Raw genomic sequence first — 57,671 nt, 5'->3', positions numbered from 1 at the left:
CTTCGGCATCAAGACGGGCCTGGCGACCACGCGGTTGTTTGTGTTCGATACCGAGAACGCGATCATCTACATCGACGGCACCGCGAATATGGCCACGGAGCAGTTGGACCTGACCATCACGCCGGAATCCAAGGGCTTTCGCCTGTTCTCCCTGCGTTCACCGCTGTACGTCAACGGGCCGTTTATCAAGCCCAATGCTGGGGTCAAGGCCATCCCGCTGGCCCTGCGCGGTGCCGGTATGGTCGCTCTGGGTGTGATTGCAGGGCCTGCTGCGGGCTTGCTCGCCTTGGTGGCCCCAAGTGGTGGTGAGCCCAATGAGTGCGCTCCGTTGCTGCAACAGATGAAGGAAGGCAAGGCGCCAAAAACTGTTAAGTAACTGTGGGAGCGGGCTTGCCCGCGATAGCGGAGTATCAGTCAATGATTTATCAACTGATCCAACGCTATCGCGGGCAAGCCCGCTCCCACAGTGGGGTGTTGCAGTGTTAGTGGTTACAGGTCCTGCAGAATATCCGCCATGTCGTCGGCGTGTTCTTCTTCCTGGGCCAGGATGTCTTCGAAGATGCGACGGGTCGTCGGGTCTTTGTCACCGATGTACTGGATGATCTCGCGGTAGCTGTCTACGGCGATCCGCTCGGCCACCAGGTCTTCGTAGACCATTTCTTTCAAGGTGTTGCCTGCCACGTATTGCGCATGGGAGTTCTTCGACAGCAGGTCGGGGTTGAACTCCGGCTCGCCGCCCAGCTGCACAATGCGCTCGGCCAGTTTGTCGGCGTGCTCGGCTTCCTGGGTGGCATGTTCCAGGAACTCATCGGCAGCCACGCTGGCTTTGAGGCCGTTGGCCATGAAGTAGTGACGCTTGTAGCGCAGCACGCAGACCAGTTCGGTGGCCAGTGACTCGTTGAGCAGGCGGATGATTTCTTCGCGGTCGGCGTCGTAGCCTTCGGTCACGGCGCCGTTTTCGACGTTCTGGCGGGCGCGGCTGCGCAGGGTTGCAACGTCAGTCAATTGTGCTTGAGTCATTTCAATCTCCTGGGGCTAATCCGGTTGTACGCCACGCTCTGCCGGCGGGGTCGTTATCAGGTGTGAGTCCTGGGCGGCGCAAAAAGTTTTATTGGATTTGCCAGCAGGTGTCATCTTCTGGTCGTGGGCGTGGGCTAGCCTGACTTTATTCCGTCTGGATCAAGGACGTTCGGCCCATGCCGCAGTCGTTAGCTACACGTTACCCCTTGGTGCTGGTGCCCGGCATGCTGGGTTTTGTACGCCTGGGGTGGTTCCCTTACTGGTACGGCATCGTCCCGGCGCTGCGGGCTGGCGGGGCGAAGGTGTTTGCCGTGCAGGTTGCGCCGCTGAATTCCAGCGAGGTGCGCGGTGAGCAGTTACTGGTGCAGATCGAGCGGATTCTGCGCGAAACCGGCGCCGGCAAGGTCAACCTGATCGGGCATAGCCAGGGCTCGCTCACCGCTCGCTATGCGGCGGCCACGCGCCCGCAATGGGTGGCCTCGGTGACTTCGGTGGCCGGGCCCAATCATGGCTCGGAACTGGCCGATCATATCCACGCCCATTACCCGGTCGACAGCGTCAAAGGCCGGTTGATGAGCGCTGCTTTTCACTTGGCCGCCTGGGTGATGGGCCTGCTGGAAACCGGCTATCGCGGGCCGCGCTTCAAGGCCGATCTGCCGGCCTCGCACCAGTCCCTGACCAGCGCGGGTGTGGCGCTGTTCAATCGCCAATATCCCCAGGGGTTGCCCCAGGAATGGGGTGGGCAGGGAGTGGAGGAGGTCAATGGCGTGCGCTATTACTCGTGGTCCGGCACCTTGCAGCCGGGCAAGACCGACCGCGGGCGCAACTTGCTGGATGGGACAAATCGCAGTTGCCGCTGGTTCGCCCGCAGCTTTGTGCGGGAGAAGGGCCAGTGTGATGGCCTGGTCGGGCGTTACAGCTCACACCTGGGCACGGTGATCGGCGATGACTACGCCCTGGACCACTTCGATATCGTCAACCAATCCCTGGGGCTGGTGGGCAAGGGGGCCGAGCCGATCCGCTTGTTTGTCGAGCATGCCCGGCGGCTGAAGGCGGCCGGGGTTTAACCGGGCAGCCGCGTTATCGTTCTTCGCAGGCAAGCCAGCTCCTACCTTTGAAATGCATTCCCCTGTGGGAGCTGGCTTGCCTGCGATAGCGATGGCTCAGGCCACGCTGACCCTCCGGCCAACCGGCGTGGTCCAACGCTCCGACAAAATCACCCCACCCAAGGTCAGCAAACCGCCCACCAAGTGATACAGCGCCAACTCTTCCTTGAGCACCAGCGCCGCAATCAGCGCGGTAATCAAGGGCAGCAGGTTGAAAAACAGCGTGGTACGGCTTGGCCCCAGGGTCTTCACCGAGTGCATCCACGCCAACGGCGCCAGCATCGACGCTAGCAGGCACGCATACAGCACCAGCGGGATATTCGCCCAGCCCAGACCTGCCTTGGCCGAGAACAGGTACAGCGGAAACAGCACCACCACCGCCACCAGCACTTGCAAATACAGGAGCACCAACGGCGGCAGGCGCAGCTGCCATTTTTTTAGCAGGGTGCTGTAGACCGCGTAGGCCAGCGTGGCAATCAGCATCATGCCGTCGCCCAGGTTGACCCCATGTTGCAGCAGCGCGCCCAGGCTGCCGGCTGACACCACCACTACCACGCCTGCGAACGACAGCACCGCGCCGGTCAAGGCGCCAAAGGTCAGGCGTTGACCAAGGCTGATGATCGCGGCGGTCAGCGCCATCAGCGGCATCAGCGACAGGATGATGCCCATGTTGGTGGCGCTGGTCAGCGTCGCGGCGTAGTAAGCCAGGCTTTGATACACCGCCATGCCGAGCACGCCGAGGATAAAGATCTTGCCCAGGTTGGGGCGGATCTGCGGCCAGTGGGCGACCACCGGTTTGAGCATGAACGGCGTGAACAGCAACGCTGCGAACAGCCAGCGGTAAAAGCCGATTTCAGCCGGGAAGATCGAGCCCACGGCCAATTTGTTGACCACGGTGTTGCCGGCCCAGATAAAGATAGCCAGCAGTGGATACGCGTATTGCATTGAAAAGAAACCCAGTGTGTTGACGAGGCAGGATTATCCTCTGTCTGGATCGAAGCCTATACTGCGATCCAGACAACCGAGCGTTGAATCCAGACAATATGTCCCGACACACCGTACGCCTGCCCGATTTCGCCCGCCTGCCAAGCCCGGTGTACTTTCGGTATTCCGATTTTGCCCCGGACACCGAATGCACCCCGCACCAGCACACTTGGGGCTCGCTGGATTACTCGGCCAGCGGCGTGATGCGCATGGAAGTGGCGGGCAATCGCTTCATGTCGCCACCGCAGTACGCGGTGTGGGTGCCGCCGCATACCGAGCACAGCTCCTACAATGCCGAGGCGATTGTCTACCACTCCGTAGGCCTGGCGCCGCAGCTGTGCGAGCAGTTGCCGCAGCAGCCTTGCACGCTGGCGATCAGCGACATTCTCAAGGCGATCCTCAAGGATTTCGCCCTGCGCGACGTCAATGCGCCGCGCACCGACGCCGACATCCGGCTGGCCCAAGTGCTGGTGGACCAACTCCGGCAGGCGCCGGTCCACGATTGCTTCCTGCCCTACGCCCGCCACCCTGGGTTGCTTGGGGTCTTGGAGGGCATGCAGGCAGAGCCGGGAGACAACCGCCCGCTGGCGCAATGGGCCGAGCAGGTGCATGTGAGCGAGCGCACCCTGGCGCGCCAGTTTGTGCGTGAGCTGGGCATGAGCTTTGGCGAATGGCGCCAGCGCCTGCGCTACCTGGCGGCCATCGAAGCGCTGGACAGCGACCGTAGCGTGCAACACGTGGCGTTTGATCTGGGCTACAGCACCGCCTCGGCGTTTATCGCCATGTTCCAGCGCCACGCTGGCTGCACGCCAGAGCAATACCGACGGGCGAATATTCGTGGCCGGTGAAGTTGTAACAGGTTTTGACTACACTGCGCGGTAGGCCGTGCCCGTCGGCACGGTAACAGGGAGAAAACTCCATGAAGATGCTGCGTATTCCGTTGTTGATGATGGGCCTGCTGATGTGTGCCCAGGGTTTTGCCGCCACTGCCCAGCAGAACAAAATGACCACCTGCAATGCCGAAGCCACCACCAAGACGCTCAAGGGCGATGAGCGCAAGACTTTCATGAAGACCTGCCTGTCGGCACCTGCCGCCAACGACGCCAAGACCCTGACCCCGCAGCAGCAGAAGATGAAAGACTGCAATGCGTCGGCGAAAACCCAAGCCTTGGCCGGTGACGCGCGCAAAACCTTCATGAGCACCTGCCTGAAGAAATAATAGCCCCGGGCCATAGAAGGCTGCGACACTCGCACACAGCCCCTTTGTAGGAGCGAGCTTGCTCGCGAAAAACGTGAACGATCACACGGGCGCCCTGACTAAACGAGGCGCTCTTGCGTTTTTCGCGAGCAAGCTCGCTCCTACAACATCCTTCAACGCCGTTTGTTTTGAGGCTGTATGCCAACGTTTTCTCAGCGTCATGTGTTGTTGCTGTCTAGCTACATCATCATTTTCGGCGGGTTGCTGCTGGTACTGCCGCTGAAATTGCTGCCCAGCCTGCTGGCCGGCCTGTTGGTCTATGAGCTGGTCAACATGCTCACCCCTCAACTGCAACGCCTGATCGAAGGCCGACGCGCGCGCTGGCTGGCGGTGGCCTTGCTGGGCACTCTGATTGTCAGCGTGCTGGCCTTGATCTTCGCCGGCGCCATCAGCTTCCTGCTCCACGAAGCGGAAAACCCCGGGGCTTCCCTGGATAAATTCATGGGCGTGGTCGACCGCGCGCGCGGCCAATTGCCGCCGTCCATCGACGCTTACCTGCCCGCCAGCGCCGCGGAGTTTCGCGTGGCCATTGGCGATTGGCTGAGCAAGCACCTGAGCGAACTGCAACTGGTCGGCAAAGACGCTGCCCACATGTTCGTCACCTTGCTGATCGGCATGGTGCTGGGCGCGATCATCGCCTTGCAGCGCGTGCCCGACCTGACCAAGCGCAAGCCCTTGGCCGCCGCGCTGTTCGACCGTTTGCACCTGCTGGTCCAGGCGTTTCGCAACATCGTTTTTGCTCAGATCAAGATCGCCGCGCTGAACACCGCCTTCACTGCGGTGTTCCTGGCGGTGGTGCTGCCGTTGTGTGGCATCCACCTGCCGTTGACCAAGACCCTGATCGTGCTGACCTTCCTGCTCGGCCTGCTGCCGGTGATCGGTAACTTGATCTCCAACACGCTGATCACCATTGTGGCGTTGTCGTTGTCGATCTGGGTGGCGGTGGCGGCGCTGGGGTATTTGATCGTGATCCACAAGGTCGAGTACTTCCTCAACGCGCGTATTGTCGGCGGGCAGATCAGTGCCAAGTCGTGGGAGTTGTTGTTGGCGATGCTGGTGTTTGAGGCGGCGTTCGGCCTGCCGGGGGTGGTGGCGGGGCCGATTTACTATGCCTATCTCAAGAGCGAGCTGAAGCTTGGGGGGATGGTTTAGGCCTTGTGTCGCCTGGGCTGACGCCATCGCGGGCAAGCCCGCTCCCACATTGAAATGCGATCACCTGTGGGAGCTGGCTTGCCTGCGATGACGGCCTCACAGCCGGCCCCTGTCTATCTGACGCCCCGCGATCAAACTGTGGGAGCGGGCTTGCTCGCGAAGGCGGCCTGGCAGTCAACGCAGTTGGATTGTGTGTATATCCATTGCTGCGGTAACGGCCGCTTAGGGGTCCGCCCTGACGGCGGGTCACTTTGGAAAAGCCCCAAAGTAACCAAAGGGCTCTTGCCCCACCACTCGGCACCTCGCTCACGCTCGGTGTGCCCGAACACAGGCTTGAATCCGTGGGCCGCCGCCACGCGCCATCCATGGCGCGGGGCGGCTAACCCGGCGTCCTGCCGGGTTACCCACGAATTCAAGCCTGCGTTCGGCCAGCGTGGTTTGACGGGGCGCCTAAGATCAAAAGCAGATCAAGATCAAGAGCGGCTCGCTTCGCATCGTGGTTACCGTCGGAGGGGCGTGCCACGGTTTTAGCTACAACTCAGCAACCGTAACGCTTGCTCGCCTCAATCGCCAAACCACTGCCAATACTGCCGAAGATATTGCCTTCCACATGCCGCGCATTCGGCAGCATTGCCGAGATGCTGTGGCGCAGTGCCGGGATGCCGCTGGAGCCGCCGGTGAAGAACACGGTGTCCACCTGCGCCACGCTCACCGAGGCGTCGTTGAGCAACTGCGTGACGCTGCCGCGTACACGTTCCAGCAAGCTGTCGATGGACGACTCGAACAGTGCGCGGCTCAGGTCTACGCTCAGGCCGGCTTCGATGCGGTCCAGCGGCACGTGGCGGCTGTCTTGGTGGGTGAGCTGGATCTTGGTTTCTTCCACTTCCATGGCCAGCCAGTGCCCGGCGCGCTGTTCGATCAGTTTGAACAGGCGGTCGATGCCGCCGGTGTCTTCGATGTCGTAGCGCATGCTGCCCAGGGCCAGCTGGGATTTTTGTGAGTACACCGAGTTGATGGTGTGCCAGGTGGCCAGGTTCATGTGGTGGCTGGTGGGCATGTAGGCGCCGCTTTTCATGCGGCTGCCGTAGCCGAACAGCGGCATCATGCCTTGTAGGCTGAGCTGTTTGTCGAAGTCGGTACCACCGATGTGTACGCCGCCGGTGGCGAGGATGTCGCTCTGGCGGTTGTCGTTGTGACGACGCTCCGGCGACAGGCGCACCAGGGAGAAGTCGGAGGTACCACCGCCGATGTCGACGATCAGCACCAGCTCTTCTTTGGTGATGGTGGACTCGTAATCGAAGGCAGCAGCAATCGGTTCGTACTGGAAGGAGATGTCCTTGAAGCCGATCTTGCGCGCCACGTCCACCAGGGTGTTTTCTGCTTCCTGGTCGGCCATCGGGTCGTCATCGACGAAGAACACCGGGCGGCCCAGAACCACTTCTTCGAACTCACGGCCGGCGTTGGCTTCGGCGCGGCTCTTGAGTTGGCCGATAAACAGTGCCAGCAGGTCGGTGAAGGGCATGGCAGTGCCGAGCACGCTGGTGTCGTGCTTGATCAGCTTGGAACCCAGCAGGCTCTTGAGCGAGCGCATCAGGCGGCCTTCGTAGTTCTCCAGGTATTCGTGCAGCGCCAGGCGACCGTAGACCGGGCGGCGCTCCTCGAAGTTGAAGAACACCACTGACGGCAGGGTGATCTTGTCGTCCTCCAGCGCGATCAGCGTCTCCTCGCCGGGGCGGATCCAGCCGACGGTGGAGTTGGACGTGCCGAAGTCGATGCCGCAGGCACGGGCTGGGGATGCGTTTTTCATGTCTCACAGGTTCCGGGCAAAAAACGGCCGCGCAGTGTATGCCACTGGCGCGCGGATGCGTAGACCGGTGATCCGTAAATCCATCGGCATTCGCGCTACATAGCTACGTCTTGAGGCTGCCGGGGTTTGGCTAGGCTGCGGTTTTACCGCTCACGGATGAACCGCTATGCCTGATGCAACCTTTACCGCCGACCTGCGCGGCGTGCACTACGACTTCCTCAAACAACGCGTGCCAAGCTGGTTCCTGGAGGGCACGACCCAGCGCCAGGAAGAGCTGGGCCAGCACGAGATGGACATTCCTTCCTGGTACCTGGCCGCGACTCACCAAGACAAAACCACCCTGGCCGAGCAGCACACACGTTTTCGCGAAACCCTCAATTCAATCGAAGAACATCTTGGCCAGATCGACGACATCCTGGCGTTCGCCGAGCAGCCGCTCAAGGACGCGATCAAAAAGCAGTTCAACCTTGAGTTGGATGTACGCAATGTGTTCCTCGTGCGCAAATACGCCTACAAAGGTGCTCGCGATGATTTCTACGGGGCCTTTGTTTTTGAACAGCAAAACGACCCCAGCCTGACCTACACCTACCGTGGTACATCCCTGTTGGAAGCGGCTCTGGCCAATTTCGAGGCCGATGAAGAACAGCCTTCGCCGTGCACCGATTGCCAACTCATTACCCGCTGGAATCCCGAGAACCCCCACATCATTGCGACATTCGCCGCCGTCAACGCCCACGCGGTGGCGATCAAGCCCCATGAGTTTGCCAAGCTGTGCCGCACCCTGGACCTCGGCGCGCAATACCAGAAGCACATCAAGGCGGTTGTCGAACCCGACGCCGCCCAAGAGCGCGAGGCGCTGGAGCAGTTGCTTGAGGAGCATCAACGCCAGCAACTGGCGCTGAGCATCGAGATTGCCCGGTTGCAGTTAAACGGCGCGTTGAGCGCCGATGCCTACCAGATGCTCAAACTGGTAGTGGCCGGTTCCGGCACGCCAAAGCTGGCGGGCAAGCCGGTCACCTACGCCGCCCTCAAGGTGTTTGACAGTGTGCTGGTAGGGCCGCTGCTGATCGGGCCAGACCGTGAACGTTCGGACCGTACCGAGCCACTGGTGGTGTACATACCCGGCGACCCGCAACAGCCGGTCAAGGAGTACGCCTCCAGTGGCGAGTTCATGGTCGATCTGCGCATGCGCTTGCACAGCGCATCCTATCGACGCTTTTTTAGCCGCTTTATACCGGTGCACGAGCAAGGCAGTTTTTTCGCCCGTTTCAGCCGGTTGTACCAGCCAGCCGATAACGGCAACGGTGGGGCCGATTATCCGCTGCGTACCTCGTTGGTACGTTTGCCCATGGACGGCTTCCTGCTCAGTGGTGACCTCTGGCAGCGCAGTCGCCAGGCACATATCCGCAAGATTTTGAGTGATGCGCGGGCCGTGGCCGTACCCACCGAGGACGAGGACCGCAAGGCGCGGCTGGAGCGTCTGGAAGGTTTTTTCGACGCCGCTGTCAGTGTGTTCAACCTGGCGGCCTTCGTGGTGCCAGGGTTGGGGCCCATCATGCTGGCCGTGGGCGCGTCGCAGATGTGCTACGAGGTCTTTGAAGGGATAGAGGCCTATGGGCAAGGCGAGCCACGGCAAATGTGGGCGCATTTTGCGTCGGTGGCGTTGAACGTGGCGTTTATTGCCACCGGCGCCAAGGTGCTGCCTGCCGTCAAATGGCAGAGCGCGGTGGAGCATCTCAAGCCTGTGACGATGCCGTCCGGCAAGCAGGTGCTGTGGAACCCTGACCTCGCGCCCTACGAAGCGCCCGTCAAACCGGCGCCCGAGGCCAAGGCCAACGCGCTGGGCCTGTACGAGCATGACGGGCAGCAACTGGTGGCATTCGAGGACGCCCATTATCAGGTCAAGCAAGACCCCCTCACTGGCGATTACCGCATCCAGCACCCGACCCGCTCCGGCGCCTATACCCCAGAGTTGGAACACAACCACAACGGGGTATGGAGCCATGAGCTGGAAGAACCGCTGACCTGGGATGAACCGACCTTGCTCAAGCGCCTGGGGCTTGTCGACCAGGCGGACCCGCTGCGCATCAGCGGTGTCGACACCGACGTGTTGCGCCAGGCCGCGCTCCATCACGAGCCGTTGCCGTGGTTACTGGAAGACACGCTCAAACGCTTCGAACTGCACCAGCAGCTCACCACCTTTGCCGAGCGCATCAGAAGCAGTGACCCTTTGGAATACTCTAAAGCCGAACCCAAGCTGCAATTTGACCTGCTTCAACGCCGCGGCCTGTTGCCTGATAACGTGGCGCTGAAAGTCATCGGCCCCCAGGGCGAGGTGCTCTGGGAGACGCCCGACGCACCGGCTTCAGCCAGCAAGCGCGTGATGGTGGTGACCGAAAGCGCCATGGCCCGGGGCGGTTTGCTGCGCGAGTTGTTGTATACGTTGCAGGGTGTCGACCCGCTGCTCAAGGAGTTTCCCGGCAGCCCCGAGGAGTCGCTGGAGGTGCGCGCCGGCAAGCTGCGCGATTATCTCGGCGATGCCGTTGACAGCCTCAAGGGGCCGTTGCTGGAACAACGCTACCAAGCGCTGAACCCTGCGCCCGATGCCGATGTACAACGTCTGCTGGATACCTACCCGGCCTTGCCCACACCGGTCGCCGAGCGTGTGCTGCAAGGGGCGACGATCGATCAGTTGCAGGCCTTTCGCAGCACCCGTCGCTTGCCCGAGCCCCTGGCCACGCAAGCCCGATGGTGTGCCCAGGAAACCCGGGTGGCCCGTGCCTACGAAGGGTTGCACCTGGACACCCAGACGCACCTCGATAGCCAGCGCCTGGCCTTGCGCACCCTGGAAACCCTGCCGGGCTGGCACCGGGGTTCGCGCATCGAGCTGCGTCAGTATTCGGCTGAAGGCACGGTGCTGGATGCCATCGGCTCGCCTGACTTTCCGCATAAACGCACATTGGTGCTGCTGGAAAGCGGCGACTTCCAAGCCTCCATGCCCGGTGATTTCTACAGCGCTATCTGGGAACAATTGGCACTCGATGAACGCCAGCGCCTGGGCTTGAGCAGTGCCGTTGAGCTCAAGCAGGCGATTCAACGCAGCCCGTTACCGCGAGAGCCGTTGCGCACGGTGCTGGAGGAGAACCCACTGCGCAAACCTGACTACGACCCGATGGCCAGGCTGTTGGGCGGCGCCCCAGGGGTGCGTCAGTTGTTAAGGACGGCGGGGAATGTGCTTCGCTCCCCGGCGGAGCGGGTACGGCGGTTGTTTCCAACCTTCAGCGACGAGCAGGTCACGGCGTTCATTGAGTCGCTGGGTGAAGACGTGCGGGGCGAGTTGAGCCGCCGTGAGTTGGAGTACCGCACCCTGAAAAAAACCTTGAAGGTCTGGGCGCAAGCTAAGGGGGCGCGGGCCTTGGCCCCTTACAGCGAGGAGTGGCGTGTGAGCGAAGAGATCAAACGCTGCTGGCGCCGTGAGACCGGGAGCCAACTGCACATTCGCCTGCCCAGGGACAACCTCTATGGGGTGGATTTGCCCGCCATAAAAGGAGGCTTCGACCATGTCCAGGAATTGGTGTTGTCGAATGTCAAATGGGGTGGGCATTCCAGTGCGTTGTTCCTCGAAAACTTTAACGAGCTGAACAGTTTGAGCATCACCGGGGCCGAAATGACCGAGCTGCCTGCGGTGATTGGCGACATGAAGCAGCTCACTGCGTTGACGCTGCACGACAACGGCTTGCAGTTGACTGAACATAGCGCGGGCTTGGTGAGTAATCTCAATGCGCTGCAAGTGCTCGACCTGTCGAGTAATCCGCTGGGCGTAACGCCAGACTTCAGTGGCATGCCCCATTTAAGAGAGCTGAGTCTGTATAGGACGCGCATCGAGCGTTGGCCCTCGGGGTTGAGAGAGCAAGCCGGGCTGGAGCGCCTCGACCTGCGTCAAAACCGTCTGCAACAGGTACCACAGGACAACCTGGTGCCGCCCGCGGATCAATTGGAAACCGTGGCACGTATCAACAATGTCACCTTGCTCGAGAATAATCGCTTCCCCCCCGATTATTGGAAAACCTTCGATAAGTACTGGCAGGACCTGGCCCAGTCTCGACCCGACCTGTTGCAAGGGGCACTGGAGGGCGCTTTCGACAGTAAAAACCCGCGCATCGAGAAGGTGCAGTACATGTACCCCGAGTACTCCGTGCAGAAGGCCAGGGCGCTTATCTGGTCCTGGGGTGAAGGGGCCGATGCGCAGCTCAACCGCCTCTGGCAAGAGCATTCTGTGCTGCTCCGGCAGTTGAACGGGTGGCTGTTCTCAGGCGGTGGTGAGCGCCAGCGCTATGTGCGTGTTGGCGAGCGTGCCAATGACGCAGGGTCTTTGCGTGACCGCCACCAGGCCTGGGACCGCATCTTGCGCTGCTGGAGGCAAGAAACACCGCAACAGCTCACCAATGATGGCGAACCTTTCGGCCTGGAGTTGAACCTCAGTGATCTGAACCTGCCGAGCCTGCCTGACCTGGACGCGGATTTCAGCCATGTGGGTTCGCTCAAACTGAGCAATATGAACCTTCGAACCTCGCCGGAAGGGTTCCTCGCGCGTTTTCGTGGGGTGCGCTGGCTCGATTTGTCCAAGAACCAGTTGCGTGAGTTACCGCCGGCGGTCGGGCAGATGCATGGCTTGACCCGCTTGTCCCTGCAAAACAACCGGATCCGCCTGACTGCCGATTCGGCGGCGATACTCTCGTCACGCACCACGCTCAAGGCTCTGGTACTCAATTCAAACCCCCTGAGTAGGGCGCCGGACTTCAGCCAAATGACCAACCTGCACTCGTTGGGCATGGGAGCCACCGGCCTCGATACCTGGCCTACCGGCTTGGACGAGCTCCCCCTGTTGGACATGGTGTACCTGCGAGGCAACAATATTTCCACCTTGCCCGATGCGCTGATCGCCCCGTCGGACGAGCAACTGGAACAGACACTGCGGGTCACCCGGGTAACCGACCTGGGCCTTAACCCGCTGTCCGCCGATACTCGACAACGCATCAACGCCTACGGCGACCGGCTCACCGCCACCGAGCGAGCAGCCAATCGATTGGTCGCCAGTGTGACGAGTGCGGTGGATGGCCCGGTGGTGTCGCATGACGCGGATGCTCCGTTTCGGCGCTGGTCCACGGGCTTTTCCACTGAGCAGTTGGCGCAGCGCCGGCTCCAGTGGTCCACCCTGCGTGCGTTGCCGGGTTCGGACGGCTTCTTTGAAGTGCTCCGGGACCTGGAAATAGCGCCTGCCGGGCGTGAAGACTTGCAGCGCCGCATCTGGGAGGTGATCGATGGCATCACGCAAAACAGCAATGAGTCCGAGCAGTTGCGCAAGGAGATGTTCGAGTGGGCGGGGCGGGCGGCCTGCTGTGACCGGGCGGCGTTGACCTTCAGCAACCTGGAGATTCTGCTGATGACCTACAACGCCAAGGCACTCGCTTTGGACTCGACCCAGGGTGAGGCCCTGCTGAAGCTGTCCAAGGGGCTGTTCCGTCTCGATGAGCTGGAAAAGATCGCCCTGGAGGATATCGACCAGCGCAGGGCTGCGATCAACGCGCGTGAGGGCTTGAGCCCTGCCCAACGGGAGAGCGCCTTGAGGGCCGTGGAAGAGGTGGAGGTGCGCATGGCGTATCGCCATGGGCTCAAGGATCGCCTTGAATTGCCCGGCCAACCGCAGCAGGCCCGGTTTGCCCATTTCGGCAATGTGACCCAGGCCATGCTTGATGCGGCCTACCAACGGGTGCTCAGCCTGGATAACTCCGCCCAAGAGTTGCAAGCCATGCTCGCCAGAGACTTCTGGAAAGACTATGTGGCGAATAAATACCGGGCGCAGTTTGAAGCACAGAACGAACCCCATCACGAACAAATGGAAGCCTTGCAGCGCGACTTCGAGGCCGGGACGCTGCCCCGTGCAACCTACGACACCAAGGTCAAGGCATTGCAGGCGCAGTTCGAGATTGAAGAAGCACAATTGATCGAACGCTTGAGCCGCGATGAAGTGGCGCAGGCGCTGGTGCCGACAGCGAGCCTTGAAGTGTTGGCGGATAGCGATGGCAACGGCTTGCAACTGTCCCAGGCACAAGCCGTCGACTTCAATGGCAAGCGCTACTTCGTGGCGAGCATGCCCGATGCGGGTGATGGCGAGCATTACGTGTTATGGGTACAAGCGGCGGATAACCCCTTGCGGTTGACCAGCAGCGCAATCGTGGCCAAGCCTGATGTCAAGGGGGTGTGGCGGCGTCGAGGCCTGGCGGGCGGGATGGCGCCGCCGGGGTCCGACGATGAGTTTTTCGACGCGTCGGAATCCATGCCGGTCAAGCCCTATACAACGGCCGAACTCAGTTACATGCGCCGGGAAGTGCACTTTACGGCCAACCCTAATCCGGTCGGCAGTTACATCCGCGCCAACAACGGCAAGTACCCACTCAGGGATTACCAGGGCAGGCCGATCCGTATCCGAACCCTGGAGAGGCAAGTGACCTTGGATTCCGGCGCGCAATACACCTCCGCGCAGGTCAAACCCTACATCCAGTTCGAAGGCTATGAGCACGTCGGTGCACGCTATGAAGCGCAACTGCAACTGCGCACGTTCACCGCGCAGGATGTGAAAGTGCCTGGCGAAAAGGCGTTGATCGGCCAGTCCATGGTGGTGGCCAACCGGCGTATCGCCAAAGGGGAAATCGTCGGTGTCTACGGCGGTACCGTACTGCCGTCGGGGATCTTCGGCGAGGGCGGCCAGACCTACACCATGAAGGTGGGCAGCCAGAAGGTCGCCGAGGGTAACGTTCTGATGGAGGTGCCGATTCATTTGTCGGGGGACAATATTCTGTCGCGAATAAACACCCACTTTGAATATGACGAAAACGGCAAGCCGCTGCGCCAGGCGCCAAGTGGCTATAACGTCGAGACAGTGGGGTTTGATGTTGAGGCCGACATGTGGCTGGGCGTGGGGCCAGGGGCGCAGATAAAGCGCAAGCCGTTCATCCTCAACACCCTTTTCGCCACTGAAGGCATCGCCGCGGGCACCGAGCTGCGATTGGACTACCAATACACCGAGGGGATGATAAAAAAGCTGTTCGCTTGATCCTACGCAGGTCGGTAACCCGTCCGTCGTCGTAAATAGCGGTATCGCATCTTGAAAGACCGCGTTTTGCCCCAATCTTGTGGGCATATCCAGGCGGTACACAGCCATTGCATTAAACCTGTGTGCCGCCGCTTAACTTATGACGCGCCCTGACATCAATTCCCAGGCTGCCAGCCATGGCGTGCCGTGTGGCGGGCTGCGCGATATCGATAACGGATGGTGATGCCCCCATGGATTTCAAAGACTATTACAAGATTCTCGGTGTCGAGCCGACGGCTGACGACAAGGAGATCAAGTCGGCTTATCGCAAGCTGGCGCGTAAATATCACCCGGACGTCAGCAAGGAAAAGGATGCCGAATCCAAGTTCAAGGATGCGTCCGAGGCCTACGAAGCGCTGAAAAGCGCCGACAAGCGCGCCGAATACGACGAATTGCGCAAATACGGCCAGCATGGCCAGCCGTTCCAGGGCCCGCCGGGCTGGCAGAGCCGTGGCGGCTTTGGTGGCGGCCAGGACGCGGGCGACTTTTCGGACTTTTTCAGTTCGATCTTCGGCTCGCGCGGCGATGCTTTCGGTGGCGGCCAGCGCCGTCCTACCGGGCGCAAGGGCCAGGACGTGGAGATGCACCTCACGGTTTCCCTGGAGGAAACCCTGTCCACCGAGTCCAAGCAGATCAGCTTCCAGGTGCCGCAATACGATGCCTCCGGTCGGCATGTGAGCAATACCACCAAAAGCCTGAACGTGAAGATCCCGGCCGGTGTGGCCGATGGCGAGCGCATTCGCCTCAAGGCTCAGGGCGCACCGGGCATCGGTGGCGGGGCCAACGGTGATTTGTACTTGATCATCAAGTTTGCACCCCACCCCAAGTTCGAGGTGGACGGCGAAAACCTGATCATCAACCTGCCGCTGGCACCCTGGGAGTTGGCGCTGGGCACGGAAGTGGCCGTGCCGACCCTCACCGGCAAGATCAACCTCAAGGTGCCTGCCGGCAGCCAGAACGGCCAGCGCATGCGTGCCAAGGGCCATGGCCTGCTGAACAAGGCCGGGCAACGCGGCTACCTGTTCATTCAGCTGAAGGCGGTCATGCCTGCGGCGGGTAACGACGATGTGAAAGCGTTGTGGCAGGAGCTGGCGCAAAAAGCCGCTTTTAACCCACGCGAGCAATTCTGAGGCATACCCTATACCTGTGGTGAGGGCGCAAGCTCCCTCACCACATGGGGCGAAGCTAGAACAGGAAATACCGCTGCGCCATCGGCAACACTTCAGCCGGTTCACACCACAGCAACACCCCATCGGCCTTGACCTGATACGTCTGCGGGTCCACCTCGATATCCGGCAAATAGTCGTTGTGGATCAGGTCCGTTTTCTGCACATCGCGGCAACCCTTGACCACTGCAATCTGCTTTTTCAAACCCAGGGCCTCGGGCAGGCCGGCGGCCTGTGCTGCCTGGCTGATAAACGTCAGGCTGGTGGCGTGCAGGGAGCTGCCGAAGCTGGCGAACATGGGGCGGTAATGCACCGGTTGCGGTGTGGGGATCGAGGCGTTGGCGTCGCCCATCAGGCTCGAAGCGATGGCGCCGCCCTTGAGGATCAGCGTCGGCTTGATGCCAAAGAACGCCGGGCGCCACAGCACCAGGTCGGCCCATTTGCCGACTTCGATGGAGCCGACGATATGGCTAATGCCGTGGGTGATCGCCGGGTTGATGGTGTACTTGGCGATGTAGCGTTTGGCGCGGAAGTTATCGTTGCCCGCGCCGTCGCCCGGCAGGGGGCCACGTTGTTTTTTCATCTTGTCGGCGGTCTGCCAAGTGCGTGTGATCACCTCACCGACACGGCCCATGGCCTGGCTGTCGGAGCTGATCATCGAGAACGCGCCGAGGTCGTGCAGGATGTCTTCGGCGGCGATGGTTTCGCGGCGGATGCGGCTTTCGGCGAAGGCCACGTCTTCGGCAATGCTCGGGTCCAGGTGGTGACACACCATCAGCATGTCCAGATGCTCGTCGATGGTGTTGCGCGTGAACGGCCGCGTCGGGTTGGTGGAGCTGGGCAGCACATTGGGGAAGCCGCAGGCCTTGATGATATCCGGCGCGTGGCCGCCACCGGCGCCTTCGGTGTGGTACGTGTGGATGGTGCGGCCCTTGAGCGCGGCGAGGGTGGTTTCGACGAAGCCCGACTCATTGAGGGTGTCGCTGTGGATCGCCACCTGCACGTCGTAGGCATCGGCGACGCTCAGGCAGTTATCGATGCTCGCCGGCGTTGTGCCCCAGTCTTCGTGCAGCTTCAAGCCGATAGCACCGGCCTTGACCTGCTCGATCAGCGGTTCGGGCAAACTGGCGTTGCCCTTGCCGGTAAAGCCAATGTTCATCGGGAACGAATCGCTGGCCTGCAGCATCCGCGCAAGGTGCCACGGGCCGGAGGTGCAGGTGGTGGCGTTGGTGCCGGTGGCCGGCCCGGTGCCGCCGCCGATCATGGTGGTGACGCCGCTGGTCAGCGCCTCTTCGATCTGCTGTGGGCAAATGAAATGCACATGGGAGTCGATGCCGCCGGCGGTGAGGATCATGCCTTCCCCGGCAATCACTTCGGTGCTGGCGCCGATGGCCATGGTCACGCCGGGCTGGATGTCCGGGTTGCCGGCTTTGCCAATCGCGTGGATGCGGCCATTCTTCAAGCCGACGTCGGCCTTGACGATGCCCCAGTGGTCGATGATCAGTGCATTGGTGATCAGCGTGTCGACCACTTCATGGGCGAGCAATTGGCTCTGGCCCTGGCCGTCGCGGATCACCTTGCCGCCGCCGAATTTGACCTCTTCGCCGTAGACGGTGAAGTCCTGTTCCACTTCGACGAACAGTTCGGTGTCGGCCAGGCGCACCTTGTCACCGACGGTGGGGCCGTACATGTCGGCGTAGGCTTGGCGGGTGATTTTCATGTGTGTGCCCTGAACAATAGGTATGGAATGTGAAATCGCTATCGCAGGCAAGCCAGCTCCCACAGGGGAATGCATTCCAACTGTGGGAGCTGGCTTGCCTGCGATGAGGCCCTAAAGGTCGCCCATGACCCGCCCTGCAAACCCAAATACCCGCCTTGCACCACTCAACTCCACCAACTCCACTTCTCGCCGCTGCCCCGGCTCAAACCGCACCGCCGTGCCCGCCGGAATATTCAGGCGCATGCCACGGCTGGCCGCGCGGTCGAATTGCAGCGCGTCATTGGTCTCGAAAAAGTGGTAATGCGAGCCCACCTGGATCGGGCGGTCGCCGCTGTTGGCCACGCCGAGGGTGAGGGTGCGGCGGCCGACATTCAGTTCGATCTCGCCAGGCTGGATCTGATATTCACCAGGAATCATGCAGGTTGCCCCAGGGTCTTGAAGTAGATGGCGGTCGGGCTGTAGCGCCCGTCCGGGCTTTGGCAATAGTCGGGCAGCTCACCGATCTTGGTGTAGCGCAGCGACTGGTAAAAGGCTTCGGCGCCGGAGCCGGCCTCGGTGTCCAGGTACAGCAGGCCACGCTTGTGCTGGCGCGCGGCGAGTTCCAGGGCATTCATCAATTGTTGGCCCAGGCCATGGCGACGGGCGCTGCTGTGCACCAGCAACTTTTGCACCTCGGCGCGGTTCAGGCCGTTGGCTTTCTGGCACAACGCCAATTGCACGCTGGCGATCACCTGCTCGTCGCGCACCACCACCCACAGCAGCAGGCTGCTGTCCTCGACACCGCCTTGCACGCCGCTAAGGTAGTCCCGGGCCTGGGCCTCATCGAAGTCGGCCATGAAGCCCACCGAAGCGCCATGCTGCACCGCGTCCAGCAACAGTTCGATCAAGCCCCGCCGGTAGTGAGCAAAACTTTCCGCATTGACTCGACGCAGTTGTGCAGCGCTCATCGATGTCACTCCTTGGGCGGTTGTGCGCCCGGGTTCAAAGTCAGTTGCATAAAGGTCAGGTCAAGCCAGCGGCCAAATTTGATACCCACCTGGGGCATTTGCCCGGTGGTGATAAAGCCCAGGCGTTCGTGCAGGCGGATCGAGGCCAGGTTGCCGCTTTCGATGGCCGCGACCATCACATGTTTGCCACCGGTGCGAGCGCGCTCGATCAACGCCGCCATCAGCCCTGGACCGAGGCCTTTGCCGCGCTGGTCGTTGCGCACATACACCGAGTGCTCGACGCTGTAGCGAAAGCCTTCGAAGGGGCGCCAGTCGCCGAACGAGGCGTAACCGGTGACTTCGTTGTTTTCTACAGCGACCAGGATCGGATAGCCCTGGGCCTGGCGCGCACTGAACCAGGCTTGGCGGTTGGCCAGGTCCACCGGTTGCTCGTTCCAGATCGCGGTGGTGTTCAACACCGCGTCGTTGTAGATGGCGCGAATTGCCGGCAGGTCGTGTTCGGTTGCATCACGAATCATGGCCGCGCCTCACGCAATGGGCTGGTGGACGGTGACCAGCTTGGTGCCGTCGGGGAACGTGGCTTCCACCTGGATATCCGGGATCATTTCCGGAATGCCTTCCATCACTTGTTCGCGGCTGAGCAGGGTGGTGCCGTAGTGCATCAGGTCGGCCACGGTGCGGCCATCGCGGGCGCCTTCCATCAAGGCGGCGGAGATATAGGCGATGGTCTCCGGGTAGTTGAGCTTCACCCCGCGCGCCAGGCGCCGCTCGGCGACCAGGCCTGCGGTGAAGATCAGCAGTTTGTCTTTTTCCCGTGGGGTCAGGTCCATGGTTCAGTCCGTCGTAAGGCAATTAAAAGGGCGAGCACTCACCCCTGTAGGAGCGAGCTTGCTCGCGAAAAAACTGAGGGCCCCGCGTGCATTCAGGATGCCCGCGTTATCGTTAACGATCTTCGCGAGCAAGCTCGCTCCTACAGAAGGGCGCATGTTCATGTGCTCCAGATTCTGGGTGATACGGCTTCGCGTCCAAGCATGGCGGGGCGCAATAGCCGCCATAAATCAATCAACCAACCCCGCGCCATCAACGCTTCACTGGCCAAACACCGCGCCACCAGCAAGCCAGGCAATTGGGTCAGGTCACCGCGCACCGCGTGGGGCAGTGAGCGGCATTGTTCCAGTAATTGCGCATCGACTTCACCGGTCACCAGCAACGTGGCAAACACCGGTTGCCCATCCAGCCCGATAGGCGAATCCAGCAACCCATCGGCACCCACAATGCGCTGGCGCTCGTGCCAGAGCAACTGGCCGTCGCGGCGAATGTCCAGGTGCGATTGAAAGTGGCCCAGGTCGAACCGTTCGCCACTGGCCGGGCGGCCCAGGGCGACCACATCCCAGTAGAACAACCGCGCATCGCCCGACAGCTCGACTCGCGTGGTGAGTTCGGCTTGGGCGGCGCTGAACACGATGGTTTCCTGAGGCAGCCATTCCAGGGTCGCGCCGGCTTCGACGGTCAGTTCCAGTTGTTGAAACGCCGGGCCGCTGGCGCGGTACCACTTGGCGGCGCCAGGGCTGGTCAGTTGGGCCCAGGCTCCGGTGCCCACATGGGCGCTGATGTCCAGGCGATCGCCACCAGCAATCCCGCCGGGCGGGTGCACGATGATGTGCTGGCACACCTCGGGGCCTTCGGCGTACAGGTGTTTTTGCACCCGCAGCGGGCCAAGGTGGCGGCGCAGTACCGGGCGCGTGGTGTTGTCGACACGCGCGTAGCCGAGTTCCAGCTCGGCGTGCCAGCTGGGGGTGAACAGGGCAGGGGAAACGGGCAGGTTCATGAGCGTGTGCTTATCGTTAGGAGGCTACAGATTAGATGGTTACCAGCCCGCGCACACCGTCGCTTTCCATATTTTCACCACGGCCCTGCTGCACGATTTCGCCACGGGACATCACCAGGTACTGGTCTGCCAGCTCAGCGGCAAAGTCATAGAACTGCTCCACCAACAGGATCGCCATGTCGCCGCGCGCCGCGAGCTTCTTGATCACCGCGCCGATTTCCTTGATCACCGACGGCTGGATGCCCTCGGTGGGCTCATCGAGAATCAACAGGCGCGGGCGGCTCGCCAGGGCACGGCCAATCGCCAACTGTTGCTGCTGGCCGCCGGACAAGTCACCGCCACGTCGATGCTTCATTTGCAGCAGCACCGGGAACAGTTCGTAGATGAAGGCCGGCACTTCCTTGGCTTCGGAGCCGGGAAAGCGCGACAGGCCCATCAGCAGGTTTTCTTCCACCGTCAGCCGCCCGAATATCTCCCGGCCCTGGGGCACGTAGGCGATGCCGGCATGCACACGCTGGTGCGGCTTGAAACCGGTGATGGCCTTGCCTTCCCAGTTCACCGCGCCTTCCTTGGCCGGCAACAGGCCCATCAGGCACTTGAGCAGGGTGGTCTTACCCACGCCGTTACGCCCGAGCAGGCAGGTGACTTCGCCGATTTTCACATCAAAAGACAGCCCACGCAGGATGTGGCTACCGCCGTAGTATTGGTGCAGCTTGTCGACTTGCAGCATTCTCAAAACCTCCTCAAACCCCTGTAGGAGCGAGCTTGCTCGCGAAAAACCTGAGGGCACCGCGTGCATTCAGGATGCCCGCGTTATCGTTGACGATCTTCGCGAGCAAGCTCGCTCCTACAGGAAAACCATCTTAGCGACCGAGGTAGACCTCGATCACCCGCTCGTTTTCCTGCACCTGCTCCAGCGACCCTTCGGCCAGCACGCTGCCCTGGTGCAACACGGTCACATGGTCGGCAATCGAGCCGACAAACCCCATGTCATGTTCCACCACCATCAACGAGTGCTTCCCGGCCAGGCGCTTGAACAGCTCGGCGGTGAACTCGGTTTCGGCGTCGGTCATGCCTGCCACCGGTTCATCGAGCAGCAACAGTTGCGGGTCTTGCATCAGCAGCATGCCGATTTCCAGGAACTGCTTCTGGCCGTGGGACAGCAAACCGGCGGGGCGATGCACCGAGGCGGTGAGGCGGATGGTGTCGAGCACTTCTGCGATGCGGTCTTTTTGCTCGCCACTCAGGCGCGCACGCAGGCTGGCCCACACCGACTTGTCGGTCTTCTGCGCCAGCTCCAGGTTTTCGAACACGCTCAAGGCTTCGAATACCGTGGGTTTCTGGAACTTGCGCCCGATGCCAGCCTGGGCGATCTGCACTTCGCTCATGCGGGTCAGGTCCAGGGTTTCGCCAAACCAGGCCTTGCCGTGGCTGGGCCGGGTCTTGCCGGTGATCACGTCCATCAGTGTGGTCTTGCCGGCGCCGTTGGGGCCGATGATGCAGCGCAATTCGCCGACGCCGATGTACAGGTTCAGGTCGTTGAGGGCCTTGAAACCGTCGAAGCTGACGCTGATATCTTCCAGGGTCAGAATGGTGCCGTGACGGGTGTTGAGCCCTTTGCCCGCGACCTGGCCGATGCCAATCGCATCGCGGCCGCTGCCTGCGTCGAAAATAGGTTCAAGCATGACGTTCCTCATTTCTTCAGCAGGCCGATAACGCCCTTGGGCAGGTACAGGGTGACGATGATGAACAGCGCCCCCAGGAAGAACAGCCAGTACTCGGGGAAGGCCACGGTGAACCAGCTTTTCATGCCATTGACCACACCGGCGCCGAGCAGCGGCCCGATCAGCGTGCCACGCCCGCCCAGCGCCACCCACACGGCGGCTTCGATGGAGTTGGTCGGTGACATTTCGCTGGGATTGATGATGCCCACCTGCGGCACATACAGCGCGCCGGCAAGGCCGCACAACACCGCGCTCAACACCCACACGAACAGCTTGAAACCGCGTGGGTCGTAACCGCAGAACATCAGGCGGTTCTCGGCATCGCGCAGGGCGGTGAGCACACGGCCGAACTTGCTCTTCGCCAGGCGCCAGCCGATGTAGAGGCTGGCCACCAGCAACAGCACCGTGGCGATAAACAACACCGCCCGCGTGCCCGGTTCAGTGATGCCAAAACCGAGGATGCTGCGAAAATTGGTAAAGCCGTTGTTGCCGCCGAACCCGGTCTCGTTGCGAAAGAACAACAGCATCCCGGCGAACGTCAGGGCCTGGGTCATGATCGAGAGATACACGCCCTTGATCCGCGAGCGGAAGGCGAAGAAACCGAACACCAACGCCAGCACACCGGGGGCCAGTACCACCAGGCACAACGCCCAGAGGAAATGGTCGGTGCCGGCCCAGTACCAGGGCAATTCGGTCCAGGACAAAAAGGTCATGAACGCCGGCAACTCATCGCCCGACGCCTGGCGCATCAAGTACATGCCCATGGCGTAGCCGCCCAGGGCGAAGAACAAACCGTGGCCCAGGGATAACATTCCGGCGTAACCCCACACCAGGTCGAGCGCCAGGGCGACGATGGCGTAGCAGAGAATCTTGCCCACCAGGGTCAAGGTGTAGGCCGACACATGCAGCGGGTTGTCGGCAGACAATAGCGAACACAGGGGCAACGCCAGCAGCAGGAGCAGGATGACCGCACCGACTGCAATCGTGACTTTGGGGCCGGCCTTTTGCGTGGCCGTAAGCATCAATGGCTGGTTCATCAGTCGATCACCCGTCCTTTCAGTGCGAAGAGTCCTTGCGGGCGTTTCTGGATAAACAGAATGATCAGCGCGAGGATCAGGATCTTGCCGAGCACGGCGCCGATCTGGGGTTCGAGGATCTTGTTGGCGATCCCCAGGCCAAAGGCGGCCATGACACTGCCGGCCAACTGGCCGACGCCGCCGAGCACCACCACCAGGAACGAGTCGATGATGTAGCTCTGGCCCAGGTCCGGGCCGACGTTGCCGATCTGGCTCAGCGCCACGCCGCCTAAACCTGCGATACCGGAGCCGAGGCCAAAGGCGAGCATGTCCACGCGCCCGGTGGGCACGCCGCAGCAGGCCGCCATGTTGCGGTTCTGGGTGACGGCGCGCACGTTCAGACCCAGGCGCGTCTTGTTCAGCAGCAGCCAGGTGAGCACCACCACGAACAGCGCAAAGGCAATGATGACGATGCGGTTGTACGGCAGCACCAGGTTGGGCAGCACCTGGATGCCGCCGGACAGCCAGGCCGGGTTCGACACTTCGACGTTCTGCGCGCCGAACACCAGGCGCACCAGCTGGATCAGCATCAGGCTGATGCCCCAGGTGGCGAGCAGGGTTTCCAGCGGGCGGCCGTACAGGTGACGGATGACTGTGCGTTCCAGCGCCATGCCGATGGCCGCAGTGACAAAGAACGCCACCGGCAACGCGATCAACGGGTAGAACTCGATGGCCTGGGGCACATAGCGCTGCATCATCAACTGCACCACATAGGTGGAGTAAGCGCCGAGCATCAGCATCTCGCCGTGGGCCATGTTGATCACGCCGAGCAGGCCGAAGGTGATCGCCAGGCCCAGGGCCGCCAGCAGCAGGATCGAGCCTAGAGACATGCCGCTGAACGCCTGGCCGAGGATTTCACCCATCATCAGTTTGCGTTTGACCTGGGCCAGGCTGGTTTCAGCAGCGGTATGCACGGCCGCGTCGGCTTCCACGCCGGGTGCCAGCAGCGCTTCCAGGCGCGTGCGCGCGAGCGGGTCGCCGGTGCTGCCGAGCAAGCGCACGGCCGCCAGGCGCACCACCGGGTCGGGGTCGACCAGTTGCAGGTTGGCCAGGGCCAGGCTGAGGGCGCTGTGCACCTGCTCATCCGTCTCGGCGGCGACCTGCTGGTCGAGGAATTTCAGTTGTGCAGGCACTGCGCTTTTTTGCAGGGTGCGCGCAGCCTCCAGGCGCACCTTGGGGTCGGCGGCGAGCAGTTGCTGGCTGGCTTGCACGTTATTGATCAAGCCGCGCAGGCGGTTGTTCAGGCGCACGGTCTTGGTTTCGCCATTGAGCGTGAGTTGGCCTTGCTCAAGGGCATCCACCAACTCGATACGCGTTGGGTCGGGTTGGGCGGCCCAGTCCTGCAGGAGTTTGGCTTGCTGCACCGGGTTGGCGGCAAGGAAGTCTTCGGCGTCGCTGGCGTGTGCGCCAAAGGGCAGCAACAACAGCAGCGCGAGGATGAGGCGGTGGAGGGCAGTGGGCATAGCAAAATGTCCTGATTATGCGCGGTCAAACTGTGGGAGCGGGCTTGCTCGCGAATGCGGTGTGTCAGTCAGCACATTTGTCACTGATTTACCGCATTCGCGAGCAAGCCCGCTCCCACATTTGATCTGTGTTGGGCTTTAGTTGCTCTTCACCGCGTAGTCCGGCTTCTTGTCATTGCCCGGGATGTAGGGGCTCCACGGCTGTGCACGAATCGGCGCTTCGGTCTGCCACACCACCGAGAACTGCCCGTCGGCCTGGATCTCACCGATCATCACCGGCTTGTGCAGGTGGTGGTTGGTCTTGTCCATGGTCAGGGTGAAGCCCGACGGCGCGGCGAAGGTCTGGCCGCCCAGGGCTTCACGCACTTTGTCGACGTCGGTGGACTTGGCTTTTTCCGCCGCCTGCGCCCACATATGAATGCCCACATAGGTGGCTTCCATCGGGTCGTTGGTCACGGCTTTGTCGGCGCCCGGCAGGTTGTGTTTCTTGGCGTAGGCTTTCCAGTCGGCCACGAACTTCTGGTTCACCGGGTTCTCCACCGACTGGAAGTAGTTCCAGGCCGCGAGGTTGCCCACCAACGGCTTGGTGTCGATGCCACGCAGTTCTTCTTCACCCACCGAGAACGCCACCACCGGGACCTCGGTGGCTTTCAAGCCTTGGTTGGCCAGCTCTTTGTAGAACGGCACGTTGGAGTCGCCGTTGACGGTGGAGACCACAGCCGTCTTGCCACCGGCGGAGAACTTCTTGATGTTGGCAACGATGGTCTGGTAATCGGCGTGGCCGAACGGGGTGTAGACCTCTTCGATATCTTTATCCGCCACGCCTTTGGAATGCAGGAACGAGCGCAGGATCTTGTTGGTGGTGCGCGGGTACACGTAGTCGGTGCCGAGCAGGAAGAAACGCTTGGCGCTGCCGCCTTCTTCGCTCATCAGGTATTCCACCGCCGGGATCGCCTGCTGGTTCGGCGCCGCACCGGTATAGAACACGTTGGGCGACATTTCTTCGCCTTCGTACTGCACCGGGTAGAACAGCAAGCCGTTGAGTTCTTCGAACACCGGCAACACCGATTTACGCGACACCGAGGTCCAGCAGCCGAACACCACGGCGACCTTGTCCTGGGTCAGCAGTTGCCGGCCTTTCTCGGCGAACAGCGGCCAGTTGGACGCCGGGTCTACCACCACCGGTTCGAGCATCTTGCCGTTCACCCCGCCTTTGGCGTTGATCTCGTCGATGGTCATCAGCGCCATGTCTTTGAGCGAGGTTTCGGAGATCGCCATGGTCCCGGACAACGAGTGCAGGATGCCGACCTTGATGGTCTCGGCGGCCTGGACGGTCCAGGTCAAACCCATGGCGGCAATGGATGCCGACAAAGTGAAAGCCTTGATCAAGCTGCGACGCTTCATGGTGCGATCTCCGTGTACCGATAATTGTTGTGGGGCAGATACACACGGCTTTGCAAGGGCTGTGCCTGCTACGCCAGACACGGGTTTACCGGCGGGTTCAGGAGGTAAAGCCGCTGCGTGGCGCACCAGGTTGGCGCCACGCAGGCCGTTGAGTGCACGGCAGGCTTCAAAATAGGGCGTTGCGCGACAATGCTTCAGGCGGTTGCGCTAATGCGTGACAGCAGCAAGCGATCCAGCGCCCATACCAGGACCAACGAAGCCCCTACCAACGGGAAAATGATCGCAAGCCCAAGCATGATCGCCATCGCGGTTTTCCATTTCGGCAAGTCATGACGCAGCGGCGGCACGCCCAGTCCGCCTTGTGGCCGGCGCTTCCACCAGATCACCATGCCGCTGACCGCGCTGAGCAGGATCATCAGGCAGATCACCAGCACGATCAGTTGGTTGACCCAGCCGAACATTTTGCCCTCGTGCAGCATCACGCCGGTCTCGGTGGCGCGTGCGACCAGGTTGTAATGATCCCAACGCACATCGGCCAGGACTTTGCCGGTGTACTGGTCCACGTGCAGGGTGGCGTCGTTGCGCGGGTCGTCGGCGAACACCGCGACGGTGAATACACCGGTGGCGGTGGTGGGGAAGGTGATGCTGTAGCCGGGCTCGACCTTGCGCGCATTGGCCAGGTCGACCACCTGTTGCAGGCGTACGGTGGGTGCAGCCGGGCCTGCGTGCATCGCGCCGTGATTCATATGCTCGGCGTGGTCGCCGGACATCGGCATAGGGGTGTTTTCCAGGGCCCAGGGCACGGTTTGCTGGGTGGCGGTGTTGAGCACACGGGCTTGCTGGTCGGACTGCGGCACGTTGTTCCACATCGCTGCCGGGAAGGTGTTCCACAGGTCGGCGTATTGCTTGCCCCAGAAGCCGGTCCAGGTCATGCCGCTGAGCAGCATCACCAGCAGGAACGCCGCGCCCCAGAACCCGGCGACAGCGTGCAGGTCGCGCCAGAACAAGCGGCCACGGTTGCCGAAGCGCGGCCACAACACCCCGGCCGAAGACTTGCCCCGCGGCCACCACAGGTACAGGCCGGACACTACCAGCATCACGCCCCAGCCAGCGGCGAGTTCGATCAGGCGATCACCGACGGTGCCGATCATCAGCTCGCCGTGCAGGGCGCGGACGATGGCTTGCAGGTTGTTGTTTGCGTCTTGCTCACCGAGGACGGTGCCGCGATAGGGGTCGATGAACACTGTCACTTCGTGGGCGTCGTTGCGTATCACGAACTGCGCACTGCGAGTGGCGTCGGCAGGCGGCAGGTATTTGCTGATCGCGGCGTGAGGGTAGGCGGCCTGGGCGCGCTGCAGTTGCTCATCGGCGCTCAGCGCGTGTTCGGCGGCGGGCACGGTAAGCAGGTGGCCGTACATCAGCGGGTCGAGTTGGGGTTTGAACAGGTAGATGATGCCGGTGAGGGCCAGCAGCACCATGAAGGGGGCGACGAAGAGGCCGGCGTAGAAATGCCAGCGCCAGGCCAGGTTGTAGAAGGAAATTTTTTGTGTGGTCATCAGGGGCTCCGCAAGGCTTGTTATGTGTTGGGTCGTGAGCGCTGAAAACTGTAGGAGCGGGCTTGCCCGCGAAAAACCTGAGCGCGCTGCGTTATCGTTGACGTTTTTCGCGAGCAAGCTCGCTCCTACAGGGCTCTGTTTAGAAGCTCATGTCCACCTTGGTCCAGAGCGTACGCCCCGGTTCCTTGATGGCCTGCGGGTCGTTGGCTGGGTAACCGAAGCCTGCGTTACCGGCTAGGTTCAAGTGCTCGGCATAAGCCTTGCCGAACAGGTTGTCGACTCCGGTACTGACCTTGAAGTGCTTGTTGATGCGGTATGCCGCGTTCAGCGAGAACACGCCAAAGCCGCCACTTTTGTCGTAGTCCTTGCCGACCACGTTGCCCTTGTTCGGGTCGATGCGGTGTTGCGCAGCAACTACCCGCCACAATGCACCAGCGCTCCAATCGTCTTCGCTGTAGGTCAGGCCCAGGCGCGTGTCCAGCGGTGGCATTTGTGGCAGGGCCTTGCCGTCGCTGCTGTTCTTGCCCCAGGCATAGGCCAGGCTGGCGTCGGCTTTCCAGTGTTGGCTCAGCTTGTACGCCGCGCCCACTTCGCCGCCCATGATGCGTGCGTCTACATTGCGCGCCTGGGAGGTGGTGCCCATCATGCCGGGCCTGTAGTCGAACAGAATGAAGTCGCGCACCTGGCCGACGTAGCCCGAGGCCCAGGCTTCCAGGTCGGCGCTCTTGTATTGGGCACCGAAGTCGAGCTGGGTGGTTTTCTCCGGTTTCACGCCGTCGAAGGCATTCACCGAACCGCCCGCGCCGGTGTTGGGGGAAAACAGTTCCCAGTAATCCGGGAAACGTTGCGCGTGGCCCAGGCCGGCATACAGCGTGGTGGGGCTGTCCGCCAGGTCGTGTTCATAGCGCACAAAGCCCGAGGGCAACGTATCGGCGCGGGTGTCGCCGGCAGTCGGGTTCGGGCGCGACATCATTCCCGAGCCGGTGCGTTGACGGAAGTCCTTGGCCGAGGCGCGGTCCAGGCGTGCGCCGGTGATCAGGCGATCATTGTCGGCGGCGTACCAGGTCAGTTCGCCGAACACACCGTAGTTGTGGAAATTGGCGTCCTTGTTACGCGGCGCATCCTTATAGGTGTCGATGCCCATGCCGCTGCGCGCACGGTGTTCATTGGTCTGTGCATCCAGGCCGCTGATCAATTGCACATCGGCCCAGCGCCAGGTCGCCTTGATACGTGCGCCGAGGGTGCGGCGGTCGACGTTGGACGCCATGGGCCCCGCCATCCTGCCGGTGCCCGAAGGGACGCGCAGGCTGTAGTTGTCCATCACATGGTCGGCGTAGTTGTAGTAGACCTGGGCCTCGACCTTATCCAGCACCTCGCCGATATTGGACTTCTCGAAACGCAGCCCCAGGCTTTCGCGCAGGAACTGCGAGCCATCCATGCCGCGCCCGGTGTAGCGCGCCTCGCCGTCGCCACGCCCGGCGGTGAGTTCCAGCAGGGTGTCGGCGTCGGGCGTGAAACCCACGGCCACGTCACCGTTCCACTTGTCATAGCGCGAGGCGACGGTGTCGTTGTTGCCGTCCTTGTAATCGTCGGCATGGGACTGGTTGCCGATCACCCGCACGTAGCCCAATGGGCCGCCGGCAGCGGCATCGATGACCTTGTCGAAGCGCCCGTTGGAGCCGGCCAATACGCTGGCGTTGACCCGCGTGCCCAGCTCGCCGAACTGCTCCGGCTCACGCTCGAACAGGATGGTGCCCGCTGACGCGCCAGGGCCCCAGAGCACGGTTTGCGGGCCTTTGATCACGGTGAGCTTGTCGTAGGTTTCCGGCGAAATATACGAAGTTGGCGCATCCATGCGGCCCGGGCAGGCGCCGAGCATCATGCCGCCGTTGGTGAGGATATTCAGGCGCGAGCCGAACATGCCGCGCAGCACCGGGTCGCCATTGGTGCCGCCGTTGCGCACCAGGGCGAAGCCGGGGATGGTCTTGAGGTAGTCGCCGCCATCGCTGGCGGGCACCGGTTGGCGTGGGTCTTTGGGGTTGGTGACCACGGTCAGCGGCGAGCTGGGGGCAATCGCGGTGATGACCGTGGGGCTCAGCTCATGCTCGTCGGCGTGAGCGTGGGCAGCCAATAGTGCGCCGCATAACGCGGTGAGCAGGGCAGTACTTCCCAAACGGGTGTCAGCAGAAAACCTGGACATGAAAAATTCCATCAATCAATCGTAAACAACACGGCCAGCAGCCTGCGGCTGTCTGTCTAAAGTCGGCCGGGGTGAAGTAACGCGGTGAAGGGCTTACGAAACGATGGGCGGCGCACGGCTACGGGCGCCGGGGAAGATGCTCTGCCGGGCATGGCCCAGGCGCGTGGCGGGGGTGAGGGCGTTGGCGGGCGGCGGGGTGCCGAGGGCCACGAACGACACACTGCCGGGCAGGGCCGGGCAGCTGAATAGCAGGTCGCAATAGCCGCACTTGGCCCAGAGTGCGTGGTGTTCGGCGGGGGCTTTGGTGTGATGGGATTCGCCGTGGTCGCTCGGCATCTCCATGGGCATTTCCATGGACATACCGGCGTGATGATCCATCGGCATCGCCTGGGAAATCAGCGGACCGATAAAGATCATCAGCATGGCGAACAGGCTGATCCAACTGCCGCGCTTCACGCGGTAGTGGGGAGACAACCTGGCGCGAGGGGCGCCCATCGAGGTTGGCTTACTGAGCGTGCATATGCTCGTGGCCAGCCATCGGTGGTGCTTTGTGCACCGACACTTGCACCTCGACCTTGCCGGCTTTCTCGAAGGTCAGGGTAAGCGGGAATTGCTTACCATCGGCCAGCAGGCTGCGGTCCTTGAGGCCCAGCAACATCACGTGATAGGCCATCGGTGCGAAGGTCAGCTCACCCTTGGCCGGTACGGCGACGCTGGGCACTTGTTGCATCTTCATCAAGTCGCCCTGCATTACATGTTCATGCAGCTCGGCTTTTTCGGCGACGCTGGTTTCAACGCTGAGCAGGCGATCCGGGGTAGCCCCGGTGTTATGAATCACAAAATAGGCCGCGACGGTGGGCGCATTCGGCGGCAATTCCTGGGACCAGGGATTGCTGACCTCCAGGTCGCCGGCCTTGTAGTCCTCGGCATTGGCAGCACTGAACACCGGCAGCAGCAACGCAGCCAGAAGCAGGGAAGATTTGAGCATGGCAGTTCTCCAGAACGGTTCTAAACGCAGTTCACTTGCGAAGAAAATCAGACCGTTGGAGAGGCGCGAGGGTTAAGGCTTGGCCATTGCTGGCGCGGGGTGGGATTGCGCAATAAGCGCGGCGGCAGGCTCTGCACCGCCTCGAAGCGTGTCACATACAACTGCGGCACATGCCCCGGCAACGCCACCAACGGCGCCGAACCCGAGCAACACCAGCAATGCTGCATAGCCGAGTGATCATCCGGCGGCGCCGGGATTTCCAGCTTGCCCAGGGCAATCGCCTTGAGGCTGGCACCATTGGACGAACAGAACCCGCCCCACATCAGACGCTTGATCGGGTCATCCGTCTGCTGCATCGCACTGGCCAACGGCATGGCAAACGCATTGAACAGCACTGCAAGGCAGGCGATCCAGGCAATTGCAAAGCGTTGACGGGCCATGGCGGATAATCCGTAGGGTTAAACGATCAGGCGGGTATTTAGCCTGATCGAGGGGGATAAGTAAAAAGGGCGGGTGTGGTTTGGTGTCGCAGTGGTTCAGACGGCCGTGGCGTGGAGCTTGAGGCCCAGAGCCTTCATGACTTTCATGATAGTCGCGAATTCGGGATTGCCCGTGCTGGAGAGGGCTTTGTACAGACTTTCTCGTCCGAGGCCGGCGTCGCGGGCTATTTGGGTCATGCCTTGGGCGCGGGCGATATTGTTGAGCGCTGAGCGAATCAGCAATCCGTCACCGGCGTCCTCCTCGAAAGAGGCTTCGAGATACTCCGCCATGTCCTCTGGGGTCGTCAGATGCTCGGCTATATCGAAATCTTTAAATTGAGTCATGGGTCACTCCTTTTTCTCAAATTCATCTGCAATTTCTTTAGCACGCTCGATGTCACGTTTTTGCGTTGACGAAATGTTGAGGATCATCGCCATGGGCTGCGCGTCTCAGTAGTCAGCGGGTTCCGGTGCGTCTGTAGGTAACTTCTCATGGAACCTTTGCACAGTTGATTGAGCTAGCGCCTTTGCTGGCTGATCCACTACCGCCGTCTGATAACGCAATTCCAAAGTGTGGGAGCGGGCTTGCTCGCGAAAGCGGTGTGTCAGTCGCTGGCTGTTTTGGCCGACACACTGCCTTCGCGAGCATGCCCGCTCCCACATTGGATAGGTGGTGTTTAGAAAAGGGTGATTGCCTGTAGCAACGCTGGCACTGCCGTAAACTCTCGATCCACTGCCGCCAACACCGGCCGCTTCAACACCAACACCGGCACCCCCCGCTCACGCGCCACTTCCAGCTTCGGCTCGGTGGCGGTGCTGCCGCTGTTCTTGCTGATCAGCACATCAATCCGCCGTTCTTGGAATAAGGCCCGCTCGTCCGCGATGAGGAACGGCCCGCGTGCGCCGATCACTTCACAGCGCTCGTTGCCCGGATACACATCCAGCGCGCGCAAGGTCCAGAACTGCTCGGCGGGGATTTCGTCGAGGTGCTGCAAGGGTTCGCGACCCAAGGTGAACAGCGGGCGCTTGAAGGGTTTGAGCGCTTCGACCAACTCGGCCCAGTCAGCGACCTCGCGCCAATCATCCTCCGGCTGTGGCTGCCACGCCGGGCGTCGCAATGCCCAGCAAGGTACATCGCTCAATCGCGCCGCGTGGGCCGCGTTTTGGCTGATCTGCGCTGCATACGGATGGGTGGCATCAAGGATCAGGCTGATACGTTCTTCACGAATAAACTGCGCTAAGCCTTCAGCGCCTCCGTAACCCCCGACGCGAACCTGGCAGTTCAGGTCGGTTGGTACGCGGCCCACGCCGGCCAGGCTGTAGATATGCTGCGGCCCCAAGGTGCGGGCGATGGCCAGCGCTTCGGTGACGCCGCCCAGTAAAAGAATCCTTTTCATAACGGTTTGATCACTTCCAGCAACGTGATCGGCAGCGCCTGGCGCCAGGTATCGAACTCGCCTAATGGCTGGGCCTGGGCGACGTGGATGCGGGTCAGTTCGCCGCCATGTTGGGCGCGCCAGTTCATCAAGGTCATTTCGCTTTGCAGGGTCACGGCATTGGCAACTAGCCGACCACCGGGGCGCAGGTGTTGCCAGCAGGTGTCGAGCACGCCGTCGCGGGTGACACCGCCGCCGATGAAGATGGCGTCCGGTGTTTCCAGGCCGGTTAACGCCTCCGGCGCCTTGCCACGCACCAGTTGCAGGCCGGGCACGCCGAGGGCGTCGCGGTTGTGTTCGATCAGGCCCTGGCGGCCGGTGTCGGCTTCAATCGCCAAGGCGCGACAGCTGGGATGGGTGCGCATCCATTCAATACCGATGGAGCCGCTGCCCGCGCCCACGTCCCATAACAGTTCGCCCGGCATGGGCGCGAGGCGGGCGAGGGTCATGGCGCGCACATCGCGTTTGGTCAGTTGGCCGTCGTGTTTGAAGGCCGAGTCCGGCAAGCCGGCAAGACGCGACAGGCGCGGTGCGTTGGCATCTGCCAGGCAGTCAATGGCGACCAGGTTCAAATCGGCAACCGCAGGGTGCTCCCACGCTTGCGCGTGCCCGTCGATACGCCGTTCAGCCGGGCCGCCCAAGTGTTCAAACACACGGATGCGGCTGGGGCCAAAACCACGCTCGGCCAACAACGCGGCAATCAGGGCGGGGCTGCTGCCGTCATTGCTCAATACCAACAAGCGCACGCCACTGGCCAGGTGTGCGTTGATCGCCGCCAAGGGCCGCGCCACCACCGACAATGTCACCACCTCCTGCAACGGCCAGCCCAAGCGTGCCGCCGCCAGGGATACCGACGAGGGCGCGGGCAAAATCGTCAACTCCTCAGCCGCCACGTGCCGGGCCAGGCTGGCGCCGACGCCATAGAACATCGGGTCGCCACTGGCCAGGACGCACACAGGCTCCCCGCGCCGTGACAACACCGGCTCCAGGGAAAACGGGCTCGGCCACAGCTGGCGCTCGCCACCCAGACACAGCGGCAGCAGGTCCAACTGGCGCTGAGCACCTATAATCCGCGTGGCGCGCAGCAAGGCATGCCGGGCATTCCTGCCCAGGCCTTTGAAGCCGTCTTCACCGATGCCTACAACCGTCAGCCAGGGCGACATATCAATTCCTTGAACGACATCCGACGGGCAGGCTTTTCATGCCGCCGGACAAAGCAGGCATAATACCGCGCCTTTACCCGTCAACCGGTAGCCCCGTGAACCCAACGCCCGCTGTGAATACCTTGCGCCCCTCGGCTTGTCCGGGGTTGCTGCGTATTGTCCAGGCGCTGGACGGCGGCATTTGCCGGGTTAAATTGGCGGGCGGCGCGATCACCGCCGCCCAGGCCCACGCCGTGGCGGACGCGGCCCAGGCGTATGCGGGCGGAGTGATCGAGGCGACCAACCGCGCCAACTTGCAGATTCGCGGCATCGGCGCCGAGCAGCAAGCGTTGATCGCCCGGCTGCTGGCGGCGGGCCTGGGGCCCAGCAACGCGGGCGGTGACGACGTACGCAACCTGATGCTCAGCCCCAGCGCCGGCATCGACCCGCAGATGCTATTCGACACCCGCCCGCTGGCCGCGCAGATCCTCGCCACCCTGGAAAACCATCCGCGTTTCCATCAACTGTCGGCCAAGTTCGCGGTGCAACTCGATGGCGGCGAAGACCTGGCGATGCTCGAACATCACCACGACCTGTGGTTGTCGGCCTTCGTACGCCATGGCGAAACCCTGCTCGCGTTCGGCCTGGCCGGCTGTCCGGGTCTGGATGCGCCCCTGGCCGCCGTGCCATTGAGCCAAGGGCTTGAGTTGGTAGTGGCCGTGCTGGAAGCCTTTCTGGACCTCGCCACCCCTGAGCAAACGCGCATGCGCCATTTGCCTGTGGATAACGTGCTGAGCCATTTGCGTGTGCCGTTGCTGCCAGTCGACCGCTTCACTCGCCCGCCCAGCGACGCGTCGCTGCAGGTGGGCACTTATCCACAAGCGCAAAAGAATCAGTTCTACGTCGCCGCCCTCGCGCCCCTGGGCCGCCTGGACCCAACGATGCTCAAGGGCGCCGCACAACTGGCCAGCGACTATGGGGACGGCACCTTGCGCTTCACTCCCTGGCAGGGCGTGCTGCTGCCCAACGTCGAAAAGCCTCACGCCGTGACCGAGCGCCTGGCGCAACTGGGCTTTATCTGCTCCTTCGACCACCCGTTGGCGCGCATGATTGCCTGCACCGGCTCCAGTGGCTGCGCAAAAGGCCTGGCCCACACCAAGGCCGACGCCGTGCAACTGGCTGCTCTGCAACCGGGCGTTGAGGTGCATCTGTCCGGCTGTCCGCGCTCCTGCGCTGCCGCGCACACCGCGCCCGTCACCTTGCTGGCGGTGAGCCCCGGCCACTACGACCTCTATTTTCGCGATGCAGCCCAGCCAGGTTTTGGCCGGCTGCACGCGCGCACTCTTTCCATTGAAGCGGCGGGCGCCCTGTTGCGCGCTCGTCCACGGAGCAACACCGATGATTGATTACATCCGCGACGGTCAGGAGATCTATCGCAACTCCTTCGCCATTATTCGCGCGGAAGCCAAGTTGGACCGCATCCCGGCTGACTTGGAAAAGCTCGCGGTGCGGGTGATTCATGCGTGCGGCATGGTCGAGGCCATCGACGGCCTGCAATTCTCCGAAGGAGCGGGCAAGGCCGGGCGTGACGCGTTGGCCGCTGGCGCGCCGATTCTGTGCGATGCGCGGATGGTGTCCGAAGGCGTGACCCGCGCACGCCTGCCGGCCAATAACCAGGTGATCTGCACCCTGCGCGACGACAGCGTGCCGGAGCTGGCGCGGGAGCTGGGCAACACCCGTTCCGCCGCCGCCCTTGAGCTGTGGCGCCCGCACCTGGAAGGCAGCGTGGTGGTGATCGGCAACGCGCCGACCGCGTTGTTCTACCTGTTGGAAATGCTCGACGCCGGCGCGCCGAAACCGGCGTTGATCCTCGGTTTTCCGGTGGGTTTTGTTGGCGCCGCTGAATCCAAGGCGATGCTCGCCGCTGACAGCCGTGGGGTGCCGTTCGTGATCATGCAAGGCCGCCTGGGCGGCAGCGCCATGGCGGCCGCCGCGGTCAATGCCCTGGCCACGGAGGTCGAATAATGCAGGTGCGCGGACGTTTGATCGGCCTGGGCGTCGGCCCCGGTGACCCCGAACTGATTACCCTCAAAGCTTTGCGCCTGCTGCGTGAATCGCCGGTGGTGGCGTACTTCGTGGCCAAGGGCAAGAAGGGCAATGCCTTCGGCATCATCGAAGACCATCTGGTACCGCAACAGACCCTGATGCCGCTGGTGTACCCGGTGACCACCGAAGTGCTGCCGGCGCCGCTGTCCTACGAGCAGGTGATCAGCGACTTCTACGACAACGCCAGCCTCGACGTGGCCGCGCACCTGGACGCAGGCCGCGACGTGGCGGTGATCTGCGAAGGTGACCCGTTCTTCTACGGCTCCTACATGTACCTGCATGACCGCCTGGCCGAGCGCTACGACGCCGAGGTGATTCCAGGCGTGTGCTCGATGCTCGGGGGCGCCTCGGTACTTGGCGCGCCGTTGGTGTATCGCAACCAGAGCTTGTCGGTGCTCTCGGGCGTATTGCCCCATGGGGACCTCAAGCGCCGCCTGGCGGATGCCGATGCTGCCGTGATCATGAAGCTGGGGCGCAACTTCCCGAAGGTGCGCCAGGTGTTGGAAGAGCTGGGCCTGGCCGAGCGGGCGTTGTATGTGGAGCGTGCCACCATGGCCAACCAGAAGATTGTGCCGCTGGATCAGGTGGAGCCGATGTCTTCGCCGTATTTCTCACTGATCATCGTGCCCGGTGAACGGTGGCAAGGTTGATGACCCCGGCGATTGTGATTCTGGGCCAGGGCAGCCTGGTGACTGCGCGCACGCTCCAGCAGGTTTACCCCGGCGCGTTGATCCACGGCCTGGCCACACGGGTTGAAGGTGCAGACCGCAGCTACAGCGAATTCGGCGCGACCTTGCGTCAGCTTTATCAGCAGGGCACGCCACTGATTGCCCTGTGCGCCGCTGGTATTGTGATCCGCACCCTGGCGCCGTTGCTGCTGGAAAAGGGCGAAGAACCCGCCGTGCTGGCCGTGGCCGAAGACGGCAGCGCCGTGGTGCCGTTGCTCGGTGGCCTGGGCGGTGTGAATGTGATGGCACGGGATATCGCCGCGGCACTGGGCGTATCCGCGGCAATCACCACCAGTGGCGAGTTGCGTTTTGGCACCTGCCTGCTCAACCCGCCGGCGGGCTATCAACTGGCCGATATCGAATTGGGCAAACGCTTTGTCTCCGACCTTCTGGCCGGCGAAAGCGTGCGTATCGAAGGTGCGGCGCCATGGCTGGAGGAGGCTAACCTGCCTCAGGATCAACAAGCGCGCCTGGCGATTCATGTAGGCAGTGCCGAGCGCACTCCGGCAGCCAACGAGTTGCTGATTTACCCGCAGAATATCTACGTCACTTGCCGGCCGGGTGCACAGTTGGCCGAGCGTGTGCGCACGGCGTTGCACGAGGCAGGTGTGGCTGTGCAATCCCTGGCCTGCCTGCTGGCCAGCGACCTGCAGATGGCTGACGCGTCCTTGCATGAAGCCGCGTCGGCTCTGGGCGTACCGCTGCGTTTTGCCGCGCTGACACCCGTTGCGGATATCAGCATTACCGTGGCCGAGCAGCCCTTGGACCTGACACAGGTGGGGCGCCCGCGCGGGCGTCTGGCGGTGATCGGCCTGGGCCCCGGCGCCGCTGAACTGATGGTGCCGGCGGTGAAGGCGGAACTGGCGCGTTGCACCGATGTTTTGGGGTATGAAACCTACGTGCGCATGGCCGGGCCGTTCCGGGACGACCAAGTGCAACACTGCACTGACAACCGCGAAGAAATGCAGCGCGCCCGCCACGCTTTCGAGTTGGCTGCGCAGGGGCGTTCGGTGGTGGTGGTGTCGTCCGGCGACCCTGGCGTATTCGCCATGGCTGCGGCAGTGATCGAAGCGCTGCACGAGTCCAGCGAGCCGGCCTGGCATCAGGTCGACCTGGAAATCCTGCCGGGGGTTTCCGCTTCGCTGGCCACCGCTGCCCAGGCGGGCGCGCCGCTGGGGCATGACTTCTGTGTGATGTCGCTGTCGGATAACCTCAAGCCCTGGTCGATCATCGAAAAACGCCTGGACCTGGCTTCCCAGGCCGACCTGGCCTTGGCGTTCTACAACCCGATCTCGCGCTCCCGGCCTTGGCAACTGGGGCGCGCCCTGGAGATCGTCGCGTTGCATCGCACGCCACAGACGCCGGTGGTGCTGGGCCGTGACATCGGTCGTCCAGGCCAGACGCTGCGCGTCACCACCTTGGGGCAACTGACCCCCGAGCAGGTGGACATGCGCACCATGGTGCTGATCGGTTCATCCACCACCTGTGTGTTCCCGCGCGCCGGTGGGGGCGAGTGGGTGTACACGCCACGTTGGTATGGCGACAAACCCAACTCCTGAAAACAGCCCCGTTGGCTGCCGGAAAGCTCCGAATAACCCAGGGATTCCCCTGGCGTTGTTCGGGGCTTTTTCTTTTTTTTGCGATGAAAACCGCATACCTGCCCGCCGCGCCTTGTTATTGCTGGGCGCTGGTTTTGGGTGGGGCAGGCCAAGGGATGTTTGTCGCATGGAAAGCGAGCAGCTCCCTGGACTAGGGTGGAGACAAGCCCCATGTGGGGTGCTTGTGGAGAACAGAAAATGGAGCGACGTCACAGAAGGATCAACAGCAAAAAAAGGCGCAAGTTGATTGCCGCCTACAAGTTGCCGGGCGCACCTGCACGGCAGGCCATTTGCGCGTTGGATCGCGAGGATGATTGCAACGCGGCCGTGGTCAACAACGGGGTGATTTCGTTTGCCGAAGGGTTATCGGCGTTGAACCGCGAATACGTGCGCAAAAGCTATTTGCTGGCCAGCAGTTATGTGAGCGATGTGCTGAACGTCCAGCGGGGCAGCGAGGCGTGGTACGAGGAATTTATCAAGGTCATGGTCAGCCTGGGCTGGCTGCCGCTGCGCAGTCGCTTTGAGCGGGTCTCGCGTGCGGGCAAGGGCCTGACCGTGCAACTGGCGGCGCTGAATATCATCGCCTCGATGCTGACGTCGACGGCGCTGTCCGGGCCGTTGCTCAGCGCATTGCCAAAACTGGCCGCCGATGCGCTGGACGCATTGAAGCGTCAGCCAGCGTCTTTCGAGCTGTTCAAGCGCAATTGCGCGGTGCGCGAGGGCGGCGATTTCGGCCTGGCCTCCTGCGCTGAAACAGACGGCGAATTGATCATGGTGCTGGTGACCTACAGCACCCATGGTGTGGATAAACAGGTGGGCCTGCCGTTCCTGGAGTGGGACAGCTCCTCGTTCGAGGCCTTCAGCGGGCAGACTTGCCTGGTGCTCAATACCTTGATGGTCAACGAGAAAACCATCCAGCTGATGCGCGAAAGCGCCGGTGACAAAGTCGAAATGGCGATCGCCAAATACCGGATCTAGGGCACCAGGTAGCCGCGTACCCCGGTAAAAATGATTTGCGCGGCCAGGGCGCAGACGAACAGGCCCATCAAGCGGCTGACAATCTGCAAGCCCTGGTCGCCGAGAATGCGTTCGATACGGTTGGACAGGTACAGCACCACGCCCACTGTCAGGCTGGCCAGGGCAATACTGAGGATGGCGGTGAGCTTGTCATCCCAGTGCGGTTGGCTGACGCCCATCACCAGCAAGGCGCCGATGGTGCCGGGGCCGACGGTGAGGGGGATGGTCAGCGGCACGATGGTCACGTCCTGCTGCACGTTGTCGGTCTGCACCGCCGACTTGCCCTGGGCCATGCCCAGGGCGGAGATAAACAACACGCTGCCGGCGCCGATGCGGAACGCGTCGACGGTAATGCCGAACACACTGAAAATCACCCGGCCAAACAGGTAGAGCAGCACGCTCGATACCAGGGTGGCCAGTGCGACTTTCCACGCCAGGCGCCGACGCTCCTTGCTGGAATAGCCACGGGTGAGGCTGATAAAGCAGGACAGCACAAAGAACGGGCTGTAGAGCACCAGCATCTTCAGGTAAACGCTGAATAACACATGGAGCATGGGGGCGGCTCGCGGGCGGGGGAAGTGGGGAGGAGTCTATCTGACAGAGATCAAATGTGGGAGCTGGCTTGCCTGCGATAGCCATAGGTATCTACGCAACTTTGTGGGCAGTAGCAACAGACGGTAACCACGATGCGAAGCGAGCCGCTCTTGATCTGCTTTTGATCTTAAGCGCCCCGTTAAACCACGCTGGCCGGAATTCGACAGGGATTTGGGGGGTAAACCGGCAGGGATGCCGGTTTAGCCGCCCCGCGCCATGGATGGCGCGTGGCGGCGGCCCCCCAAATCACTGGCGGATTACGGGCACACCGAGCCTAGGCGAGGTGCCGAGTGGTGGGGCAAGAGCGTTTTGCTTACTTTTGCGCTTTTCAAAAGTGAGCCGCCGTCAGGGCGGAACCCTAAGTCGCCGTTACCGCAGCAATGGATATGTACACAATCCAACTGTGTTGACTGCCAGGCCGCCTTCGCAGGCAAGCCAGCTCCCACAGTTTGATCGCGGGGCGGCAGGTAGATAAGTGTAGGCTGTCCGGCCGTTACGGGAGCAAGCTCCCTCGCCACAGGTTAGCGTCGTACCGAAGTTGTGTAGATACCTATGCTGCCATAGCGGTGGGTCAGTTAACACATCAGTGACTGATACATCGCTATCGCAGGCAAGCCAGCTCCCACAGGGGATGGTATTTCAGGTCAGGATGGGGCGTGTTCCGGGCGTTGTTGGCGCTGCGCCACCCAGTAGTCCACCAGCTCGCGCAGCTGCGACAGTTCCACGGGCTTGGCCATATGCCCGTCCATGCCTGCCTGGCGTGCGCGTTCTTTGTGTTCCGAGAGAATGTGCGCCGTGAGCGCTACCACCGGCGTGCGCACGCGTTGGTGGCTGACTTCCCACGCCCGCAGTTGCTGCGTGGCAGAGAAACCATCGAGGATCGGCATCTCGCAGTCCATCAACACCAGGTCATAGCGCTGGGCTTTCATCGCTTGCAGCGCTTCTTCGCCGTTGCTGGCGGTGTCCGGGTTGAGGTTGAGCTTGCCGAGCATGCCGCGAATCACTTTGGTGGAAATGCTGTTGTCTTCGGCCACCAGGATGCGGAAATCGCTGGGCACGGTGATGGCGGCCGGTGCGCTGGGGGCCGGGCGGGCCACGAGGGCACCTTTGCTGCGCTGGGTCAGCTCATCGGCCAGGGTGGTTTTGAGGGTATAGCCCGCCACCGGTTTGGCGAGGATGCGCTTGATCCCGCAGTTGCGCGCAATGATCTTGCTCGGCGCGTTACTGATGCCAGTGAGCATGATCAGCAGGATGTCGTGGTTCAGGCTCGGGTCTTCCTTGATCTTCGCCGCCAGTTGCATGCCGGTCATGCCGGGCATGTTCTGGTCCAGCAGCACCACATCGAAGTAATCACGCAGGTGCGCCTTGGTACGCAGCAGCGCCAGGGCCTCCTTGCCCGAAGGCGCGGCGCTGACGTTCAGACCCCAGGCCGTGCATTGCTGCACCAGCACTTTGCGGCAGGTGTCGTTGTCGTCCACCACCAGCACGCGGGCGTCCTTGAGCGGGCCGTCGAGGTCGCTGGTCGGGTGCTCCAGGCGTTCCGGGTCCAGCGGCAGGGTCAGCCACAGGGTGCTGCCCTGGTGACTGCCGCTCTTGACGCCGAACTCGCCGTTCATCAACAGGATCAACTGGCGGGCGATGACCAGGCCCAGGTGGCCGCTCAAGCGCGTCGCGGAAAGGAAGTTTTTGCTGTGCAGTTCGCTGTGCAGCAGGGCGTCGCGTTCGGCAGCTTCCATGGGTACGCCGCTGTCTTGCACGGCAATGCGCAGGCGCGGCTTGGTGCTGCGCTCATCCAGGGCGACAACGATCAACACTTCGCCTTCATCGGTTTTGTGCAGGGCGTTTTCCAGAAGGCTCAGTAAAGCCTGGCGCAGTCGCGTCGGGTCACCGCTGATCACCCGTGGCACCTGGGGCTGGATGAAGCTGATCAGCTCGACATTCTGTTGCTCGGCCTTGGCGCGGAAGATACTCATGCAGTCGTCGATCAACGCATTGAGGTCGAACTGCACATCATCGAGTTCGATCTGGCCGGATTCGAGCTTGGAAATGTCGAGAATCTCGTTGATCAGGGTGAGCAACTCGTTACCGGCACTGTGGATGGTCTGCACATAGTCGCGTTGCTTCACCGACAACGGCGTACCCAGCAGCAACTCGGTCATGCCCAGCACACCGTTCATGGGGGTGCGAATTTCGTGGCTGATCTTCGCCAGGAACTCGGCCTTGGCGGCGATTTCGGCGTTGCTGGCCGCCAGGTCGCGGCTGAGGCTGAAGCGGGTTTCGACAATGGCGCGCTGGCGCTCGCCGAGGGCCAGGCTCATCAGCAGGCCGCTGAGGCAGATAAAGCTCAGCAGGGTGACGATCAGGCCTTGTGGCGCCACCAGTGTGAGGCCGAGCAGGGCGGGCAGGATGATCAGCGTGCCGATGTTGAACACCACCATGGCCGCCACGAACAAGCGCGCCGGGCGGTAGCCTTTTTGCCAGTGATAGGCCGAGACAAACAGCATGCTCAGGCCCGCCAGCGCGACCAGGGCATAGGTGATGATGTTCAACGGCAAGGTATTGACGAACAACAGCAACAGGCCGCACAGGATGATCAGCAGGATGTCAGCCATCAATACTTTGTTCAGCGGATGCGGGCCCAGGGGCATGAAGAAGCGGTAGGCAAACATCAGCCCGCAGGGCGCGGTCAGCAGCAGGGCCAGGTAGGCGCCAGGGGTCTGGATCGCGTGCCAGTTCGGCAGCCACGGCCCCACCAGGTTGAGCAGTAGCGCCAGGCTAAGCATCAACAGGAACTCGCACGCGGCCAGCCACAGGCTGCTGCGCGAGCGGTGGTAGGCGAAGCGCGTGAGGTTGTGCAGGATCAGCATCGACAGCACGCCGAACAGCAGGCCGTAGATCAGCGTCTGGTTCTGGTTGGCGGCGGCCAGTACCGCAGGTTCCAGGGTGATGTAAGGGCGCAGTTCGTGTTCCGAAACCAGCCGCAGGTACACCTCCAGAGGCTGTTGGCTCTGGGGCATCGGTAACATGAAGTCGCTGCTGGGCAACGGACGCTCAGCCTGGGGTTGGCGAGTGCCGGTGATTTGTTGCTCCACCAGGGTGTCGCCGTCCAGCACGTACAGGCTCAGGCTGGACAGGTCCGGGGCGAACACCCGCAGCACTTGTTCGTGCTTGCCGGGCTGCAACCTGAAACGCACCCACAACGCACCGTCCGGCTGCGCGGCAGTGATGCGGTCCAGTTCGATGGGGCTAAATTGATTGGTATAGCGGGCGGAACGGATGTCGCTCAGTTGCAGGTCGGCCTGTTCATCAAGCAATACCGCCCAGCCACTGCCTTGCGCGGCGGCCTGGGCCGGTAGCAAGCAGAGCAAAGTCAGCAGACTGATTGTGAAACCTATGGCGATCCTGAGCCAGCGCACGGCGAAATCCCTTCGGTAGTTGGATGCACGGGTTAACTATGCGCGGGGCGACAGGGTACGGCAAGGGCCAAAGGCCCTTACCTAACCGAACGGATAGCTACTGCAAGTGTAGCTGCTCAGTTGTTCTCACCACGTTCGCGGGCAATGGCACGGTAGCCAATGTCGGTGCGGTAGAAGCAGCCCTTCCAGTCGATTTTCGCCGCCAGTGTGTACGCCTGTTGTTGCGCGGCATCGACACTGGCACCCATCGCGGTGGCGCACAATACGCGGCCACCGGCGGTTACAACTTTGCCGTCCTTGAGCGCGGTGCCCGCATGGAACACCTTGCCTTCCAGCGCAGCGGCCGCGTCGAGGCCTTCGATCACATCGCCCTTGGCGTAGTCGGCAGGGTAGCCACCGGCCGCCAGCACGATGCCAACGCTCGGGCGTGGGTCCCATTGCGCTTCGACCTTGTCCAGGGCCTGGGCGAGGGCGGCTTCCACCAGCAGCACCAGGCTCGATTGCAGGCGCAGCATCACCGGTTGGGTTTCCGGATCGCCGAAACGGCAGTTGAACTCGATGACTTTCGGGTTACCGGCTTTGTCGATCATCAGGCCGGCGTAGAGGAAACCGGTGTACACGTTGCCTTCATCGGCCATGCCGCGCACGGTTGGCCAGATCACCAGGTCCATGACGCGCTGGTGCACGTCGGCGGTCACCACCGGCGCCGGGGAGTAGGCACCCATGCCGCCGGTGTTCGGGCCGCTGTCGCCGTTGCCGACGCGCTTGTGGTCCTGGCTGGTGGCCATCGGCAATACGTTCTTGCCGTCGACCATAACGATAAAGCTGGCTTCTTCGCCGTCGAGGAATTCCTCGATGACCACGCGCGAACCGGCGTCACCAAAAGCATTGCCGGCGAGCATGTCGCGCACGGCGTCTTCGGCTTCCTGCAAGGTCATGGCGACGATCACGCCTTTGCCGGCAGCCAGGCCATCGGCCTTGATCACGATCGGTGCGCCTTTCTCACGCAGGTAAGCCAGGGCCGGCTCGATCTCGGTGAAGTTCTGGTAATCGGCCGTCGGGATCTTGTGGCGAGCCAGGAAGTCCTTGGTGAAGGCTTTCGAGCCTTCCAGCTGGGCGGCGCCAGCGGTAGGGCCGAAGCAATCCAGGCCACGGCTGCGGAACAGATCCACGACGCCAGCCACCAGCGGCACTTCCGGGCCGACGATGGTCAGGGAAACGTTCTTCTCGGCAAAATCTGCCAACTGCTCCAGGGCCAGCACGTCGATGGCGACGTTTTCGCACTTGGCTTCGATGGCGGTGCCGGCGTTGCCGGGGGCCACGAAGACTTTCAGCACGCGTGGGTCCTGGGCTACTTTCCAGGCCAGGGCGTGTTCACGGCCACCGCTGCCAATGATCAAAACATTCATTTCAAAAACCTCTGAGAAACGCTGTGCTTCATCTGTAGGAGCGAGCTTGCTCGCGAAGGTCGCTAACGATGACGAGGGTAAATTGACACCCCGTGGCGTTCTTGAGTTTTTCGCGAGCAAGCTCGCTCCTACAGTAGAGAAGCGGTGCTGTTTAGTGGCGGAAGTGGCGCATGCCGGTGAAGACCATCGCAATGCCCGCTTCATCAGCGGCGGCGATGACTTCTGCATCACGCATCGAACCACCCGGTTGGATCACGGCGGTCACGCCTGCTTTCGCGGCGTTGTCCAGGCCGTCACGGAACGGGAAGAACGCATCGGATGCCATCACCGAACCCACCACCTGCAAACCGGCGTGTTCTGCCTTGATCGCGGCGATACGTGCCGAGTTCACGCGGCTCATCTGGCCAGCGCCGACACCGATGGTCTGGCGGTTCTTGGCGTAGACGATGGCGTTGGACTTGACGTACTTGGCCACTTTCCAGGCGAAGATCAGGTCGTTGATCTCTTGCTCGGTCGGCGCGCGCTTGGTCACGACTTTCAAGTCATCGCTGCCGATCATGCCGATGTCGCGGCTCTGTACCAGCAGGCCGCCATTGACGCGCTTGTAGTCCCAGGCGGCGGCGCGGTCTGCCGACCACTCGCCACAGGCCAGCAGGCGCACGTTGGCTTTGGCGGCGACGATGGCGCGGGCTTCTTCGCTGACGCTTGGGGCGATGATCACTTCGACGAACTGGCGCTCGACGATGGCCTTGGCGGTCTCGGCATCCAGTTCGCGGTTGAAGGCGATGATGCCGCCGAATGCGGATTCGGTGTCGGTGGCGTAGGCCAGTTCGTACGCCTGGCGGATACCGCCTTCAGCGTCCGGGCTCACGGCCACGCCACACGGGTTGGCGTGCTTGACGATCACGCAGGCCGGCTTGACGAAGCTCTTCACACATTCCAGCGCAGCGTCAGTGTCGGCCACGTTGTTGTAGGAGAGTTCTTTGCCTTGCAACTGAGTGGCGGTGGCGATGCCCACTTCGGCCGGCTTGGCTTCCACGTAGAACGCCGCGCTCTGGTGCGGGTTCTCGCCGTAGCGCATTTCCTGGGCCTTGATGAACTGGCTGTTGAAGGTGCGCGGGAACTGGCTGCGGCCTTCTGTGCTCAAGGTGACCGCAGCTTGATTCACGGTGCCCATGTAGTTGGCGATCATGCCGTCATAGGCGGCGGTGTGTTCGAACGCCTTGAGCATCAGGTCGAAGCGCTGGGCGTAGGTCAGGCCACCGGCCTTGAGGTTTTCCAGGACGCTGGCGTAGTCGCTGGCATTGACCACGATGGCCACGTCTTTATGGTTCTTGGCCGCCGAGCGCACCATGGTCGGGCCGCCGATATCGATGTTTTCGATGGCGGTCGGCAGGTCGCAACCTGGCTTGTTGATGGTGGCTTCGAACGGGTAGAGGTTAACGGCCACCAGGTCGATCGGCTTGATGCCGTGCTCGGTCATGATGGCGTCGTCGATACCGCGACGGCCGAGGATGCCGCCGTGGATTTTCGGGTGCAGGGTCTTGACGCGACCGTCCATCATTTCTGCGAAACCGGTGTAGTCCGCGACTTCTACTGCGGCCACGCCGTTGTCCTGCAGCAGTTTGAAGGTCCCGCCCGTGGAGAGGATTTCCACACCCAGGGCTTCCAGCTCCCGGGCAAATTCGAGGATCCCGGTCTTGTCGGAAACACTGATCAAGGCGCGGCGGATCGGCAGGCGGGTGGTCTGGTCGGTCATCTCAATTTCCATCAAAAGCAAAGGAAGTCAGCAAAAAAGGCGACCGGTTTTACGCGGGCGCCTTTCTGGTTTGATTGAATGCTTACAGCAAATCGTACTGCTTGAGCTTTTTGCGCAAGGTGCCACGGTTGAGGCCCAGCAGCTCACTGGCTTTGGTCTGGTTGCCCTTGACGTAGTTCATCACGCTTTCGAGCAAGGGCGCCTCGACTTCGGAGAGCACCAGGTTGTACACATCCGTGACGGAAGCGCCCTCAAGGTGGGCGAAATAATTGTGCAGCGCCTTCTCGACACTCCCGCGAAGGGTCTGGCCTTCTTCGCTCGGCGTGTTGAGGTGCTGTTTCAAATTGACGTTGTCGCTCACGGGTGTTGTTCCACTCACTAAAGTCTCGGTCATCATCGTCATGCGGCCACCCCTTCTCCATCCCCTGTTCCCAGGCTCTTGTCGCGTCCGGCGAAGAACTCACGAACGGTGGCGACCTGTGCCTGCGTTTCATCCAAACGATTGAACTGAGCGCGGAATTCCTTGGCGCCCGGCAAGGTGGCGAGATACCAGCCGACATGCTTGCGAGCAATGCGTACTCCCATCACGTCCCCATAGAAGGCGTGCAGGGCGGCCAGATGCTCTAGCAGAATACGTTCCACCTCGACCAACTCTGGTGCCGGCAAGACTTCACCGGTACGCAGGAAATGCTCGATTTCACGAAAAATCCACGGCCGCCCCTGGGCGGCCCGGCCAATCAACAAGCCATCGGCACCGGTCGCGTGCAGCACGCGCCGGGCTTTCTCGGCACTGTCGATGTCGCCATTGGCAAAGACGGGCATCGACACGGCCTGCTTGATCGCGGCAATGGTGTCGTACTCGGCTTCACCGGTATAAAGGTCGGCGCGGGTGCGGCCATGCACCGCCAGCGCTGTAATACCTGCCTGTTCAGCAATCTTCGCCACCGTCAGGCCATTCTTGTTGTCCCGGTCCCAACCGGTACGAATCTTCAGGGTCACCGGCACATCCACTGCGCCGACAACGGCCTGCAGGATCTCGGCGACCAACTGCTCATCTTTCAACAGTGCGGAACCGGCGGCCTTGTTGCAAACCTTCTTGGCCGGGCAGCCCATGTTGATATCGATGATCTGTGCACCCAGCTCCACGTTGGCCCGGGCTGCATCCGCCAGCATCTGCGCATCGCCACCGGCGATCTGCACCGAGCGTGGCTCGGGATCACCTTCGTGGATCATGCGCATCCGCGACTTGCGGGTGTTCCACAAACTCATGTCGCTGGTAACCATTTCAGAGACTACTAGACCCGCGCCCAAACGCTTGCACAGCTGACGAAAGGGCTGGTCGGTGACACCCGCCATCGGGGCGAGGATCAAGCCGTTTTGCAATGTGTATGGGCCGATGCGTACCGCCGACATAGGACTTCCCTGTTGTGGGGCCGGATCATTAGAGTTCGAAAAAGGGTTGGCATGATACCCGCTCTCGATGACTGGTTAAAGGCTGAATTGGATAAAATCTGAACAGTTACTTTTTTATCGCCATCGGTTTGGTCGACGGCAGCCAAGTCAATAATCCGCCGTCAAACCTCGGTGGGCACGCCGTTTCACTCGGGCGAATGGAAGCTCAGGCTGTAATTCACGGCTTTGTTGCCGGGGTCGAGGATGTCCAGAGAGATGTGGATCGGCGTCTGCGAGGGCATTTCGCTCACACCGGCTAACTCGCCGCTCAGGTATTCGGCGGGCTTGAAGCGACGACTGGCAATCAGGCTGCCGTTCAAATCCGCAAAGCGTAGCTCCAGCAGCGGGAAGGGCTGGGAGAAGGTCGCGCGGTTATAGAGGATGGCATCCACCACCAGCGCCCCGGCGAATTCGGGGTGGCTGCGCACCACCAGATTGCTGCTCTTTATATGGCTAATGTCGACCCGCGATGGCACGGTGCACCCCAGTTTCGGGCATAGCGCCTGGAACCAGGGACGGTAGGCGTCCTGGCGGGCCAGGTCGTCGAATTGGTAGGCGATGTACTGGCCGGCCAGGCCTGCGGCGGCGAGTACTACCAACAGTATCCAGACCAGACGGCGGCCCCAGCCTGACGGACGCTTCTGCGCATACAGGTGCAGGGGGTCGTCTTCCAGGTCCTGGAGCAGTTCGTCGTGTACGCCGGCTTCTGTTCGTGCGCGCTTGCGTCGTGGCTGCGCGCGGTCTTCGGGTTCCGGCTCGTCGAGGGTGGGCGTCAGCGGCGGGTCGAGATCTTCATCCTCGGCGGTGGTGTGCAGAGCCGGTTCGTCATCGAGGTCGTCGGTGTGGGCCGACATGGACGGTTCGGTGCGCTGTTTGGACGCAGGCGCCTTGGCCGGCTCGGGCTCTTGCTCTGGTGCCTGGGCGCGCTCTTCGGGTGGCTCACTGAACAGGCTGGCCGCCCATTTTTCTTCCTCGGCCTTGACCGTATCGCGGCTGGCGCTGAAGGACTCTTCCTTTTGCCGACGGTCGGCACCTGGCTGGCGACGTTCTGCGCCCACGGCCTGGGTGTGCTGGATCTCGCGACGTTCCAGCCTGGCCAGTTCCTTGTCCAGGTTATCCAGGTCCAGCTCTTCAGCCGTCCACTGCTTCTGGCTGATGGCCCTCGGTGGCTCGGGCGGCGTTTCGCCAGTCGGTTCGACGGCCGGCTCGGCGGTGTTCGGCACTTCAGGCTCCGGCGCAGACACCTGGGCCCGTTGCTCCAGCAACTGGCGTGCGGCGTTGAACACTTGCAGGCACGAGCCGCAACGCACCACGCCGCGGGCCACGCTCAATTGAGCGTGGTTGACGCGAAAGCGCGATTGGCAATGTGGGCACTGGGTGACGAAACTGTCGGTCATGCGGCCATCCGATTCAGGCAAGCGCTCATTCTAGCGCCGACGACCGCTGATGCGTACCCAGCCATCACGGTTGGCGATCGGGTCCAGCTCGAAGTCCTTGGCGTAGGCCGCAGCCACGTCTTCACCTTGCTCGGCGAGGATGCCCGACAGCGCCAGGCGCCCGCCCGGCTTGACCAGGCTCGACAGTTGCGGCGCCAGCGACACCAGTGGCCCGGCGAGGATATTGGCCACCAGTACGTCGGCCTGAACCTGGGGCAGGTCTTCAGGCAGGTAGAGTGGGAATTTGCCTTCGGCAATGTTGTTGCGCCCGGCGTTATCGCGGGAGGCTTCCAGGGCCTGCACGTCGATATCGGTGCCCACGGCCTCCTTGGCGCCCAGCAGCAAAGCGGCGATTGCCAAAATCCCCGAGCCGCAGCCGAAGTCCAGGACGTTGCTGTCGGTCAGGTCCTGGCCGTCCAGCCATTCCAGGCACAGCGCGGTGGTGGGGTGGGTGCCGGTGCCGAACGCCAGGCCCGGGTCCAGCAGCAGGTTCACCGCGTCTGGCTCGGGAGCGGCGTGCCAGCTTGGCACGATCCACAGGCGCTGGCCGAAGCGCATGGGCTGGAAGTTGTCCATCCAGCTGCGTTCCCAGTCCTGGTCTTCGATGACTTCGCTGTGATGCTCGGGCAGCGGGCCGCCGGTGAGCAGTTCCATATGGGCCAGCACGGCAGCGGCGTCGGTGCCGTCTTCGAACAGGGCCAGCAAGTGAGTGTGGGACCACAGCGGGGTGGTATTGAGTTCCGGTTCGAAGATCGGCTGGTCTTCGGCGTCCATGAAGGTCACCGACACGGCGCCCACTTCGAGGAACGCGTCTTCGTAGGTTTCGGCTTGTTCTGGGCTGATGGCGAGACGGACTTGCAGCCAAGGCATGGCGGGCACCTTTGAAAAAAATGAATGTGCGGCGGGCAGGCCGCGAAAGCGCGCAAGTTTACGCGAGCAGCGGGCAGAAGACGACACCACTGACTGCACCCGGTCAAAATGTGGTGCTTGTGTGGGAGCCGGGCTTGCCCGCGATGCAGGCACCTCGGTTTTTCTGCCAGACCGAGGCGATGCCATCGCAGGCAAGCCAGCTCCCACACAAGCCAGCTCCCACAGGGTTTCGGTGGCCCAGAAACAACAAAACCGCCCGAAGGCGGTTTTGTTGGGTGGGGCACTTACTGGTTGGCCAGCTTGTGTTCCAGGTAGTGAATGTTCACACCACCTTCGCAGAAGCCTTCATCACGAACCAGGTCCCGATGCAGCGGGATGTTGGTCTTGATGCCGTCGACCACGATTTCGTCCAGGGCATTGCGCATACGGGCCATGGCCTCGTCGCGAGTGGCGCCCCAGGTGATCAGCTTGCCGATCAGCGAGTCGTAGTTGGACGGAACCTTGTAGCCGCTGTACAGGTGCGAATCCACACGTACGCCGTTGCCGCCGGGCGCGTGGAAATGCTTGACTAGGCCAGGGCTTGGGATAAAGGTTTTCGGGTCTTCGGCGTTGATGCGGCACTCCAGGGAGTGGCCGTGCATCTTCACGTCGTCCTGGGTGAACGACAGCACGTTACCGGCGGCGATGCTCAGCATCTCCTTGACGATATCGATACCGGTGACCATCTCCGATACCGGATGTTCTACCTGCACGCGAGTGTTCATCTCGATGAAGTAGAAACGACCGTTCTCGTAGAGGAACTCAAAGGTACCGGCGCCACGGTAGTTGATGTCGATGCACGCCTTGACGCAGCGTGCCAGGACTTCCTGGCGGGCTTTCTCGTCCAGGCCCGGAGCGGGAGCTTCTTCCAAAACCTTCTGGTGACGACGTTGCAGCGAGCAATCGCGGTCGCCCAGGTGGATGGCGTGGCCCTGGCCGTCGGACAGTACCTGGACTTCCACGTGACGTGGGTTGGTCAGGTACTTCTCCAGGTAGACCATCGGGTTGCCGAACCAGGCGCCCGCTTCGGAGCGGGTCTGCTTGGCGGCTTCGATCAGGTCTTCTTCCTTGTGCACCACGCGCATGCCGCGACCACCACCGCCACCGGCGGCCTTGATGATCACCGGGTAGCCGACTTCGCGACCAATGCGCAGAGCGGTTTCTTCGTCTTCAGGCAGCGGGCCGTCGGAGCCTGGAACGGTTGGCACGCCGGCCGCGATCATGGCGTCCTTGGCCGATACCTTGTCGCCCATCAGGCGAATGGTTTCGGCTTTGGGGCCGATGAAGGCAAACCCGGATTTTTCCACCTGTTCGGCAAAATCGGCGTTTTCCGCGAGGAAGCCGTAGCCTGGGTGGATGCCATCAGCGCCGGTCACTTCTGCCGCGGCGATGATGTTCGAGACTTTCAGGTACGAGTTCGTGGCCAGTGGCGGGCCGATGCAGATGCTTTCGTCCGCCAGTTTCACGTGCATCAATTCGGTATCGGCCGTCGAGTAAACAGCGACGGTCTTGATGCCCTCTTCCTTACAGGCGCGCAGGATACGCAGCGCGATCTCGCCGCGGTTGGCGATCAGGACTTTTTGCAGTTTCTTCGCAGGTTTCAACATCGAAGGCGCTCCGCGGTTCAAACGATGGTGAACAGCGGCTGGTCGTACTCAACCGGCTGACCGTTTTCTACCAGGATGGATTCAATGACGCCGGCTTTTTCCGCGGTGATGTGGTTCATCATTTTCATCGCTTCAACGATGCAGATGGTGTCGCCCACTTTCACGGTCTTGCCCACTTCAACGAAGGCTGGCGAGGTCGGTGCCGGGGTGCGGTAGAACGTACCGACCATTGGCGACTTGACCACGAAACCATTCAGCGCAGGCGCGGCTGGGGCGGCAGGTGCAGCGGCGGCGGCAGGTGCGGCAGCCGGTGCAGCAGCGGCTGGAGCCGGCGCTTGCATCTGTGGCGCGTAGAACTGTTGGGCCGGGGTCTTGCTGTGACGGCTGATCCGTACGGACTCTTCGCCTTCCTTGATTTCCAGCTCGTCGATACCGGATTCTTCCAGCAGTTCGATCAGTTTCTTAACTTTACGGATATCCATGAATCATCAACTCCCAAGGGTCGGTCAGGGGCGTTTAGCCTGTTCTTCAATGTGTTCCAGGGCGGCCTCCAGGGCCAGTCGGTAACCGCTGGCGCCAAGGCCGCAGATCACTCCTACCGCTACGTCGGAGAAGTAAGAGTGATGGCGGAAAGCTTCGCGTTTGTGCACGTTCGATAAATGCACTTCGATGAATGGGATGCTCACCGCCAGCAACGCGTCACGTAATGCAACGCTTGTGTGCGTAAAAGCGGCGGGATTGATCAGAATAAAGTCCACACCTTCGCCACGCGCGGCATGGATGCGATCAATCAATTCATACTCGGCATTGCTTTGCAGGTAGAGCAAATGGTGGCCGGCTTCACGTGCCCGTCGTTCCAGGTCGAGGTTGATCTGGTCGAGGGTCACTGCCCCGTAGACGCCCGGTTCACGGGTGCCGAGCAGGTTCAGGTTGGGTCCGTGAAGAACCAGTAAGGTCGCCATTGGCTGTTCCTTGTTATTGGTGTGGGTGCGTCAGAACCCGGCGACTATGCCGCAAAGCCTTTGTGACTGTCCAGTTCTATGCAGTAGCCGGCACGATTAGCGAGGATTGCGCAAAATTTGTGACTGTGGTCTTAGATCCAGTCATCGCTGGTACGGCACTGAGATCGCTGGAGACCTATTGTGGGAGCGGGCTTGCTCGCGAATGCGGTGGATCAGCTAAAGATGCCTTGACTGACACACCGCATTCGCGAGCAAGCCCGCTCCCACATTTGGTCTACACCGGGCGGGATATCGGGTCAGACGCGAAAGGCTTGCACGGCGGTAGTCAGTTGCCCGCCCAGCACCAGTAGGTGCTCGCCTTGGCTGCGGCCCTGGCCAATGCGCAGCAAATTATCCTCACCCAATTGATGAATCCGCTCACTGTTGTCGCGTATCTCGCTCACGGCTCCACTTTGTTGCGCGGTCACATCGGCAATGCGTACGGCGGTATCGGAGATGGTCTGGATCGCGCCGACGATTTCATCCAGTGCACCATCCGCCGCCTGGGCTTGCTGGGCGGTGGCTTCGGCGTGTTCGACCTGGGCGCGCATGCCTTCTACTGACTGGTGCGCGGCGGTTTGCAGGCCGGCGATCAGGCCCTGGATTTCGGCGGTGGCACCGGCAGTACGCTGGGCCAGGGAGCGTACTTCGTCGGCCACTACGGCGAAACCCCGCCCGGCCTCACCGGCGCGGGCGGCTTCGATGGCGGCGTTGAGGGCCAGCAGGTTGGTCTGGTCGGCAATCGAGCGGATCACGGTGAGCACGCCGCCGATGGTGGCGGACTCTTCGGCAAGTTTCTCGATCATCTGCGCGTTTTGCTGCACTTCGCCCACCAGCGCATGCAGCCCAGTGAGGCTCAGGCCGATCACGCGCTGGCCTTGCTCCACGGCCTGGCCCGCACTGCGGCTGGCTGCGGCCGCCTGACTGGCATCCCCGGCAACTTGCTGGATGGTGGCTTCCAGTTCGCCCAGGGAATCACGAATTTGCGCCGTGTCGCCGGCCTGGCGTTCGGCGCCGTCGTGCAGGCCGCTGCTCAGTTCGGCCAGGGCGCGGCTGCTGCCCGCCACTTCTTCGGCATTGCCACGGATGGTGCCGACCAAGTCCACCAGATAGGCGCGCAGGCGGTTGAGGGAGGCCTCGATATCGTGCAGTTCACGGTTGGTCTTGCCCAGGGCGATCGGCTGGCTGAAGTCGCCTTCGGCCCAGGTCGACAAGGCCGGCGCCAGGTTGGTCAACACGCGCGCCAGGCGGCGTTGCAGGGTGTCGATCAGCAATGCGATCAGCAGGATCAGGCCAATCATTACGCCTTGTATCACACGCACTTCGCCCTGAATCTTCGCATGTTGCGCACGCACCACGGGTTCGAGGCCGGCGATGGCTTGTTGCACGTTGTTGATTTTCAGGTGGGTGCTGGCGGCGAGGTCAGTGCGTTGCTGAATCTGTTCACGGGTGCGTTGGAGTTCAGCAGGGTAGCGGGTCAGCAGGCTGTTGAGCTCGCGCTTGAGGTCAACGCCGGTGTCTTGGGCTTCGGTTTTTTCGGTATTTTCCAGGCCCATCAACGCGGAAAAATCGTCGGTGTTGGATTCTGCGCTGGCCTTTATTCCCAATAAGGGCAGTTGCGCGAGCAGGTCGGCCTGGGTTCGCAGGTTAGTCACTTCGCGCTCGACATCCACAGCCAACTCGGCGCGCCCGCTGCTCACCAGCTTGTCGCGGGCCAGGGACAGTTTGCCCAGGTGCTGTGAGGCGGCGAGCAATGGCGGCATATAGCGCGCAGCCTCCGCGGAATTGACGCCGCTGGCGTACTGGCTCAGTTGTTCCAGGTTCGCGCCCAGTTCACGTTCGGCTTGCAGCAACAGGGCTTGCGGGTCGCCAGCCAATTTACCGGCGGCCAACAAGTCAGTCTTGCTGAAGGTTTCCAGCTCCATAAGGCTGGGGCGCAGGTTTTGCGCCAATTCGGGCGGCAGTTCCGCTAGCTGCAGTTGCAGGCTTTCCAGGCTCTGGGTGGCACTGCTCAGGCGCAGGGCATCGCCGCTGGCCAAGTAGTCCTCGATGTTACGGGCAGCCTGGTTTTGAAAGACCTGGGACAACCCCAGGTAGCGCTCCATCAACAAGTACGGGCGCTCCAGCGCCCGTTGCGACCACCACAGCGTCGCCCCGAGCGCCAGGCACACGGCCACCAGCAGAAGGGTATTGAGATTGGTCAGCAGCTTCAGGCGCATGCGGGGTTTCAACCGACGGCAAGAGATAAGCGCCTGAATTTATTGCGTTTGTATTACAGCGTTATGACCGAATCGGTGGATTCTGGTGAAAAGATGGCACTTTGCTTTGATGTGCGAGCGGCTTGCACGCGGTTGCGTCCGGCGTCCTTGGCTCGGTACAGCGCTTCGTCAGCCTGGGCGGCCATCATCAGGCTGTCGGAATCGTCGCACAGCTCCACCAGGCCGGCGCTGAAGGTGCACCACAAATCCTGCGGTTGGGCGGGGTAGTGGATTTCTGCAAAGCGCCGACGAATGTCGTCCAGCACCTTGCAGGCCGACTCCAGGTCGGTGTCGGGCATCACGATGGCGAATTCTTCACCGCCGTAGCGGCCGATGTAATCGGTTTTGCGCAAACGCTGCTTGAGAAACAGTGCCAGGCTCTTGATCACCCGGTCGCCCATGGGGTGGCCGTGGCTGTCATTGACGCGCTTGAAGTGGTCGATATCGAGCATGGCAAAGCTAAGAGGCTTGTTCTCGCGGCGGGCGCGGAAGCTGCAATCTTCGAGCAGTTGCAGGATATGCGTGTGGTTGTACAGCCCGGTGAGGCTGTCGCGCACCATCCGTGCCTTCAAGTTGCGCGCACGTGACGCACGGTTGCGCACGGTAGTGATCAGGTGACGCGGCTTGATCGGTTTGGTGAGGAAGTCGTCACCGCCCTCGCTCATCACATCCAGTTGTTTATCCAGGTCGTCTTCAGCCGACAGGTAGATGATCGGCACGCTGACGTAGCGGTCGTTGTGGCGAATCACCTTGGCCAGTTCGGTGCCCGTACAGGCAGGCATGTACATGTCGAGGATGATCAGGTCGGGCTGGAAATCCGCCAACTCGGCCATGGCCTGGATCGGTTCGATCAAGGTGCGGGTGATAATTCCGGCACTGTTGAGCAGGCGTTCGGTGTGCAGCGCCTGGGCCCGCGAGTCGTCGATGATCAGCACTTTGTACGGTTCGTACTGGGCCGCGCAGGTCAGCACTTCGATCTTTTCCAGCAGGCTTGAGGCTTCCAGGGTGCCGGTCAGGAACTCTTCGCCACCGGCGCGCACGGCGGCCAGGCGCGTCGGGGTGTCGGTTTCGTGCAGGCTGAAAAACAACAGCGGCAGCTTGTGCTCCAGGCCCTCTTGGGCTTCTGCGGCGAGCTTCAGGCCCAGGCCCGTACCGCAGAAGTCCACGTCCATCACAATCGCCGACGGCAAGCGCTCGGCCATGGCCGCGTGAAAGGCAGCGACGCTGTCCAGGGCGTGGGCGCTCATGCCAAAGAATTCGAGCTGCTTGGCCAGGCGCTCGGCGCGGTCATGGTCGGCGAGCATCACGTAGATCGGCTTGCGCATCGGCGGCAGGAAGGTTTGCTCAAGCTGATCGCCCTGGCGCAGGCCGGTGCGCGACAGGCGTTGCATCAAGCGGTTGAGCTCGGTGATCAGTTGGCTGCTCAGGCGGCCACGGTTCTCGTCCACGGCTTGCAGGGATTGACTGATATGCCGTGCCAGTTGCGTGTGTTCGGGCTGTTCGAAGCGTTCGGCGAAGCGCTGCAGGCGCAGGTTGGCTTCGCTGAGTTCGGAAAAGTCGGCGTTCGACCACTCGCTGCGCTGCAGGCGCTGCCAGATCTCAAGAATTTGACGTGCCTGATGAATTACCCGCTGGGCAAAGTGCTGCTTGAGACGCTCGCGGCTGGGGTCTTCTGACTCGGTCATATCCTGACTACTGTGAGGGTGCATGCTGAGGTCGACTGATGGCGCTATGCTAGCACCTCTTTTCTGATAGATGAGTGTCATACGTCAATTAAGTCTGCATGCCTGAGATTCAGTTATTGACCGGCTGGTCGCCCAGCGTAAAAGGTGTGCATCCTTTATAGTCCAAGCGGCCCGGTGCGCCACTTTCGTGTAAAAGCCCCGCACCGATGGGCACGATGGGGTAGGGTTGTGGTCGGAATGTCTGAACGCACCCGGACAATTGACGTGCATGAACTCAAGTGATTGAAAGGATATCGCCATGCTGGACTGGAAAAACCGCGAAGGCAGTGCCAAAGGCTCCGCCCCTGAGCCCAAGTCGGCCAACCGCAGCTATTTTCGCAACCTGCTGATGAGCCGGGCTTTGCTCAGCATCATCGGCCTGTACCTGCTGGTCACCGGTGGCCTGGGTTGGTACTGGAGCCAGGAGCCGGCGCTGTTTCCGGTCCAGCAAACCGCCCAGCTTGCCGCCGAGAAGGAAGGCAAGCAGATAGTGGTGGGCTACACCACCGTCGAAACCCTCAAGACCGTGGTCGGCACCTTGCTGAACAAACCGGGCGGTTATATTTCCAACGACCGTTTCCCGCCGGGCTTGTGGATGGACAACATGCCGAGCTGGGAATATGGCGTGCTGGTGCAGGTGCGTGACCTCACCCGTGCCCTGCGTAAAGACTTTGCCCGCTCCCAATCGCAGTCGGCTGAAGACGCGGACCTGGCCAAGGCCGAGCCGCGCTTCAACTTCGATAACAAGAGCTGGGTGCTGCCGTCCAGTGAGTCGGAATACCAGGAAGGCATCAACTCCCTGAGCCGCTACGAAGCGCGCCTGTCTGACCCGAACCAGCGCGGCGCGCTGTTTTATGCGCGTGCCGACAACCTCAACAACTGGCTGGGCGATGTGGCCACCCGTTTGGGCTCGCTGTCCCAGCGCCTGTCCGCTAGCGTGGGCCGGGTCAAGTTGAACACCGCGCTGAAAACCGAGGCGCTGGCGCCGGGCGAAGTGCCCCAGGTCGATGAAGAAGTGGTGGAAACCCCATGGATGCAGATCGACAAC

The 57,671-nt window shown here is 62.0% G+C and carries 48 protein-coding genes and 1 pseudogene (2 of these 49 cut by a window edge); 13 read left to right on the top strand and 36 right to left on the bottom strand.

Annotation, left to right across the window (positions count from 1 at the left end):
* Positions 1-376 carry the 3' portion of an AsmA family protein gene (locus CRN80_RS05530; protein WP_098949713.1) on the top strand. The gene continues 1,691 nt to the left of window position 1, outside the view, so the window shows 376 of its 2,067 coding nt (coding positions 1,692-2,067); the start codon falls outside the window, past its left edge; its stop codon occupies positions 374-376.
* A 113-nt stretch (positions 377-489) separates the two neighbouring features.
* Here CRN80_RS05530 and CRN80_RS05525 read toward each other — a convergent pair whose 3' ends face one another.
* A complete protein-coding gene (locus CRN80_RS05525; RefSeq protein WP_003188119.1) occupies positions 490-1,020 on the bottom strand; it encodes a bacterioferritin in 531 nt (176 codons plus the stop codon).
* A gap of 176 nt (positions 1,021-1,196) precedes the next feature.
* On the opposite strand from CRN80_RS05525, the gene CRN80_RS05520 reads away from it, so the two are divergent.
* Positions 1,197-2,087 (top strand): triacylglycerol lipase, encoded by an 891-nt coding sequence (locus CRN80_RS05520; protein WP_098949712.1) that lies wholly within the window; start codon positions 1,197-1,199, stop codon positions 2,085-2,087.
* A 96-nt stretch (positions 2,088-2,183) separates the two neighbouring features.
* Here the strand turns inward: CRN80_RS05520 and CRN80_RS05515 are convergent, their stop codons facing one another.
* A complete protein-coding gene (locus tag CRN80_RS05515) occupies positions 2,184-3,071 on the bottom strand; it encodes a DMT family transporter (RefSeq protein WP_044271043.1) in 888 nt (295 codons plus the stop codon).
* Positions 3,072-3,169: 98 nt separating this feature from the next.
* Here CRN80_RS05515 and CRN80_RS05510 point away from each other — a divergent pair, with 98 nt between their 5' ends.
* From CRN80_RS05510 to CRN80_RS05495, 3 genes are all read left to right on the top strand, one after another.
* Positions 3,170-3,958: a helix-turn-helix transcriptional regulator gene (locus CRN80_RS05510; protein ID WP_034125676.1), complete on the top strand. Its 789-nt coding sequence runs from the start codon at positions 3,170-3,172 to the stop codon at positions 3,956-3,958.
* Between the two features lie 71 nt (positions 3,959-4,029).
* Positions 4,030-4,329, top strand: coding sequence for a PsiF family protein (locus tag CRN80_RS05505; RefSeq protein ID WP_032893794.1), 300 nt, complete (start codon positions 4,030-4,032; stop codon positions 4,327-4,329).
* Positions 4,330-4,506: 177 nt separating this feature from the next.
* Positions 4,507-5,520 (top strand): AI-2E family transporter, encoded by a 1,014-nt coding sequence (locus CRN80_RS05495; protein ID WP_003188124.1) that lies wholly within the window; start codon positions 4,507-4,509, stop codon positions 5,518-5,520.
* Between the two features lie 538 nt (positions 5,521-6,058).
* On the opposite strand, the gene CRN80_RS05480 is transcribed toward CRN80_RS05495, so the two are convergent.
* Complete coding sequence (locus CRN80_RS05480) at positions 6,059-7,327, bottom strand: Hsp70 family protein (protein ID WP_032893792.1); 1,269 nt, start codon at positions 7,325-7,327, stop codon at positions 6,059-6,061.
* Positions 7,328-7,493: 166 nt separating this feature from the next.
* Between CRN80_RS05480 and CRN80_RS05475 the strand changes: the two genes are divergently transcribed.
* Together CRN80_RS05475 and CRN80_RS05470 are read left to right on the top strand one after the other, a co-directional pair.
* A complete protein-coding gene (locus CRN80_RS05475; RefSeq protein ID WP_098949710.1) occupies positions 7,494-14,441 on the top strand; it encodes an NEL-type E3 ubiquitin ligase domain-containing protein in 6,948 nt (2,315 codons plus the stop codon).
* Positions 14,442-14,671: 230 nt separating this feature from the next.
* Positions 14,672-15,610: a DnaJ C-terminal domain-containing protein gene (locus tag CRN80_RS05470; RefSeq protein WP_098949709.1), complete on the top strand. Its 939-nt coding sequence runs from the start codon at positions 14,672-14,674 to the stop codon at positions 15,608-15,610.
* 55 nt (positions 15,611-15,665) lie between these two features.
* Here CRN80_RS05470 and ureC read toward each other — a convergent pair whose 3' ends face one another.
* The 20 genes and pseudogenes from ureC to cbiE form a co-directional block, all read right to left on the bottom strand.
* Positions 15,666-17,366: an urease subunit alpha gene (gene ureC, locus CRN80_RS05465; protein ID WP_032893788.1), complete on the bottom strand. Its 1,701-nt coding sequence runs from the start codon at positions 17,364-17,366 to the stop codon at positions 15,666-15,668.
* A 111-nt stretch (positions 17,367-17,477) separates the two neighbouring features.
* Positions 17,478-17,783: an urease subunit beta gene (locus CRN80_RS05460; RefSeq protein ID WP_032893787.1), complete on the bottom strand. Its 306-nt coding sequence runs from the start codon at positions 17,781-17,783 to the stop codon at positions 17,478-17,480.
* Entirely contained in the window at positions 17,780-18,313 is a 534-nt protein-coding gene (locus tag CRN80_RS05455) for a GNAT family N-acetyltransferase (RefSeq protein ID WP_098949708.1), read from the bottom strand. The genes CRN80_RS05460 and CRN80_RS05455 overlap by 4 nt, the downstream gene beginning before the upstream one ends.
* Before the next feature lie 5 nt (positions 18,314-18,318).
* Positions 18,319-18,831, bottom strand: a complete 513-nt coding sequence (locus CRN80_RS05450; RefSeq protein WP_098949707.1) for a GNAT family N-acetyltransferase — start codon at positions 18,829-18,831, stop codon at positions 18,319-18,321.
* A gap of 9 nt (positions 18,832-18,840) precedes the next feature.
* Complete coding sequence (ureA, locus tag CRN80_RS05445; RefSeq protein ID WP_003171437.1) at positions 18,841-19,143, bottom strand: urease subunit gamma; 303 nt, start codon at positions 19,141-19,143, stop codon at positions 18,841-18,843.
* Positions 19,144-19,301: 158 nt separating this feature from the next.
* Positions 19,302-20,141 carry an urease accessory protein UreD gene (locus CRN80_RS05440; RefSeq protein ID WP_098949706.1) on the bottom strand — a complete coding sequence of 280 codons (840 nt, stop codon included), beginning with the start codon at positions 20,139-20,141 and terminating at the stop codon, positions 19,302-19,304.
* A 31-nt stretch (positions 20,142-20,172) separates the two neighbouring features.
* The gene (gene urtE / locus CRN80_RS05435) at positions 20,173-20,871 is read right to left on the bottom strand and encodes an urea ABC transporter ATP-binding subunit UrtE (protein ID WP_032893783.1); all 699 of its coding nucleotides are present in this window, start codon (positions 20,869-20,871) and stop codon (positions 20,173-20,175) included.
* A 22-nt stretch (positions 20,872-20,893) separates the two neighbouring features.
* Positions 20,894-20,980, bottom strand: a pseudogene (locus CRN80_RS31495) (outer membrane lipoprotein carrier protein LolA); the annotation flags it as partial.
* A gap of 24 nt (positions 20,981-21,004) precedes the next feature.
* Positions 21,005-21,838: an urea ABC transporter ATP-binding protein UrtD gene (gene urtD, locus CRN80_RS05430; RefSeq protein WP_169918267.1), complete on the bottom strand. Its 834-nt coding sequence runs from the start codon at positions 21,836-21,838 to the stop codon at positions 21,005-21,007.
* Positions 21,835-22,902, bottom strand: coding sequence for an urea ABC transporter permease subunit UrtC (gene urtC, locus CRN80_RS05425; protein ID WP_098949705.1), 1,068 nt, complete (start codon positions 22,900-22,902; stop codon positions 21,835-21,837). Before urtC ends, urtD begins: the two co-directional genes overlap by 4 nt.
* Positions 22,902-24,404, bottom strand: coding sequence for an urea ABC transporter permease subunit UrtB (gene urtB / locus CRN80_RS05420; RefSeq protein WP_044271067.1), 1,503 nt, complete (start codon positions 24,402-24,404; stop codon positions 22,902-22,904). The genes urtC and urtB overlap by 1 nt, the downstream gene beginning before the upstream one ends.
* A gap of 138 nt (positions 24,405-24,542) precedes the next feature.
* Positions 24,543-25,808 carry an urea ABC transporter substrate-binding protein gene (urtA, locus tag CRN80_RS05415; protein ID WP_003188149.1) on the bottom strand — a complete coding sequence of 422 codons (1,266 nt, stop codon included), beginning with the start codon at positions 25,806-25,808 and terminating at the stop codon, positions 24,543-24,545.
* Between the two features lie 194 nt (positions 25,809-26,002).
* Positions 26,003-27,364, bottom strand: a complete 1,362-nt coding sequence (locus tag CRN80_RS05410; protein ID WP_098949704.1) for a PepSY domain-containing protein — start codon at positions 27,362-27,364, stop codon at positions 26,003-26,005.
* 139 nt (positions 27,365-27,503) lie between these two features.
* A complete protein-coding gene (locus CRN80_RS05405) occupies positions 27,504-29,564 on the bottom strand; it encodes a TonB-dependent copper receptor (protein WP_098949703.1) in 2,061 nt (686 codons plus the stop codon).
* Between the two features lie 93 nt (positions 29,565-29,657).
* Positions 29,658-30,059 (bottom strand): DUF2946 domain-containing protein, encoded by a 402-nt coding sequence (locus CRN80_RS05400; protein ID WP_098949702.1) that lies wholly within the window; start codon positions 30,057-30,059, stop codon positions 29,658-29,660.
* Between the two features lie 10 nt (positions 30,060-30,069).
* The gene (locus tag CRN80_RS05395; protein WP_069558192.1) at positions 30,070-30,552 is read right to left on the bottom strand and encodes a copper chaperone PCu(A)C; all 483 of its coding nucleotides are present in this window, start codon (positions 30,550-30,552) and stop codon (positions 30,070-30,072) included.
* 47 nt (positions 30,553-30,599) lie between these two features.
* Positions 30,600-30,992: a DUF2946 domain-containing protein gene (locus CRN80_RS05390; RefSeq protein WP_003188156.1), complete on the bottom strand. Its 393-nt coding sequence runs from the start codon at positions 30,990-30,992 to the stop codon at positions 30,600-30,602.
* A 96-nt stretch (positions 30,993-31,088) separates the two neighbouring features.
* Positions 31,089-31,376 (bottom strand): addiction module antidote protein, encoded by a 288-nt coding sequence (locus CRN80_RS05385; protein WP_032893775.1) that lies wholly within the window; start codon positions 31,374-31,376, stop codon positions 31,089-31,091.
* 332 nt (positions 31,377-31,708) lie between these two features.
* Positions 31,709-32,428 carry a cobalt-precorrin-6A reductase gene (locus CRN80_RS05375; RefSeq protein ID WP_098949700.1) on the bottom strand — a complete coding sequence of 240 codons (720 nt, stop codon included), beginning with the start codon at positions 32,426-32,428 and terminating at the stop codon, positions 31,709-31,711.
* The gene (gene cbiE / locus CRN80_RS05370; RefSeq protein WP_098949699.1) at positions 32,425-33,630 is read right to left on the bottom strand and encodes a precorrin-6y C5,15-methyltransferase (decarboxylating) subunit CbiE; all 1,206 of its coding nucleotides are present in this window, start codon (positions 33,628-33,630) and stop codon (positions 32,425-32,427) included. The genes CRN80_RS05375 and cbiE overlap by 4 nt, the downstream gene beginning before the upstream one ends.
* A gap of 38 nt (positions 33,631-33,668) precedes the next feature.
* Here cbiE and cobG point away from each other — a divergent pair, with 38 nt between their 5' ends.
* The 5 genes from cobG to CRN80_RS05345 all read left to right on the top strand — a co-directional run bounded on the left by cobG (position 33,669) and on the right by CRN80_RS05345 (position 39,019).
* Entirely contained in the window at positions 33,669-35,015 is a 1,347-nt protein-coding gene (gene cobG, locus CRN80_RS05365) for a precorrin-3B synthase (RefSeq protein WP_098949698.1), read from the top strand.
* Complete coding sequence (locus CRN80_RS05360; RefSeq protein ID WP_003188162.1) at positions 35,008-35,634, top strand: precorrin-8X methylmutase; 627 nt, start codon at positions 35,008-35,010, stop codon at positions 35,632-35,634. Before cobG ends, CRN80_RS05360 begins: the two co-directional genes overlap by 8 nt.
* Complete coding sequence (locus CRN80_RS05355) at positions 35,634-36,365, top strand: precorrin-2 C(20)-methyltransferase (RefSeq protein WP_098949697.1); 732 nt, start codon at positions 35,634-35,636, stop codon at positions 36,363-36,365. Before CRN80_RS05360 ends, CRN80_RS05355 begins: the two co-directional genes overlap by 1 nt.
* Positions 36,365-38,002, top strand: a complete 1,638-nt coding sequence (cobJ, locus tag CRN80_RS05350) for a precorrin-3B C(17)-methyltransferase (protein WP_098949696.1) — start codon at positions 36,365-36,367, stop codon at positions 38,000-38,002. Before CRN80_RS05355 ends, cobJ begins: the two co-directional genes overlap by 1 nt.
* A gap of 237 nt (positions 38,003-38,239) precedes the next feature.
* Positions 38,240-39,019, top strand: coding sequence for a hypothetical protein (locus CRN80_RS05345; RefSeq protein ID WP_098949695.1), 780 nt, complete (start codon positions 38,240-38,242; stop codon positions 39,017-39,019).
* Here CRN80_RS05345 and CRN80_RS05340 read toward each other — a convergent pair.
* From CRN80_RS05340 to CRN80_RS05275, 13 genes are all read right to left on the bottom strand, one after another.
* Positions 39,016-39,612 carry a MarC family protein gene (locus CRN80_RS05340; protein ID WP_003171467.1) on the bottom strand — a complete coding sequence of 199 codons (597 nt, stop codon included), beginning with the start codon at positions 39,610-39,612 and terminating at the stop codon, positions 39,016-39,018. The two genes, CRN80_RS05345 and CRN80_RS05340, sit on opposite strands and share 4 nt — an antisense overlap.
* Positions 39,613-40,296: 684 nt before the next feature.
* Entirely contained in the window at positions 40,297-43,068 is a 2,772-nt protein-coding gene (locus CRN80_RS05330; protein ID WP_032893766.1) for a hybrid sensor histidine kinase/response regulator, read from the bottom strand.
* Positions 43,069-43,184: 116 nt separating this feature from the next.
* On the bottom strand, positions 43,185-44,477 hold the full coding sequence (gene purD / locus CRN80_RS05325; protein WP_098949693.1) for a phosphoribosylamine--glycine ligase: 1,293 nt from the start codon (positions 44,475-44,477) through the stop codon (positions 43,185-43,187).
* Between the two features lie 151 nt (positions 44,478-44,628).
* Complete coding sequence (purH, locus tag CRN80_RS05320; RefSeq protein ID WP_098949692.1) at positions 44,629-46,236, bottom strand: bifunctional phosphoribosylaminoimidazolecarboxamide formyltransferase/IMP cyclohydrolase; 1,608 nt, start codon at positions 46,234-46,236, stop codon at positions 44,629-44,631.
* A gap of 82 nt (positions 46,237-46,318) precedes the next feature.
* A complete protein-coding gene (gene fis, locus CRN80_RS05315) occupies positions 46,319-46,639 on the bottom strand; it encodes a DNA-binding transcriptional regulator Fis (protein ID WP_002555375.1) in 321 nt (106 codons plus the stop codon).
* Entirely contained in the window at positions 46,636-47,649 is a 1,014-nt protein-coding gene (gene dusB, locus CRN80_RS05310) for a tRNA dihydrouridine synthase DusB (protein ID WP_034126416.1), read from the bottom strand. The genes fis and dusB overlap by 4 nt, the downstream gene beginning before the upstream one ends.
* A 185-nt stretch (positions 47,650-47,834) precedes the next feature.
* Positions 47,835-49,085 (bottom strand): DUF3426 domain-containing protein, encoded by a 1,251-nt coding sequence (locus CRN80_RS05305; protein WP_098949691.1) that lies wholly within the window; start codon positions 49,083-49,085, stop codon positions 47,835-47,837.
* 30 nt (positions 49,086-49,115) lie between these two features.
* On the bottom strand, positions 49,116-49,994 hold the full coding sequence (gene prmA, locus CRN80_RS05300) for a 50S ribosomal protein L11 methyltransferase (protein ID WP_034134793.1): 879 nt from the start codon (positions 49,992-49,994) through the stop codon (positions 49,116-49,118).
* A 284-nt stretch (positions 49,995-50,278) separates the two neighbouring features.
* On the bottom strand, positions 50,279-51,640 hold the full coding sequence (gene accC, locus CRN80_RS05295; RefSeq protein WP_003188188.1) for an acetyl-CoA carboxylase biotin carboxylase subunit: 1,362 nt from the start codon (positions 51,638-51,640) through the stop codon (positions 50,279-50,281).
* Positions 51,641-51,657: 17 nt separating this feature from the next.
* A complete protein-coding gene (gene accB / locus CRN80_RS05290; RefSeq protein ID WP_003188191.1) occupies positions 51,658-52,122 on the bottom strand; it encodes an acetyl-CoA carboxylase biotin carboxyl carrier protein in 465 nt (154 codons plus the stop codon).
* Positions 52,123-52,146: 24 nt separating this feature from the next.
* The gene (gene aroQ, locus CRN80_RS05285; RefSeq protein WP_014716732.1) at positions 52,147-52,602 is read right to left on the bottom strand and encodes a type II 3-dehydroquinate dehydratase; all 456 of its coding nucleotides are present in this window, start codon (positions 52,600-52,602) and stop codon (positions 52,147-52,149) included.
* 296 nt (positions 52,603-52,898) lie between these two features.
* Positions 52,899-54,860, bottom strand: coding sequence for a methyl-accepting chemotaxis protein (locus CRN80_RS05280; RefSeq protein WP_098949690.1), 1,962 nt, complete (start codon positions 54,858-54,860; stop codon positions 52,899-52,901).
* 53 nt (positions 54,861-54,913) lie between these two features.
* Positions 54,914-56,584: a PleD family two-component system response regulator gene (locus CRN80_RS05275; protein WP_098949689.1), complete on the bottom strand. Its 1,671-nt coding sequence runs from the start codon at positions 56,582-56,584 to the stop codon at positions 54,914-54,916.
* Between the two features lie 298 nt (positions 56,585-56,882).
* On the opposite strand from CRN80_RS05275, the gene CRN80_RS05270 reads away from it, so the two are divergent.
* On the top strand, positions 56,883-57,671 hold the 5' portion of the coding sequence (locus CRN80_RS05270) for a DUF2333 family protein (protein WP_098949688.1). Its footprint extends 279 nt past the window's final position; 789 of the gene's 1,068 nt are visible here — the first part of the coding sequence; it begins with the start codon at positions 56,883-56,885; the stop codon falls past the right edge of the window.

The sequence above is a fragment of the Pseudomonas sp. FDAARGOS_380 genome (assembly GCF_002591235.1).
Classification (GTDB): domain Bacteria; phylum Pseudomonadota; class Gammaproteobacteria; order Pseudomonadales; family Pseudomonadaceae; genus Aquipseudomonas; species Aquipseudomonas salmasensis.
This window is presented reverse-complemented; position numbering and strand designations above follow the sequence as displayed.

Bases quoted from the DNA above. Each gene is read 5' to 3' on its own strand.
- CRN80_RS05525 (WP_003188119.1), bottom strand. From the start codon at position 1,020: ATGACTCAAGCACAATTGACTGACGTTGCAACCCTGCGCAGCCGCGCC.
- CRN80_RS05520 (WP_098949712.1), top strand. From the start codon at position 1,197: ATGCCGCAGTCGTTAGCTACACGTTACCCCTTGGTGCTGGTGCCCGGC.
- CRN80_RS05515 (WP_044271043.1), bottom strand. From the start codon at position 3,071: ATGCAATACGCGTATCCACTGCTGGCTATCTTTATCTGGGCCGGCAAC.
- CRN80_RS05510 (WP_034125676.1), top strand. From the start codon at position 3,170: ATGTCCCGACACACCGTACGCCTGCCCGATTTCGCCCGCCTGCCAAGC.
- CRN80_RS05505 (WP_032893794.1), top strand. From the start codon at position 4,030: ATGAAGATGCTGCGTATTCCGTTGTTGATGATGGGCCTGCTGATGTGT.
- CRN80_RS05495 (WP_003188124.1), top strand. From the start codon at position 4,507: ATGCCAACGTTTTCTCAGCGTCATGTGTTGTTGCTGTCTAGCTACATC.
- CRN80_RS05480 (WP_032893792.1), bottom strand. From the start codon at position 7,327: ATGAAAAACGCATCCCCAGCCCGTGCCTGCGGCATCGACTTCGGCACG.
- CRN80_RS05475 (WP_098949710.1), top strand. From the start codon at position 7,494: ATGCCTGATGCAACCTTTACCGCCGACCTGCGCGGCGTGCACTACGAC.
- CRN80_RS05470 (WP_098949709.1), top strand. From the start codon at position 14,672: ATGGATTTCAAAGACTATTACAAGATTCTCGGTGTCGAGCCGACGGCT.
- ureC (WP_032893788.1), bottom strand. From the start codon at position 17,366: ATGAAAATCACCCGCCAAGCCTACGCCGACATGTACGGCCCCACCGTC.
- CRN80_RS05460 (WP_032893787.1), bottom strand. From the start codon at position 17,783: ATGATTCCTGGTGAATATCAGATCCAGCCTGGCGAGATCGAACTGAAT.
- CRN80_RS05455 (WP_098949708.1), bottom strand. From the start codon at position 18,313: ATGAGCGCTGCACAACTGCGTCGAGTCAATGCGGAAAGTTTTGCTCAC.
- CRN80_RS05450 (WP_098949707.1), bottom strand. From the start codon at position 18,831: ATGATTCGTGATGCAACCGAACACGACCTGCCGGCAATTCGCGCCATC.
- ureA (WP_003171437.1), bottom strand. From the start codon at position 19,143: ATGGACCTGACCCCACGGGAAAAAGACAAACTGCTGATCTTCACCGCA.
- CRN80_RS05440 (WP_098949706.1), bottom strand. From the start codon at position 20,141: ATGAACCTGCCCGTTTCCCCTGCCCTGTTCACCCCCAGCTGGCACGCC.
- urtE (WP_032893783.1), bottom strand. From the start codon at position 20,871: ATGCTGCAAGTCGACAAGCTGCACCAATACTACGGCGGTAGCCACATC.
- urtD (WP_169918267.1), bottom strand. From the start codon at position 21,838: ATGAGGAACGTCATGCTTGAACCTATTTTCGACGCAGGCAGCGGCCGC.
- urtC (WP_098949705.1), bottom strand. From the start codon at position 22,902: ATGAACCAGCCATTGATGCTTACGGCCACGCAAAAGGCCGGCCCCAAA.
- urtB (WP_044271067.1), bottom strand. From the start codon at position 24,404: ATGCCCACTGCCCTCCACCGCCTCATCCTCGCGCTGCTGTTGTTGCTG.
- urtA (WP_003188149.1), bottom strand. From the start codon at position 25,808: ATGAAGCGTCGCAGCTTGATCAAGGCTTTCACTTTGTCGGCATCCATT.
- CRN80_RS05410 (WP_098949704.1), bottom strand. From the start codon at position 27,364: ATGACCACACAAAAAATTTCCTTCTACAACCTGGCCTGGCGCTGGCAT.
- CRN80_RS05405 (WP_098949703.1), bottom strand. From the start codon at position 29,564: ATGTCCAGGTTTTCTGCTGACACCCGTTTGGGAAGTACTGCCCTGCTC.
- CRN80_RS05400 (WP_098949702.1), bottom strand. From the start codon at position 30,059: ATGGGCGCCCCTCGCGCCAGGTTGTCTCCCCACTACCGCGTGAAGCGC.
- CRN80_RS05395 (WP_069558192.1), bottom strand. From the start codon at position 30,552: ATGCTCAAATCTTCCCTGCTTCTGGCTGCGTTGCTGCTGCCGGTGTTC.
- CRN80_RS05390 (WP_003188156.1), bottom strand. From the start codon at position 30,992: ATGGCCCGTCAACGCTTTGCAATTGCCTGGATCGCCTGCCTTGCAGTG.
- CRN80_RS05385 (WP_032893775.1), bottom strand. From the start codon at position 31,376: ATGACTCAATTTAAAGATTTCGATATAGCCGAGCATCTGACGACCCCA.
- CRN80_RS05375 (WP_098949700.1), bottom strand. From the start codon at position 32,428: ATGAAAAGGATTCTTTTACTGGGCGGCGTCACCGAAGCGCTGGCCATC.
- cbiE (WP_098949699.1), bottom strand. From the start codon at position 33,630: ATGTCGCCCTGGCTGACGGTTGTAGGCATCGGTGAAGACGGCTTCAAA.
- cobG (WP_098949698.1), top strand. From the start codon at position 33,669: ATGCCGCCGGACAAAGCAGGCATAATACCGCGCCTTTACCCGTCAACC.
- CRN80_RS05360 (WP_003188162.1), top strand. From the start codon at position 35,008: ATGATTGATTACATCCGCGACGGTCAGGAGATCTATCGCAACTCCTTC.
- CRN80_RS05355 (WP_098949697.1), top strand. From the start codon at position 35,634: ATGCAGGTGCGCGGACGTTTGATCGGCCTGGGCGTCGGCCCCGGTGAC.
- cobJ (WP_098949696.1), top strand. From the start codon at position 36,365: ATGACCCCGGCGATTGTGATTCTGGGCCAGGGCAGCCTGGTGACTGCG.
- CRN80_RS05345 (WP_098949695.1), top strand. From the start codon at position 38,240: ATGGAGCGACGTCACAGAAGGATCAACAGCAAAAAAAGGCGCAAGTTG.
- CRN80_RS05340 (WP_003171467.1), bottom strand. From the start codon at position 39,612: ATGCTCCATGTGTTATTCAGCGTTTACCTGAAGATGCTGGTGCTCTAC.
- purD (WP_098949693.1), bottom strand. From the start codon at position 44,477: ATGAATGTTTTGATCATTGGCAGCGGTGGCCGTGAACACGCCCTGGCC.
- purH (WP_098949692.1), bottom strand. From the start codon at position 46,236: ATGACCGACCAGACCACCCGCCTGCCGATCCGCCGCGCCTTGATCAGT.
- fis (WP_002555375.1), bottom strand. From the start codon at position 46,639: ATGACGATGATGACCGAGACTTTAGTGAGTGGAACAACACCCGTGAGC.
- dusB (WP_034126416.1), bottom strand. From the start codon at position 47,649: ATGTCGGCGGTACGCATCGGCCCATACACATTGCAAAACGGCTTGATC.
- CRN80_RS05305 (WP_098949691.1), bottom strand. From the start codon at position 49,085: ATGACCGACAGTTTCGTCACCCAGTGCCCACATTGCCAATCGCGCTTT.
- prmA (WP_034134793.1), bottom strand. From the start codon at position 49,994: ATGCCTTGGCTGCAAGTCCGTCTCGCCATCAGCCCAGAACAAGCCGAA.
- accC (WP_003188188.1), bottom strand. From the start codon at position 51,640: ATGTTGAAACCTGCGAAGAAACTGCAAAAAGTCCTGATCGCCAACCGC.
- accB (WP_003188191.1), bottom strand. From the start codon at position 52,122: ATGGATATCCGTAAAGTTAAGAAACTGATCGAACTGCTGGAAGAATCC.
- aroQ (WP_014716732.1), bottom strand. From the start codon at position 52,602: ATGGCGACCTTACTGGTTCTTCACGGACCCAACCTGAACCTGCTCGGC.
- CRN80_RS05280 (WP_098949690.1), bottom strand. From the start codon at position 54,860: ATGCGCCTGAAGCTGCTGACCAATCTCAATACCCTTCTGCTGGTGGCC.
- CRN80_RS05275 (WP_098949689.1), bottom strand. From the start codon at position 56,584: ATGACCGAGTCAGAAGACCCCAGCCGCGAGCGTCTCAAGCAGCACTTT.